50 protein-coding genes and 7 pseudogenes (2 of these 57 only partly in view) are annotated in these 57671 nt (G+C 67.9%); 32 read left to right on the top strand and 25 right to left on the bottom strand.

Translation table 11 applies throughout. The features are described 5' to 3' along the window. The 5 genes from AC068Z_RS39845 to AC068Z_RS39825 form a co-directional block, all read left to right on the top strand. Positions 1-512, top strand: the 3' portion of a protein-coding gene (locus tag AC068Z_RS39845; RefSeq protein ID WP_478567789.1) for a hypothetical protein. 64 nt of this gene lie to the left of the window's left edge; only the last 512 of its 576 coding nucleotides appear in the window; the start codon falls outside the window, past its left edge; its stop codon occupies positions 510-512. A gap of 50 nt (positions 513-562) precedes the next feature. Next, positions 563-1945 carry a ThiF family adenylyltransferase gene (locus AC068Z_RS39840; protein WP_478567786.1) on the top strand — a complete coding sequence of 461 codons (1383 nt, stop codon included), beginning with the start codon at positions 563-565 and terminating at the stop codon, positions 1943-1945. A 236-nt stretch (positions 1946-2181) separates the two neighbouring features. Further along, on the top strand, positions 2182-3378 hold the full coding sequence (locus AC068Z_RS39835) for a hypothetical protein (RefSeq protein WP_478567783.1): 1197 nt from the start codon (positions 2182-2184) through the stop codon (positions 3376-3378). 387 nt (positions 3379-3765) lie between these two features. Then, positions 3766-4149, top strand: a complete 384-nt coding sequence (locus AC068Z_RS39830) for a hypothetical protein (RefSeq protein ID WP_478567780.1) — start codon at positions 3766-3768, stop codon at positions 4147-4149. Positions 4150-4388: 239 nt separating this feature from the next. Further along, a complete protein-coding gene (locus AC068Z_RS39825) occupies positions 4389-6563 on the top strand; it encodes a tetratricopeptide repeat protein (RefSeq protein ID WP_478567777.1) in 2175 nt (724 codons plus the stop codon). 1783 nt (positions 6564-8346) lie between these two features. On the opposite strand, the gene AC068Z_RS39820 is transcribed toward AC068Z_RS39825, so the two are convergent. Continuing rightward, positions 8347-8832, bottom strand: a complete 486-nt coding sequence (locus tag AC068Z_RS39820; protein WP_478567774.1) for a TrmO family methyltransferase domain-containing protein — start codon at positions 8830-8832, stop codon at positions 8347-8349. A 75-nt stretch (positions 8833-8907) separates the two neighbouring features. After that, positions 8908-9963 carry a Tat pathway signal protein gene (locus AC068Z_RS39815; RefSeq protein WP_478567771.1) on the bottom strand — a complete coding sequence of 352 codons (1056 nt, stop codon included), beginning with the start codon at positions 9961-9963 and terminating at the stop codon, positions 8908-8910. A gap of 193 nt (positions 9964-10156) precedes the next feature. Here AC068Z_RS39815 and AC068Z_RS39810 point away from each other — a divergent pair, with 193 nt between their 5' ends. Further along, on the top strand, positions 10157-10438 hold the full coding sequence (locus AC068Z_RS39810) for a hypothetical protein (RefSeq protein WP_478567769.1): 282 nt from the start codon (positions 10157-10159) through the stop codon (positions 10436-10438). A 38-nt stretch (positions 10439-10476) separates the two neighbouring features. On the opposite strand, the gene AC068Z_RS39805 is transcribed toward AC068Z_RS39810, so the two are convergent. Then, positions 10477-10641, bottom strand: a complete 165-nt coding sequence (locus AC068Z_RS39805; RefSeq protein WP_478567766.1) for a hypothetical protein — start codon at positions 10639-10641, stop codon at positions 10477-10479. Between AC068Z_RS39805 and AC068Z_RS39800 the strand changes: the two genes are divergently transcribed. The 15 genes from AC068Z_RS39800 (at position 10640) to AC068Z_RS39730 (ending at position 24709) form a co-directional block, all read left to right on the top strand. After that, complete coding sequence (locus AC068Z_RS39800) at positions 10640-11125, top strand: ATP-binding protein (RefSeq protein WP_478567764.1); 486 nt, start codon at positions 10640-10642, stop codon at positions 11123-11125. The two genes, AC068Z_RS39805 and AC068Z_RS39800, sit on opposite strands and share 2 nt — an antisense overlap. A 24-nt stretch (positions 11126-11149) precedes the next feature. Then, the gene (locus AC068Z_RS39795) at positions 11150-11857 is read left to right on the top strand and encodes an HAD family hydrolase (RefSeq protein WP_478567761.1); all 708 of its coding nucleotides are present in this window, start codon (positions 11150-11152) and stop codon (positions 11855-11857) included. Next, positions 11854-13707 carry a hypothetical protein gene (locus tag AC068Z_RS39790; RefSeq protein ID WP_478567758.1) on the top strand — a complete coding sequence of 618 codons (1854 nt, stop codon included), beginning with the start codon at positions 11854-11856 and terminating at the stop codon, positions 13705-13707. The genes AC068Z_RS39795 and AC068Z_RS39790 overlap by 4 nt, the downstream gene beginning before the upstream one ends. Beyond that, positions 13704-14660 carry a thymidylate synthase gene (locus tag AC068Z_RS39785; RefSeq protein WP_478567755.1) on the top strand — a complete coding sequence of 319 codons (957 nt, stop codon included), beginning with the start codon at positions 13704-13706 and terminating at the stop codon, positions 14658-14660. The genes AC068Z_RS39790 and AC068Z_RS39785 overlap by 4 nt, the downstream gene beginning before the upstream one ends. An 8-nt stretch (positions 14661-14668) precedes the next feature. Beyond that, the gene (locus AC068Z_RS39780; RefSeq protein ID WP_478567831.1) at positions 14669-16387 is read left to right on the top strand and encodes a carbamoyltransferase family protein; all 1719 of its coding nucleotides are present in this window, start codon (positions 14669-14671) and stop codon (positions 16385-16387) included. Beyond that, positions 16384-17436, top strand: coding sequence for a glycosyltransferase family protein (locus AC068Z_RS39775; protein ID WP_478567752.1), 1053 nt, complete (start codon positions 16384-16386; stop codon positions 17434-17436). The genes AC068Z_RS39780 and AC068Z_RS39775 overlap by 4 nt, the downstream gene beginning before the upstream one ends. A gap of 96 nt (positions 17437-17532) precedes the next feature. Further along, a complete protein-coding gene (locus tag AC068Z_RS39770) occupies positions 17533-18045 on the top strand; it encodes a P-loop NTPase family protein (RefSeq protein ID WP_478567749.1) in 513 nt (170 codons plus the stop codon). Between the two features lie 31 nt (positions 18046-18076). Continuing rightward, complete coding sequence (locus tag AC068Z_RS39765; RefSeq protein WP_478567746.1) at positions 18077-18922, top strand: class I SAM-dependent methyltransferase; 846 nt, start codon at positions 18077-18079, stop codon at positions 18920-18922. Then, the gene (locus tag AC068Z_RS39760) at positions 18919-19680 is read left to right on the top strand and encodes a phosphotransferase (RefSeq protein WP_478567743.1); all 762 of its coding nucleotides are present in this window, start codon (positions 18919-18921) and stop codon (positions 19678-19680) included. Before AC068Z_RS39765 ends, AC068Z_RS39760 begins: the two co-directional genes overlap by 4 nt. Then, on the top strand, positions 19677-20333 hold the full coding sequence (locus AC068Z_RS39755) for a histidine phosphatase family protein (RefSeq protein WP_478567740.1): 657 nt from the start codon (positions 19677-19679) through the stop codon (positions 20331-20333). The genes AC068Z_RS39760 and AC068Z_RS39755 overlap by 4 nt, the downstream gene beginning before the upstream one ends. Beyond that, complete coding sequence (locus tag AC068Z_RS39750; RefSeq protein ID WP_478567737.1) at positions 20330-21166, top strand: phosphotransferase; 837 nt, start codon at positions 20330-20332, stop codon at positions 21164-21166. Before AC068Z_RS39755 ends, AC068Z_RS39750 begins: the two co-directional genes overlap by 4 nt. A gap of 30 nt (positions 21167-21196) precedes the next feature. Beyond that, positions 21197-22198: an NAD-dependent epimerase/dehydratase family protein gene (locus AC068Z_RS39745; RefSeq protein ID WP_478567734.1), complete on the top strand. Its 1002-nt coding sequence runs from the start codon at positions 21197-21199 to the stop codon at positions 22196-22198. Positions 22199-22223: 25 nt separating this feature from the next. Next, positions 22224-23345, top strand: a complete 1122-nt coding sequence (locus tag AC068Z_RS39740; protein WP_478567731.1) for an adenosylhomocysteinase — start codon at positions 22224-22226, stop codon at positions 23343-23345. 4 nt (positions 23346-23349) lie between these two features. Beyond that, the gene (locus tag AC068Z_RS39735) at positions 23350-23916 is read left to right on the top strand and encodes an NUDIX hydrolase (protein WP_478567728.1); all 567 of its coding nucleotides are present in this window, start codon (positions 23350-23352) and stop codon (positions 23914-23916) included. A 22-nt stretch (positions 23917-23938) separates the two neighbouring features. After that, positions 23939-24709 carry a 3-deoxy-manno-octulosonate cytidylyltransferase gene (locus AC068Z_RS39730; protein WP_478567725.1) on the top strand — a complete coding sequence of 257 codons (771 nt, stop codon included), beginning with the start codon at positions 23939-23941 and terminating at the stop codon, positions 24707-24709. A gap of 649 nt (positions 24710-25358) precedes the next feature. Here AC068Z_RS39730 and AC068Z_RS39725 read toward each other — a convergent pair. The 5 genes and pseudogenes from AC068Z_RS39725 to AC068Z_RS39705 all read right to left on the bottom strand — a co-directional run bounded on the left by AC068Z_RS39725 (position 25359) and on the right by AC068Z_RS39705 (position 28472). Beyond that, positions 25359-26651, bottom strand: a complete 1293-nt coding sequence (locus AC068Z_RS39725) for an IS256 family transposase (protein WP_478567828.1) — start codon at positions 26649-26651, stop codon at positions 25359-25361. 38 nt (positions 26652-26689) lie between these two features. Beyond that, positions 26690-27118, bottom strand: coding sequence for an RHS repeat-associated core domain-containing protein (locus AC068Z_RS39720; protein WP_478567722.1), 429 nt, complete (start codon positions 27116-27118; stop codon positions 26690-26692). A 157-nt stretch (positions 27119-27275) separates the two neighbouring features. Continuing rightward, the gene (locus AC068Z_RS39715) at positions 27276-27827 is read right to left on the bottom strand and encodes an IS3 family transposase (protein WP_478567719.1); all 552 of its coding nucleotides are present in this window, start codon (positions 27825-27827) and stop codon (positions 27276-27278) included. Between the two features lie 43 nt (positions 27828-27870). Beyond that, a pseudogene (locus AC068Z_RS39710) lies at positions 27871-28068 on the bottom strand (IS3 family transposase); the annotation flags it as partial. Between the two features lie 98 nt (positions 28069-28166). Then, on the bottom strand, positions 28167-28472 hold the full coding sequence (locus AC068Z_RS39705; protein WP_478567716.1) for a transposase: 306 nt from the start codon (positions 28470-28472) through the stop codon (positions 28167-28169). An 81-nt stretch (positions 28473-28553) separates the two neighbouring features. Here AC068Z_RS39705 and AC068Z_RS39700 point away from each other — a divergent pair, with 81 nt between their 5' ends. Then, positions 28554-28799: a DUF6207 family protein gene (locus AC068Z_RS39700; RefSeq protein ID WP_478567714.1), complete on the top strand. Its 246-nt coding sequence runs from the start codon at positions 28554-28556 to the stop codon at positions 28797-28799. Between the two features lie 768 nt (positions 28800-29567). Then, positions 29568-30758 (top strand): IS110 family RNA-guided transposase, encoded by a 1191-nt coding sequence (locus tag AC068Z_RS39695; protein WP_478567825.1) that lies wholly within the window; start codon positions 29568-29570, stop codon positions 30756-30758. 80 nt (positions 30759-30838) lie between these two features. On the opposite strand, the gene AC068Z_RS39690 is transcribed toward AC068Z_RS39695, so the two are convergent. The 3 genes from AC068Z_RS39690 to AC068Z_RS39680 form a co-directional block, all read right to left on the bottom strand. Continuing rightward, entirely contained in the window at positions 30839-34042 is a 3204-nt protein-coding gene (locus tag AC068Z_RS39690; RefSeq protein WP_478567711.1) for an RHS repeat-associated core domain-containing protein, read from the bottom strand. 596 nt (positions 34043-34638) lie between these two features. Next, the gene (locus AC068Z_RS39685; RefSeq protein WP_478567708.1) at positions 34639-34812 is read right to left on the bottom strand and encodes a hypothetical protein; all 174 of its coding nucleotides are present in this window, start codon (positions 34810-34812) and stop codon (positions 34639-34641) included. A gap of 283 nt (positions 34813-35095) precedes the next feature. Continuing rightward, positions 35096-35419, bottom strand: coding sequence for a hypothetical protein (locus AC068Z_RS39680; protein WP_478567705.1), 324 nt, complete (start codon positions 35417-35419; stop codon positions 35096-35098). A gap of 230 nt (positions 35420-35649) precedes the next feature. Between AC068Z_RS39680 and AC068Z_RS39675 the strand changes: the two genes are divergently transcribed. The 3 genes from AC068Z_RS39675 (at position 35650) to AC068Z_RS39665 (ending at position 38872) form a co-directional block, all read left to right on the top strand. Then, complete coding sequence (locus AC068Z_RS39675) at positions 35650-36066, top strand: hypothetical protein (protein WP_478567702.1); 417 nt, start codon at positions 35650-35652, stop codon at positions 36064-36066. A gap of 42 nt (positions 36067-36108) precedes the next feature. Further along, positions 36109-38175 carry a HEAT repeat domain-containing protein gene (locus AC068Z_RS39670; protein WP_478567699.1) on the top strand — a complete coding sequence of 689 codons (2067 nt, stop codon included), beginning with the start codon at positions 36109-36111 and terminating at the stop codon, positions 38173-38175. Positions 38176-38335: 160 nt separating this feature from the next. Further along, positions 38336-38872 carry a hypothetical protein gene (locus AC068Z_RS39665; RefSeq protein ID WP_478567696.1) on the top strand — a complete coding sequence of 179 codons (537 nt, stop codon included), beginning with the start codon at positions 38336-38338 and terminating at the stop codon, positions 38870-38872. On the opposite strand, the gene AC068Z_RS39660 is transcribed toward AC068Z_RS39665, so the two are convergent. Next, positions 38829-39746: an IS5 family transposase gene (locus tag AC068Z_RS39660; protein ID WP_478567693.1), complete on the bottom strand. Its 918-nt coding sequence runs from the start codon at positions 39744-39746 to the stop codon at positions 38829-38831. The two genes, AC068Z_RS39665 and AC068Z_RS39660, sit on opposite strands and share 44 nt — an antisense overlap. A gap of 377 nt (positions 39747-40123) precedes the next feature. Here AC068Z_RS39660 and AC068Z_RS39655 point away from each other — a divergent pair. Further along, positions 40124-40561, top strand: a pseudogene (locus tag AC068Z_RS39655) (ISAzo13 family transposase); the annotation flags it as partial. Between the two features lie 6 nt (positions 40562-40567). Here the strand turns inward: AC068Z_RS39655 and AC068Z_RS39650 are convergent. The 7 genes and pseudogenes from AC068Z_RS39650 to AC068Z_RS39620 all read right to left on the bottom strand — a co-directional run. Further along, positions 40568-41410 (bottom strand): annotated as a pseudogene (locus AC068Z_RS39650) (IS256 family transposase); the annotation flags it as partial. Between the two features lie 221 nt (positions 41411-41631). Beyond that, positions 41632-45639: a tetratricopeptide repeat protein gene (locus AC068Z_RS39645; RefSeq protein ID WP_478567690.1), complete on the bottom strand. Its 4008-nt coding sequence runs from the start codon at positions 45637-45639 to the stop codon at positions 41632-41634. Positions 45640-45663: 24 nt separating this feature from the next. Then, complete coding sequence (locus tag AC068Z_RS39640; RefSeq protein WP_478567687.1) at positions 45664-45975, bottom strand: trypco2 family protein; 312 nt, start codon at positions 45973-45975, stop codon at positions 45664-45666. Between the two features lie 468 nt (positions 45976-46443). Next, positions 46444-46704, bottom strand: a pseudogene (locus AC068Z_RS39635) (integrase core domain-containing protein); the annotation flags it as partial. A gap of 23 nt (positions 46705-46727) precedes the next feature. Beyond that, positions 46728-47783: an IS630 family transposase gene (locus tag AC068Z_RS39630; RefSeq protein ID WP_478567822.1), complete on the bottom strand. Its 1056-nt coding sequence runs from the start codon at positions 47781-47783 to the stop codon at positions 46728-46730. A gap of 94 nt (positions 47784-47877) precedes the next feature. Beyond that, positions 47878-48288, bottom strand: coding sequence for a DUF6236 family protein (locus AC068Z_RS39625; protein WP_478567684.1), 411 nt, complete (start codon positions 48286-48288; stop codon positions 47878-47880). Between the two features lie 66 nt (positions 48289-48354). Next, positions 48355-48945, bottom strand: coding sequence for a hypothetical protein (locus tag AC068Z_RS39620; RefSeq protein WP_478567681.1), 591 nt, complete (start codon positions 48943-48945; stop codon positions 48355-48357). Between the two features lie 597 nt (positions 48946-49542). Between AC068Z_RS39620 and AC068Z_RS39615 the strand changes: the two are divergent. After that, positions 49543-49716 (top strand): annotated as a pseudogene (locus AC068Z_RS39615) (transposase family protein); the annotation flags it as partial. Between the two features lie 871 nt (positions 49717-50587). On the opposite strand, the gene AC068Z_RS39610 reads toward AC068Z_RS39615, so the two are convergent. After that, positions 50588-51166 carry a lactococcin 972 family bacteriocin gene (locus tag AC068Z_RS39610; RefSeq protein WP_478567678.1) on the bottom strand — a complete coding sequence of 193 codons (579 nt, stop codon included), beginning with the start codon at positions 51164-51166 and terminating at the stop codon, positions 50588-50590. A gap of 169 nt (positions 51167-51335) precedes the next feature. Further along, positions 51336-51539: a hypothetical protein gene (locus AC068Z_RS39605; RefSeq protein ID WP_478567837.1), complete on the bottom strand. Its 204-nt coding sequence runs from the start codon at positions 51537-51539 to the stop codon at positions 51336-51338. 192 nt (positions 51540-51731) lie between these two features. Here AC068Z_RS39605 and AC068Z_RS39600 point away from each other — a divergent pair. Next, positions 51732-51845 (top strand): annotated as a pseudogene (locus tag AC068Z_RS39600) (IS5/IS1182 family transposase); the annotation flags it as partial. A gap of 21 nt (positions 51846-51866) precedes the next feature. Here AC068Z_RS39600 and AC068Z_RS39595 read toward each other — a convergent pair. Together AC068Z_RS39595 and AC068Z_RS39590 are read right to left on the bottom strand one after the other, a co-directional pair. Beyond that, the gene (locus AC068Z_RS39595) at positions 51867-52154 is read right to left on the bottom strand and encodes a hypothetical protein (RefSeq protein WP_478567675.1); all 288 of its coding nucleotides are present in this window, start codon (positions 52152-52154) and stop codon (positions 51867-51869) included. A 443-nt stretch (positions 52155-52597) separates the two neighbouring features. Then, a complete protein-coding gene (locus AC068Z_RS39590; RefSeq protein WP_478567672.1) occupies positions 52598-54823 on the bottom strand; it encodes a PQQ-dependent sugar dehydrogenase in 2226 nt (741 codons plus the stop codon). Between the two features lie 245 nt (positions 54824-55068). Between AC068Z_RS39590 and AC068Z_RS39585 the strand changes: the two are divergent. Together AC068Z_RS39585 and AC068Z_RS39580 are read left to right on the top strand one after the other, a co-directional pair. After that, positions 55069-55245 (top strand): annotated as a pseudogene (locus tag AC068Z_RS39585) (transposase); the annotation flags it as partial. Between the two features lie 19 nt (positions 55246-55264). Beyond that, positions 55265-55537 (top strand): hypothetical protein, encoded by a 273-nt coding sequence (locus AC068Z_RS39580; protein WP_478567669.1) that lies wholly within the window; start codon positions 55265-55267, stop codon positions 55535-55537. Between the two features lie 432 nt (positions 55538-55969). On the opposite strand, the gene AC068Z_RS39575 is transcribed toward AC068Z_RS39580, so the two are convergent. Further along, positions 55970-57004: a DUF6745 domain-containing protein gene (locus tag AC068Z_RS39575; RefSeq protein WP_478567666.1), complete on the bottom strand. Its 1035-nt coding sequence runs from the start codon at positions 57002-57004 to the stop codon at positions 55970-55972. Between the two features lie 31 nt (positions 57005-57035). Next, positions 57036-57362, bottom strand: a complete 327-nt coding sequence (locus AC068Z_RS39570; protein ID WP_478567663.1) for a hypothetical protein — start codon at positions 57360-57362, stop codon at positions 57036-57038. A 183-nt stretch (positions 57363-57545) separates the two neighbouring features. Here AC068Z_RS39570 and AC068Z_RS39565 point away from each other — a divergent pair, with 183 nt between their 5' ends. Beyond that, positions 57546-57671: the beginning of an STM4015 family protein gene (locus AC068Z_RS39565; protein WP_478567660.1), read on the top strand. The gene runs 834 nt beyond the window's last position; 126 of the gene's 960 nt are visible here — the first part of the coding sequence; the start codon lies at positions 57546-57548; the stop codon falls past the right edge of the window.

The raw sequence follows: 57671 nt of genomic DNA, 5'->3' as shown, positions 1-57671 counted from the left end.
GCCACGAACGCATCGCCTACCTCGACGGCCTGCGCTTCACCGGTCCCGACGCAGACCTGCACGGAGTGGTGACCACGGTCACCCTTCCCGACGCGACAACCAGCGCAGGCCGGTACGAGGTGAGCGCCGCGGCCATGGACCGGGCCGGCGCGCACTTTGAGCGCTACGGCCTGGTGCGGCTGGCTCAGGTGCATACCCACGGCAACCACCACGTCCGGCACTCCCGGACAGACGACCAGCAGGCCTACAGCCAGCGGGATGGAGCGCTGTCGCTCGTACTGCCGCACCACGCGGCCGGGCGCCCCACTCCCCTGCACGCCGGCGTCCATCTGCGCGGCCCCGACGGCTGGGTCCGCGTGCACGGCGACGACATCCACCAGGTCCTTCGCCTGATACCCAGCCTCATCGACCACAGGAGCCCGCCGTGGAAAGCCTCTCCGACCGGCACGAAGGCGATCTTCAAGGCCGCCTCACTGCGTTCACGGCTCTTCAGCCGGCGGCTGTGGCGGTAGTCCTCGACCCGCGCACGGCCCATCTGGCCGGCCCGCAACATACCGCCTGGATGCTGATCAACCTCTTGGCCCGCGCAGCCGGTGTGATCCGGTCCGTCCACCTGGTATGCCCGCCCGAGGTTCCCCTGGCCGCCCGCATCGTCCCCCTGGCGCCCCGGGAGGCGACCCTGGAGCAGGCCCTGCTCCAGGGGGCAGACGCGATCGGCGCCGTCAGCGTGTCACCGGCTTCCGCCCTGGCACCAGGGCAGACCGTCCTGGTCATCGGATCCGCCCACGACAGCGACAACGGCGGGACGCGGTTCGTCACCGGGTACGGATGGTGGGGAGGCATCAGCAGTCATCCCCTCCCCGTCCCCGAGGAATACCGGGAAAGTGCGCTGCCCTTCGGGCCATACCTCGCAGCCGCACTGGCCGCAGCCGAGGTCTTCCTGAGCGTCCGCCTCCCCCAGCACTCCGTGCCAGCCGAAGCGTACGGCTGGGACTGCTGGAACCAGACCTTGACCTGCACTCCCCTACCGGGAGCCCCCGCCGGCCTGACAAAGGTGGACCTGACGGGCACGGCACTCGCTGGCGTGGGCGCCGTCGGCAGCGCCTGGGTCCACGCCCTGTGGGCGGCACCCGGCCTCACCGGGACGGTCATCCTTGCCGACGCCGACAGCAAAGGCGTCACGCTCACCAACCTGAACCGGTGCACGCCCTTCGGCCGGCACCATCTCAACCTGCCCAAGGCAGACTGCGCCGCCGACGTCTGCGCGGACGCCGAGATCGTCTGGCGCCCGCATCACGCCCGCTTCGAGGAACTCGGCATCACCCCCGACCTGCTGATCTCCGCCGTCGACACCAACCGGGCCCGGGCACAACTCCAAAACCGTTACGCACCCCGGATGCTGTCGGCCAGCACCTTGGACCTGCGAGCCGAAGCCCTGCGCGTCGGACCGCCCGGCATCGGCGCCTGCCTGCGCTGCTACAACCCGCCCGAGACCATCACCGGCGACGACGAACTGCGCGCCCGCACCCGGGCCGGCGGCGCCCCGGCCGTACAGGCCCTGGCAGCCGAGGCGGGCGTCTCGGAGGCCGAGGTCCGGCGCTGGCTGGAGCGAGGCGAGTGCGGCGAAGTAGGAACACGGCTTCTGCAGTCCCTGCGCCGCCAGGCCGAGCCCGCGCAGGCCCGCTTCGCGGTGGGATTCACCTCCGCGGCAGCAGGTGCCCTTCTCGCAGCCGAAACCATCAAGACACTGATGGGCCAGCCCATGCGGGAAGCAGCCCCCCAGCACAACAATGTCACCTTCCAGTTCCTCAGGCCCACCACCGACGTCAACGCCACCGGCCCCCTCGCCCGCGATCCACAATGCCCCGCATGCTCACCCACACATGCGGCCATCGGTACCTGGCGGCAGCGCGCCGCTGACGCGGTGATGCAAGTACGCCGATAAGGGCAACTCGCTTCGGCGCGGTCCCCCCGTCTCCGCACCACCCACGAACAGGGCTACCACCGACGCGGCAGTCCGGCATCTCGGCGAGGGCGTAAGCGTGGGCTAGCAGCCAGGCGGCCACATCGGGTTGTCACCGCTTGGGCTCAGCAGTCAAGGGTGCAAGTTGGCCGGGTGTATATGCGCGTAGAAAGTAGCGGGAGGGCTTGAACGGTAACGGACTCATGCACCATGAGCGAATGGAAAGGGCAGACGATCTCACCATCATGATGGTTACCGTCGAGCGGGGTTCCGATGCCGTAGTGCTCTTGCGGTCCGACGGCAAGGAGGCCCATATGCCGTTGGTCACCCCCATGTTCGAGTCCACGAGTCTGCTCTCCCGCGTCTCCTACCCGCCGACGTTCGAAGGCATGGTTGCGGAGACGCTGAAGGGCGACAGCATCGTCTTCGAACTTCCCCGGTTCGACGGTGCCGACCAGCGGACGGGCCGGCCCGTGGTCTATCTGGATCAGAACAAGTGGCGGCTGATAAGTGATGTGCTACGGGGGCGGCCAGGTGTGCCTGCGCTCGAGCGGACCGCCGCTCTTCGCCTGGCGAGCTGGTCAGCAGAGCGAAAGGTCATCCTTCCGGCTTCGTCGGGCCACTTCTACGAAACGACGAAGTGGTCTAACGTCGAGGGCCGTTACGAACTGGGCCTGACGATTCTTCAGCTCAGCAGAGGGTGGCAGTTGACCGACCCGCTAAAGGTGTGGGAGGACGAATTGCGCGTGATGCTCGGTGACGGGCCCGAGCGGAGTGAAGAGTCCGTCCAGGTCGTAACGCTGGCCCCGAACTCCCTCCACTCTCCTGCCCGAGGGTTCGCACCAGCGCCGCCTCCAACGGATTTTCCGGCCGAATTGGCGTTCCAGCACAAGTCGCTGGTCTCGGCACTGGCCCAGATAGACACGATGCTGGACTCAGAAGGCGGGCAGCGCGGGCCTGACACCGGCTGGGAAGCGGCGAACCAGCGCTTCAGCGACCAGTTGGACGCTGACGGCGGAGATGCACAGCAAAAACGCAAGAAGATCGATGCGCGGCTCGTCGAGGAACTGCGTGGCATGGTGAGCACAGCATCAGCTTCCGCCGGGTTGACAGAGGCGCAGCAGCAGACGTGGAGCGCAGACTCGCAGTCGGCCCGGAAGCTAGTTCCACTGCCTGCCCTGGGGCTCTTGCGGGAGATGTTCCACGAACGTCATCTCAACCACGGGACCAGGTGGGAAGCCAATGACGTGATCGACATGACCTATCTCTCGTGTGCGGCTGGGTATGCAGATTTTGTTGTCTGCGAACGGCACATGCGTGAGTCGCTGGCGCGTGGGATTCGCCGGCTGGGGCGTCGCACGCAGGCCTGTCGAAGTCTGGCGGAGGCAGTGACCACTATCGAGGCGGCGATGTGAACCGGTAGGAGATCCTGCGCATGTGCGCATGACGCTGTTGCCGCAGCGAGGCGACCGCCCAGATCAACGCCACCGGCCCTCTCGCCCCGCCCCCACAGGCCCCCGCGTGCGCACCTAAGCATCCGGCACTCAATACCTGGCAGCGACTCACCGCCAGCGCATCCGCGCGGAACCACCTGTGAAGACAACGCACTGCACCACGCCCGAACGCCCAGCGTCGAGAGCGGCAACAACGCCGTCAGACAAGCCAGTCAGCGACCCGGCCGCGCTCTGCACCTCCCGTCCGGAAATGGCAGCCGACCTGTGCGTGGCTGGCATGGGCGCAAAATCTGGGTTGTCGGCGCATCCTGCGATACTTCTGCCATGACAGGTTGGGGGAGGATGGCGGTGCGACTGCTGGTCGTGCTGTTCGCTCTGGCAGCGGTGGGGTTGGGTGTGATGGCGGCGGTGCTCGATCTCGACACCTCCGCCCAGCTGGCGACTGTGGCTTCAGCAGTGGGCAGTCTTGGCCTGGCAGCGTTGAGCAGCTACGTGCTCCTACGCCCTGCGACGAGCAGTTCCGCGCAGGCTGCGACTGCTGCCGGCGTGCGCTCTGTTGCGGCCGGTGGCAGCATCGGGCGCGCGGTAACGGGTGACTGCGCCCGCCTGTCCGCTCCTCCTGTGGTGCCCGCGGCGGGAACGTCGGGTCCGTCGCATGCCGACGGTGAGCGGAGTGTTGCCGCCGGGGGCGAGGTCGGCGAAGCAATCACGGGAGACGACGCACACGCATGAAAGGGCGGAAGCGACCCGAAGCAGCCTCCGGTACACGCGATATCTCCTCTGACCGCACTCCCCTGCCGCCTGTCTCCAGCGCAGTGGCATCGGGCGACCGATCCATTGCGGCCGCGGGGATTGAGGCTGCCACCTCAGGCGACTACAGCCCTATTTCCGTCACGGTGTTCCCGCCCGCTCCGCTGCCCACTGCGTTGCAGTCCCTCCCCGCTGGCCCCGCGATGCTCCGCGGCAGGGAAGTGGAGACCGGCAAGGTCATGGCGGCCTTGCGGCCCCATACCCCAACGCAGCAGAACCCGGAGCTATCACAGGACAGGCCCACCACTTCAGCGTCGTTGATTGTCCGCCGGCCGGTGTTGGTGGCGTCAATCGCAGGACTCGCCGGAGTCGGCAAGACCGCACTCGCCCTGGCGGCCGGACACGCAGCCTTGAAAGCCGGTTGGTTCACCGGCAGTCTCTTCATCGATCTGCACGGATATGACGAGAGTCCTGTTCAGCCCGGACAGGCCCTGGAAGCATTTCTGAGAGCTCTCGGTAAAGGGCCTGACACCATTCCTGTGGAAACGGGGCAGCGAGCGGCGTTGTACCGGTCCGAACTTGCTGCCTTGGCCGGGCAGGGACATCGCCTGCTGATCGTGGCTGACAATGCCTCCAGCGCCGACCAGGTCCGTCCTCTTCTCCCTGGCTGTGACGAACACCGGGTCCTTGTCACCTCCCGGCACACCCTGCCAACGCTCAACGCCCGCCTCATCGACCTGGGCGTACTCGCCCCGTCAGCGTCAGCAGCACTTGTACGTCACATCCTACAGACGGCCGACCCCGCCGACCCGCGCCTCACCGAGACCGGCGCAGGCATCGACGCCCTGACCGGCCTGTGCGGCCACCTGCCGCTGGCCCTGCATATCAGCGCCGCCCTGTTGATCCTGGAGCCCCACCAGACAATCGCGGAACTGACAGCGGAACTGGCCGCCGCACAGTCACGGCTGAGCCTTCTCGAGGCCGACGACTGCGCAGTACGCGCCTCCTTCGGCCTCTCTTACCGCCGGCTGTCCCCCGAGCACGCCAGTCTCTTCTCGCTCATGGCGCTCAACCCCGGGCCCGACATGAGGATCGGTGCGGTAGCAGCACTTGCCGACCGTCCGGAGGACGCGGTGCGAACCATGCTCCGCAGTCTGGTCCAGGCACACCTGCTCGACTGCACCAACCGGCGCTGGTCGATGCACGACCTCGTGCGCGAATACGCTGCCGAACAGGCCGCCAGCACGCTTAACCGGGCAGTCGACGGCGCCCAGGGCCCCAGCCGGGAAGCAGCAACGGAGTACACCCACCGGCTCCGACGACTGTTGGAGTACTACCTCACGACCACCAGCGCGGCCAGCGCCCACCTCACAGAACAGCCCGCCCCTTCCGCGACAGGGCTCTTCACTCATCAGGACAGCGCGCTTGCCTGGCTCGACGAAGAGCGAGCCAACCTGACGGCTTCCGTGGCCGCAGCAGCAGCCTCCCAAAACCATGAGATCGCCATCCGTCTTGCACGCGCCCTGCACGACTATCTGATCTGGCGTGGCCTCTTCGACGACCTGATCGCCCTCACGACAATCGCGGCCGACGCGGCCCGTCAGATTGGGAACGTGAACGCCGAAGCAGCGTCGTGGAACAACCTCGGCATTGGCCTGTGCGAAGCCTCTCGCTATGACGAGGCTGTCCGCGCCCACGACCGGTCTATCGGCCTCTTCGCCACGCTGGGCAACCACAACGAGCGAGGCAAAGCGCTCAACGGAAAGGGATCCGCCCTTCGGGATGCCGGGAAAGCCGTCGAAGCACTGCCGGTCCATCAGGAGGCCTTGGCCCTCCAGCGAGCTGAAGGCGACCTCCGTGAACAGGGCGCCATCTTGAACAACCTCGCCCTGGACCACCAGGAGCTGGGCAACCACGCTCAGGCCTACGCGGCAGCCGAAGAAGCCATCGCCCTCTTCCAACAGCTCGGCAATACCCAAGAGGAGGCCAACGCCCTGTGCACGATGGCTTTTTCACTTCACGCACTAGGACGGCGTCAAGACGTACAAGCAGTCTGCCAACAGGCCGTCGAGGCAAGCCGGGTCATGGGAAACCCGCTCATCGAAGCAGCACCTCTGCTGACCTGTACCCAGCTGGACGATCTCCCGCGCCAACAACGGATCGCCTACTTGCAGCAGGCGGCAGCGGCCTGCGAGCGAGCCAACGCCCACGAACTGCACGCACACGCACTCTCCGTGATGGGGGCGCTGCTCGCCCCGGATGACCCAGCCGAAGCGGTCGCACACCTTCTGCGGGCGGAGATCATGTACGAAGCTCTCGGGCTCACTGAAGAAGCAGCTGAAGCCCGCGGCCTGCGCACAGCCACCCAACCTGCGCTCACCCCACCGCCTTCCTGATCCCGGCAGACCTGCCCACCGTGAGAGAAGGCTGTCAATTATGCACGGCCACACGCGCCGGACGCACCGCCCACGCACGGGCGTAGCTGCAGCCGCACACCAAATCTGCCCGCGCCACCCTTGCCCGCCGGCGCAGTCATCTCATCGAAGAGAACGAGCGGGTCAGAGAACTTCCCCTATGGTCCTTTCATTTTGGTGCGCTGGGGAATCTCATCTCATGTCACCAAGCCTTCGCACTAGATGTCCACGAATCGTTGCCCTGAACAGCCAACGCCACAGACATCAAGACGAGAAATACGGATGACATCGGACTGAGAAGTCGCACAGGCCGAGCCGAGCTCGGCGCAGTGGGCCCACTGGCTCCACGACACCCACGGCATCTCGACGGGAACCGGTGACCCGGACTTCGAGGGACAGGCGCAGCCGCTGCTCCACGCCCCCCAGGCGCGCCACGGGCCTGATCCACAGGAGTCCGCCATCAGCGAAGAATCCGAGCCGGCCGGGCGGTGGTACGACTACAGCCACCGTGCCCGGCGTACACATCAACAGCCGCACGGCACGTACCCGGATCCAGCCGCCCCGGCCGAGCACACCAACCAACGAGATTCCGTCACCGCAGCCGGCAACCGTCACCCCACCAGCAACGATCTGGCAGCATTCGTCGCGAGCTTCCAGGAGCACGAACGCGGCAGCCACCAGCCGGTCCCCGGCGAGACTGCCGCCGCTCTCAGTGAGGGTGCCGCTGCAGAACCCCTACCGGAAGGCAAGCGCGAGGCAGCACCCACCGGCGCCGGCACACAGGCCGCCGACAAGCAACAGCACACCCCGCAAGGGAAAGCCGCCATCGACGGCGTATCACCGGACGAGCCCGCCGGCCTCACTACCGTCGACCGCTACTACCTGGCGTGGAAGGAGTACCAGACACACAACGAAGGCGGCCCGCAATCCTCGACGCGGGAAGCCAAGGAGCTCTCCACCCATCTCGCCAGCAAGGGACTATGCGGCCGCGGTAACAGACCGGTCCGCCCAGCCACCCTGCGCCGCTACCTCCTGCCCTTCCGCGTCTACAACATCTGGGCCGAACAACGAGCGCGCAACGATGCACCCTCGCTCGAGGCCGTTGCCCAGGAATGCGCAGCCCAGGGAATCACCGCGCAATACAACAAACCCCTCACCACCAACTACCTCGCCGACCAAGCCGCCGACTTCGAACGGCGCTGGCAAACCCTCCACCATCACCACGCCAGCAGACGGCGGTAACCGGCCCTACTGACATTGGCACCATGATGCCGTCCGGAAGGTTCTCAAATCACGTGCCCGAGAGCCACCCGAAAGTCCGGACGGCTCCTCCATGGGGTGTGTCGCGCGCTCGCCAGCTGGCCTTGACGAGCGCGATCACCGAGTACTGTCGTGGTCACGAGCTGACGCTGGCCGGCGTCTACATGGAGCATTGTTCTTCCACGCCGTCCGCGTTCACGGGCATGCTCGATGCCCTCACGACCACTCGGCCCTATGGGGTAGTACTTCCCACCTCATCCCACCTCGGGCCCAAGGCCATAGCGGCTGAACGGCGCAGTCAGCTGACCGAGGCCGGCGCCCATCTGCTGCTGATCCGCGGTGAGCAAGCAGCTCCACCAGGTGGAGCCTCGCCGACCCTCGCCGCCGGAGGCGCCGAGTGATGAGTGCCTGCCGGTATGGCCCCGCGCGACAGCTGTCGTTGGCATCCGCACGGGCGGCTACGTCTCGTCGGGCCGCCAGTCACGGTTCCGAAGGTTGCCCCGAGTCAGCGTTCGGCGGCGTCCCTCCAGTAGTCCTCCAGCATCTCGCTGGGCCACGCGGGCTGGGTGACGGTGCCGCGCGGCATGAACTCCTTGAAGACCGGCACCAGGTCCACCACCAGGGTGCCGTCGTCGGCGTCAAGGTCGGTGACGTGCAGGTCCCGACCGTCAACGCGGAGCAGCCGTGGGAACGAGGTCGCGAGACGGGCAGGGCGCCGGTGGTTGTGGTGCACGAAGGTGCCCGTAGCCGGCCATGCCGGGTTGTTTCGCGGGCTGCGGGCGTGGAGGGCGACGTCTTCGGGAGAGCCGAAGTTGAAGAACCAGATGACCTGGAGGTGGGAGAACTCTTCGATCCCCTGCAGGGTCTCCTCTGGGTACTCCGGGCGAAGTCGAATGATCGACTCCACACCGCCCTTGAAGTCATCGAGCCGACCCTTGTGGCCTCCGACCACGTCGGCGATCACCGGCACCTCGATGGAATGTGTGGACACGGGATCCCCCTTCTCCGCTCGCGGTACGGCGAGGCGGTCGACCACAGCACGTCCGCCTCCACCGCCATGGCGCCGTCAGGCTACTCGTTCGAGTACGGCCTTGGCGCGCTCGTCGATCTCCCCCGCCACGCTGATTCCCCGGTGGCGGAAGGGGGACAGCACCCGGCGCATGTTCACGGCTGCCTCGCGTGCTCTGCCCGACTGGACGCCTTCCATCGCGTCCAGCGCCTGCGCCCACGTGTGGCACGCGGCCTCCACGTTCCCCTTGCGTGCCTGCACGGCGCCCATGTAGCCCAAGGTCACCGCGTGGGTCCGGCTGAAGGTGTCGGCCTTCCTGGTCAGCACGCTGTTGTTGAATTCCCGGAGGGCTCCGTCGAGATCGCCGAGTGTCCACAGGGTGCGGGCGGTCTCGTGAGCCAGGGAGGCTCGCTGGAAGAACCACACCCGGCTCGGGTCCTCGTCACCGACATCCGCCGCAGCAAGGTCATCCTCGGCCCGGAGAAGCGCTGCGATCGCGGCGCGCTTCTGCCCGTCGGCGGCGAGGCTGCGTGCCTGCACCACTCCGAGCAGTGCCCGCTCGCGGGGGGTCGCCAGCGTGTACCGCTTGCGCTCCACGGAGGCCGTGGCGAGTTCGACGGCAACCCGTGGGTGGCCGAGGTCCGTTGCCTGGTGAGCCATCGCCCGCAGGATATGGCCGGCGAGCGGAGTGTCGTCCGCTTCCGCTGCGAGCTTCAGGGCGAGTGTGAAGTAGCGCCGCGCGGCCTCGTGGTGGGAGGCGTCGAAGCTCATCCAGCCAGCGACGTACACCGCCTCAGCGGCAGCGGAGAGGAGGGCACTACGGGTGTCGTCACTGGTGAACACCCCGCCGATGTACCTGGCGACGTCGTCGACGAGGTACTGGTAGAGGGCCGTGCGGCCATCCATGCCGCCGTGGCGCTGGTCTCTGTGAGAGAAGAACTCCGTCATCTCACGGACAGCGCTGACTTCCGCGGCCCCGACCCTGCGGCTCGTCGCGGCGGGGCGGGACTTCGCCCGCTGGGGAGCCTCGTCCCACCACTGCTGTCCGGGCAGGACCAGGCCGCCCACCGAGTAGGCGGCGCCGGCCAGCAGTCGGCGGCGTTCGAGGTCCACGTCGCTTCTCCCAAGGTCTACCAGCGCAGCCAGCGTATCGACGTTCCACTCCGATGCCGTGACTGCACCCCCCTCCGGCACAGAGAGCCCGATCTCAGCTGGAGTGATGGGGCGTTGGAGCCGTCGCGACAACGTCTCGCACAAGATAAGGGGCGCTCTGCCCGAGGGCTGTGTTCCCGCCACCCACATGGCGATGTGCGAGCGGCTGATGCCCAGCATTTCCCTCGCTTCTACCTCGGCCGCGACCCTCACGAAGGCAGCCGCCACCTTCGTCTGCGACCAGCCTGTTTCCGCGATCGCGTCGGCCAGCTTCACGTTCCGCTCGCGCGCCATCGTCTACCTCGGTTCACCAAAACGATCTTTGACGGGTTTGACGGCCCCGGCAGCCGCCGGGAGATACCGCCGCGATGTGATCCACGGTTCGCTCGTGGTCAACGAAACCACCAACTGCCTTTGTCCGGGAGGAAACCGGTGAAGACCAGCCACACGACTGGCGCCGATGCCCGGACTGCTTCAGGCGACGGGCGCGCCCCCGCCCCGACGTCCGACGGACGGCACCTCGACCACCCCCCGCCGGTGGCCGTGCTCGTGCAGAACCTCCGCCGCTTCGACCGCTCCGACAAAACCGCCGATCGAGTCCTCCGCGGGCTCAAGCATCAGTTGTGAGAAGGCGAGCATGGACCGAATCGAAAGCCTGGGCAGCGTCATCAGCGTCCCTGAGCACCAGAAGAGCCTGACGCTCGCCGCCGACGACAGGGCTCCGGGCAAGGCCCGGTCCTTCACCCGTGAGGCACTTACGACGTGGGGAGCGGACGATCTCCTTGACCAGGCAGTGCTGATCGTCAGCGAGCTCACCACCAACGCCGAGCAGCATGGCCGAATGCCTGACGCCGGCCACGGCCTTCCATCCAGCGACGGCAAGCCCGTCGATGAGATCACGCTGACGCTCGCCTTGCAGGCCGGTGTCGTGGGGATCGAGGTCGAAGACAACTCCCCGGAGCCCCCAGTGCCTCAGATCCCCTCGCTCTACGCCACCGGCGGACGCGGGCTGCGCCTGGTATCGGCCACGGCTGACGCCTGGGCCGCCTGCCCCAAGGAAGACGGACGTGGGAAGCGGGTGATCGCCTTCGTGAAGCGCCCCGCGTCGCCCATCACCTACTGACCAACCCCCCTTGGAGTCCCGCTGATGCGATCCCGGATGATGCCCTTACCTGCGCCGTCCTCCGGCGGCACGAGGCTGGACCGCGACGCCGAAGCCGTACGTGTGCTGCTGCTCGACCTGGACGGCGTGCTCGTCGACACCCGCCCGGTCATGGAGAGCGCGTGGCACCGGGTCCGCGAAGACCACGGCCTCGACGTGCCGTTCCAGGAGTACGAGCGCCACCTGGGCCGGCCTTTCGCCGACATCATGGAGCAGCTCGGGCTCGCGGACGTCGAGCCGATCCACCAGACCTACTCGAAGGCGTCGACTGCCGCCTCTCATCTCGCCCGACAGTTCGATGGCGTCACTGAGGTCCTGCACGCCTTCGCCGTTGCCGACTGGCGGCTGGGGATCGTGACGTCCAAGCCGTTGGACCGAGCTACTCCTCTCCTGGCCCAGCTCGGCGTCCCATTGGCCACTGTGCGCACCCCTAACGGGGTGGGGCGGGGCAAACCCGCACCGGACCCGATCCTGCTCGCCCTGATCGATCTCGGCGCCGACCCGGCTGATGCGCTGTACGTCGGGGACATGGCGGTCGACCAGGAGGCGGCCCGCCGTGCCGGAGTCTCCTACGTGCACGCGGGCTGGGGGTACGGCACTCCGAGCGCCCCGGCCCCCGTCGTTGCCGAATCGCCGAAGGACCTGCTGCGGCTTCTGGACACCGGGCCGCTCCTCGAAGGGAGCCTGGTATGACGCCGCCCAAGGGCAACGCCCTCGGCTTCACCCGGGCTGAATCCGACGGCCAGCCCCTGTGGGCGCTGGTCGGCGAGGGCGCACTCACCACCATGAAATCCGACCGGATCACCGTGTCCGAACTGGAGGCCCTGCCGTTCGACACCGGCCAAGCGGAAGCGCGGATCGACCAGGTGATGGAGGCCCTCGAAGCGTACGGCGCTGACCTCGCGAGGACGCCAGGTGGCGCAGGATGGTTGTACGTCCAGCACGTGCCGACGCGGCGCCTGGTGGCACAGGTTGTACGCAAGCTGGCGGCGCTCAGCGCCTGGGAGCCGTTCGTCAAGGCCCCAGCTCCGCTGAGGCTCGCGCCGCACGAAGGACTCGTCGGGCTGCGGTCGAGCAGCTCGCGCGAGTACCGCTCGTACACCGTCACCTGGTCGGGCATCGCATACCTGCTCGGTGCCGCAGCCCCCCACAACCCGCTCCGTTCCGCGCAGTTACGCAACCTCTCTCCTCTGCCAATGGCCGCAGCAGTGCCGAGCCCGGCTCCCTCGGAGCTTCAAGCGAGCGAGGTGGTTGCGCTGTCGTGGTCGTCCCGTCACGCGGCCACTCTGCTGCCGGTGCTGGAGGAGCTGGCCAGGAACGGACGCCCGAGCCTCATGGTGGACCTGGCAACCGACCCAGCGGAGAGCTGCCCGGCTTCGGGCGTCGCGGGGGTGAACCTGTGCTCGCCGCCGACCGGTCTCTTCGAACTCTCCGGCGCCGTGGATGGTCTGAGGCTGCAGGACGACGGCTGCGTCGTTCGGGTCGACGAGCACGACGTTCGACTGGCTCGGCTGGTCCGGCTCGTGTCCGTGCTGCTGGAGACGAGCGGCGGGTGCACCCAGCCCTCGTGGCGATCCGTTGTCCGGGCGGAGACGTGGCTGGACGGCGTCCTCGACGCAACCCAACCGCACACCGTTCTGGTCAGCAACGACACCAGTCCGCTGGGCGTGCTCGGTGTGCATGTGGCAGAGCGCCATGGTGCGAACACGGTGCACGTCCAGCACGGGGCCTGGACGGCGGAGTCGGTCGCATGGCCCGCGTTGCACAGTCGCGACATCGTCGTCACGGGTGAACGGGATCTTCCTCTCGCGAAGGCGTGGGTGCGCCACGCTGACGCCGAAGTCCACGTCTTGGGCCAGCCCCGCTTCGACGCGCTCGCCGGTTTCGGCCGTGAAGCCCAGCGGCGCTATCTGGAGAATCTGCTGGCGGCCCGCCCACTGCGAGGCCCTGCCCATGTCGCCGTGTGGGCCTGCCAGCCCTTCGGCCCTGACCGGCTCAAAGCCCAGGCCGACCTTCTCCTGGACGGTCTGTGGAAGGCCGGCGGCGACTGGGGCCTCGTCATCGCGCCGCATCCGGCACAGAGCGTCGAAGTCTTCGCCCCCCTGCTCGAACGGGATGGCCGGCCGCTCGTGGCCGTGGCCGATCCCCGGGTCGGCGCTCGCGGCTGCCTCGCCGGTGCCGACGCTCTGGCGAGCGCCTATTCGACGTGCGGCATCGAAGCCGCGCTGGTGGGCGTTCCGGTGCTCGAACTCGGTTCGCCCGGCGAGCGCACGCTCGGGCTGTCCGACCACGGCCTCGCGCGGCGGTGCAGCACCGCCGATGACGTCGCCACCGCACTCGTCGCGCTGCGCGGTCCGCGCCGTCCAGTCGACCGGGCGGCGGCGGACGCGGTGTGCCGGTGGCGCGGCGACAGCGCCGCCCAGGTCGCACGCCTCATCATCCGCCGGGCCGACGGCCATGACACGCACTTCCACGACAACCACCGCGATGCCCACGGCACCGATTCCGGACTGCCGCAAGGCGAAGGAGTACCTGCCCGATGACACACCTGACCGCCGACAGCGTCGCCGAACTCTTCGTCGGCGCCGTCGCCCTGGCGAAGAGCGGCGAGAGGGTCAGCCCTCGCGGGATGGCAACCCGTGAGGTCCTCGACGTCCACATGCGGCTGACCCAGCCGCGGGCCCGCCTGCTGTACGCGCCGCCGGCACGCGTCATCAACCCCGCGTTCGCCGTGGCCGAGACCGTGTGGCACCTCTCCGGCTCGGACGAGTCGTGGATCTTCGACTACAACGCGCGCCTGCGCCAGTACGCCGACGACGGTGTTCTACGGGGCGCGTACGGCCCGCGGATGCGGAAGTGGGCCGGGAACGTGGATCAGTTGAGCCGCGTCGTCGAGATCCTCAAGGAGGATCCCGACTCTCGCAGGGCTCTGATCCAGCTCTACGATCCGGCCCAGGACGCCGTCGGGCACAAGGACGTGCCCTGCACGCTCGGCTTCGGCTTCCATCTGCGCGCCGGCCGCCTGCACATGTCGACCACGATGCGTGGTCAGGACGTCTGGATCGGTATGCCGTACGACCTGTTCTTCTACACCGTGCTGCATGAGTTGGTCGCGGGCTGGCTCGGTGCCGAGCTGGGCGAGTTCCACCACCACGTGGGATCGCTGCACGTCTACGAGAAACACCTCGACCAGGCCGAAGAGCTGACCTCGGTGACCGCGAGCGCGGTCATGCCGGACCTGACCACACCGTGGCGGAGCTTCGACGGCCTCCTCGACCAGGTCGAGGCCCAGGACGTCACCGGCCACCCGGGCTGGGACATGATGGCTGAGACGCTGCGCAGCTACCGCCTGTGGAAGGACGGCCTACGTGAACAGGCGTGGCGGGTGGCTGACAAGATCGACGGGCCGCTGGGGCAGGCGCTGACTGCCTGGTACGGCGAGCTGAACCGCCGTGTCCGTACCTCGGCCGCGCGCGAGACGGCGGGGACCCAGTGATGGCCGCCATGGACCGTGCGCCCTCGGTGATCCTCGGCCTGTGCTCGTACACGCACGACTCTTCCGCCGCTCTCATGGTGGACGGGGAGCTGATCGGCTTCGTCGAGGAGGAGCGGCTCTCCCAGCAGAAGCACACCAAGGACTACCCCCGCCACGCCATCGACTGGCTTCTGGGAGAGGCCGGGCTCACCGACGCCGCGGTCGACGCCGTCGCCTACAACTTCCAGCCCGCCCGCTACCTGGCCGAGTCTCCGGCCGCCCTGCGCCTGGCACTCTCGGCGACGACGCGCCAGCGGGCTCTGCCAAGGGCGAGGGGATTCGCCAAGGTGGCGCTACGTACCCAGCTCCGCACCCGCACCCTCGGTCGGCAATTCCCCGCCGCCCGCGTCTGCCCCGTCCTGCACCACCGCGCCCACCAGCTGGCGGCCTTCGCCACCTCCGGCTGGAACAAGTCCGCCGTTCTCGTCGTCGACAGCCTCGGCGAGCGACAGACCACGACCATCGCCCACGGACACGACGCGCTGCACCCCTCCACCCGCACCCTGGAGGCAATCAACGACCCTGCCTCTCTGGGCTACGTGTACGGAGCGGTCACCGAGCACCTCGGCTGGCGGCGCGGTGACGAGGAAGGCACCGTGATGGCACTCGCTGCCCTCGGCGACCCGGAGCGATTCCGGCACCTCTTCGCCCGTGCCGTGCGCACCACACCCACGGGCTTCGTGGTGGACCCCGCCTACTTCCCGCCGCGCGTGTTGATCTCGGGCTACCCGCGGATCTCCCGCCGCTTCATCGCCGAGACGTGCCGCGAGCGCCATCCGAGCGAGCCGCTCCAAGACGTCCACCGGGATCTGGCGGCCGCGCTCCAGGAGCGCACCGAGCAGGTGATGCTGCACCTGGCCCGCCGGGCCCGGATGATCACCGGGTCGCGCCGTCTGTGCGTCGGCGGCGAAGTCGCCACGAACTGCGTGAGCATCGGCCGGATCATCGACGACGGCATCTTCGACGAGGTCTTCGTCCCACCCGCCCCCGGCGACGCCGGCACCGCGATCGGGGCCGCCATCGCCGTGCACACCGCCAGCCGCAGCCGGCGACCAGTGTCCGGCGTCGCGCGGGCCTGCTACCTCGGCCCGTCGTACCAGGACCAGGCCCTCGACCTCACGCCGTGGCCCAGGCTCCAACAGAAGACGCTGGGCATCGAGACCGCCGAGTTCCTCGCCGACCAGCTCGCCCACGGCATGATCGTCGGCCTCTTCCAAAACCGGGTCGAGGCCGGTCCACGCGCCCTGGGGAACCGCTCGATCCTCGCCTCCCCGCTGGAGCCCGGCATCATCGAACAGCTGAACGCCACCGTGAAGTTCCGGGAGCCGTTCCGTCCCTTCGCCCCCATGGTCCTGGCCGAACGCGCCGAGGAGTTCTTCACCCTCGGCCAGGAGGCGCCGTACATGTCGATGGCGTCCGGCGTGACCGACAAGGCGCGCGAGCGCCTGCCGGCCATCGTGCACGCCAACGGTACCTCTCGTCTTCAGACCGTCACCCGGTCACAGAACCCGTTCATGCACGACGTGCTCAGCGCCTTCGCCCGCCGCACCGGGGTGCCGGTCCTGATCAACACCTCGCTCAACGTCAAGGGCAAGCCGATCTGCGGGACACCGGAGATGGCCCTTGACTGCCTGGTCGAGTCCGGACTGGACGCCCTACTGCTGGAAGGCCGGTGGATCACCAAGTGAAGATCGGATACAGCTTCTGGGGATTCCTCGGCAATGGGATCACCGACACCCCGGACGGGGGCCGCAGCCACCGCCGCCCGCTGGTCGACGCCCTCCTCGGTCGCGGCCACGAGATCGTCTTCTTGCAGGCCAACCGCGACCTGATCGAGGCCGACGACGACCTGAGCAACGCCTACACCTTCCACAGCGGCAACCCGGACATCGACGTGCTCTTCCTGGAGTGGCGCTGGGCGATCGACGGGCGCAACACCACTCCGTGCGGCGTCGAGGGTCACACCTGCGACCTGCACCGCCAGGCCGAGCTGGTCACCTGGTACACCGTGCGGCGGGAGACGCCGACCGTGATCTGGGACAAGGACCGCCAACTCCGGCCCGACAGCATGTGGCGGCGTGTCCAGCGGACCGCTGTGTGCGAAGCCGCCCTCGAACCGACGCCCGGCGCCCACCGGCTGCTCTTCCCCGTCGACGACCGTCTGCTCGCCAAGGCGGACCCGCTCGCGCTCTCCAAGAAGCCCCGAGACCTCATCCTCGGCTACGTCGGCAACCAATACGACCGCGACGAACACTTCGACCGCTTCTTCGCGCCGGCCGCCGCCCTCTTCGATCACCTGGTCGGGGGCAAGTGGACCAAGACCAGCCGCTGGCCGCACGTCCGGTTCCTCGGCAGGCTCCCCTTCGAGGCGGTGCACGCCGTCTACGGCAGGTCGCTGGCGACCATCCTCATGCTCCCCGAGAGGTATGCCGCCGTCGGACAGATGACGCAGCGGATCTTCGAGGCAGTGCTCGCCGGCTGCCTGCCGCTCGCCCCGGCGGACATCCGCCACGTCGACCAGTTCATGCCCGCGGAGCTGATCGTGCGCTCAGGCCAGGAGGCCGTCGAGCGGCTCTCGTATCTCCGGCAGATCGTCGGCACCCAGCAGCACGCGGAGCTGATCGGGGCCTGCCTGGACCGCCTGGACCTGTTCCGACTGAGCAGGCAGGTCGCTGCTCTGGAGGCCGTCCTCGACGCCGCCGTCAATCCCGTCGCGGCAGAGCGGGGGGCAGCGTAATGCAGCTGACCATCCAGGCCATGGGGTCTGGATCATCCGAACGTGTCGGGACGGCCGGTCTGACCGGGCGGCCGAGCGCCTCTAGGCTGGAGCATCATGAAGAAGGTCGCCATCGTCGGCTGCGGAGGCAGCGGAAAGTCGTACGTGGCTCGCGAGCTGGGCAGGATTCTCGCCGCCCCGGTGACGCACCTGGACGCCGCGTTCTACGACGACGAGTGGAACGAGCTGCCCAGGGAGAAGTTCGCCGCGCTGCAGCGGGAGCTGGTCGCGCGGCCGGCGTGGGTGATCGACGGGAACTACAACTCGACGTTGCAGATTCGGCTCGAAGCCTGCGACACGGTGGTCCTGATGGACGTCTCGACAGTGTCGGCGCTGTACGGGATCTTCTCCCGGCAGATCCGGCACGGAGCCGGGCACAAGGGCAACGGGGTGCACAACCGCATCCACTGGGGCGTGATCAAGTACGTGGCGACGTACCGCCGCAAAATGCGCCCGCGCGTGATGTCCAAGATCGAGGAGTTCGCTTCGGGTCGTGCCGACGTGGTGCTGCTGTCAAACCGGCGGCAGACGCGCCGCTGGTTGCGGAAGGTCGCCGCCGAGCACAGCTGAGCGCTCCGCGCCCCCGAGGGGAGGGTGCTGCATGAGCGGCACCAACCCCTTCCTGGACCCCGCGCGCCAGGCGGAGCTGTACGGCCACGCCTCTCGGCTCGCTGGCAGGTCCAACGCCTTGATGCGGGCGAAGACCACCGGGTCCCCCGTACCGGACAGGATCGTCGGGCTGGTGCGCGCCCACCACGAGCGGCCGGACTGTCTCGGCCTGGTCTTGGACCTTGGCTGCGGGCGCGGCACGAGCAGCCTGACCTTCGCCCAGGAGCTACGGCCCCGGCGCGTCGTGGGCCTAGACGCCGCGTCGGCCTTGATCCAGCAGGCGCTCCACAGGGTCCGGCGGATGCCCGGCCTCCCGGTGAGCTTCCTTCATGACGACTTTCACTGTCTCCCGGTGGCCGCCGGCTCGTGCGACGTCGTCGTCGCCGCGTTCTGCTTGTACCACTCACCGCGCCCGCAGACCGTGGTCGCGGAAATCGACCGGGCGCTGGCGCCGGGAGGGCTGTCCGTGCTCGTCACGAAAGGGCTCGACAGCTACCGAGAGATGGACCAGCTGGTCGCTGCCGCCGGCCTCGATCCTCGAGCCGAGGAGCACGAGAGCCTGTACGTCTCGGCGCACAGCGGGAACCTCGCCGCGCTGGCCGCCATGTCGCTCGACGTACTCGCCGTGGAGGACGAAGAGCACACCTTCACCTTCGACGGCCACGACCATGTGGCCGAGTACCTTGCCACCAACCCCAAGTACGACCTCGCGCCCGGCCTGTACGGGAATCCGGGCGCGCTCGCGGCCTCTCTGCACGAGTTCGTGCCGGACCTGCCCCTCACAACCAAGTCTCTAGTCACCTTCGTCGTGGCCCGGTCGCGGGGAGGCAGGCCGTGACCGTCCGCCGCTTCACCAAGCACTACGCGACCCCCGGCAAGGTGGCGTCGGCCGCCCGTCACCACGCCTGGCTCGCCGAGCACGCACGGCCTCTGCGTCTGCCGGTGCTGACGGTAGCCGGGCCGACCAGCCTCACGTACGAGTGGATCGACGGCCGCTCGGCCCGGCCCGAGGACCTTCTGACCCTGGCCGGGCTGCTGGGCGACGCCCACGGGGCCGCCTGGACCAGCGATCTCCGGCCGACCTCGCTGAACACGCCGCACTGCTTCCAGGACGGCACCGTGTTCGGCGACTACGTCGCTCCCCGGCAGGCCGCCTTGCGGAGGAGGCTGGACCAGGGCTACCTGCCGGACCGGGTTGCTCTCCACACGATGCTGACGCTGCTGGAGAAGACCGCCGAGGGGCCAACTGCGTTCTACAAGGACAGCAACCCCCGGAACTTCATCATCACCGAGGCCGGTGACATCTACACCGTCGACACCGACGACCTCACTCTCGCCCCGATGGCGTACGACCTGGCGAAACTGATCGCGACGCTGATCCTGACGTACGGGCCTCTGCCGACCGACTCGGTCAACGCGAGCCTGCACGCGTACAACGAGGCCGCCGAACGGCACGACGCCCGGCTCGGCGCCACGGATCGCGAGCGGCTCGACGACTTCCTCGCCCTGCACGCCGTCCTGACCGCCCCGTACATCGGCCACAACGGCTACCACCACAGCGGGGCACCCCACCCCTGCCCCGGAGGTTCCGCATGATCACCACCGAGCTCGTCTTCGTCCGCCACGGCGAGGCTCAGTGCAACGTCGATGGCCTGGTCGGAGGCCCGCGAACCTGCAGCGGGCTGACCAACCGCGGATATGCGCAGGTCAAACGGGGGGCACTCCGACTCGCCGCAGAGCACCGCGACAAGCCGTTCGACGTGCTGTACGCCGGCCCGCGCATCCGCCTGCGTCAGACAGGCGAGATCATCAGCCAGGCCCTCAGGATCCCCCTGTCCGTGGACGACCGCCTCGACGGTCCCGACCACGGCGCCGCCGACGGGCAGCCCTGGACCGAGGTGAAGACCGCCGCCGATGGCGGGCCGCACGCCCACCCCGACAGGCCCTGGGCGGCCGGATCCGACACCTGGAACGGCTACCTGGAGCGGGCTGGTCGCTTCCTGCGGGAACTCATCGACCAACATGAGGGCGAACGCGTCCTGTTCGCCGTGCACGGCGAGACCGTGATCGTGGCCCACACCCTGCTCCTGGGGATCCCGCTCGGTGCCCCTGCCGGATTCACGATCTCCCACGGCTCCATCACCCGCTGGCAGCACCACCTCAACCGCCTTGGACAGAGACGGTGGATGCTCGACCGCCACAACGACACCGAGCACCTGGCCGCCTTAGCACGGGAGGCCGCTTCGTGATCGCGCTGTCCGACGACCCGCGCCTGAGCCTGGCCCGAGGCGCGCTGGGAGCGGTCCGGATCGTGCACGATCCGATGCTCCCACCGCGCGTCCTGCGCCTGGTCAGCCGCCACGGCGAAGAGTTCTTCGCCAAGCAGCACAGCGAACGCGGCCGGTACCTCCGGGAGCTCCACGCCTATCTCGCCTGGGCATCCCACCTGATCGGCCACGTCCCCCGCGTGGTGGGCCGACAGGACAGGACGTGCACCCTGCTGCTCACCGCCGTTCCCGGCGTACGGGCGGACACGGTCGCACCAGGGTCGCCCGAGGAGGAAGAGGCCCACTACGAGGCCGGACACGTGCTGGGCAAGCTGCACCACGCCACCTCGGTACCGCGTACCGGTGCCGTCGGCACGGAACTCGCCCAGCGGCTGCGCGACTGGACCGCCCGCGCCGACCGGGCCGACCTCGTCTCCACAGTCGAACGCGACCGCCTGAGCCACCACGCGGGCGTCCTGGCGAACACGCTCATGGACAGCGCCGTGTGCCACCTCGACTACCAGCCGCGAAACTGGATCCTCGGCGACGCGCTCGGGCTGTGCGACTTCGAGCACATGCGCCGCGACGCCCGCATCCGTGACTTCGCCCGGCTCGAATTCCGCCGCTGGCAGGCCGCCCCCAACCTCCGCACGGCCTTCTTCGCCGGATACGGAAAGCCACTGAACGACACCGAACAGCGGCTGCTGGACTCCTTCGGAGCCATCGAGGCCGTCACCGCCCTCGTCCGCGGGCACGAGCAGGACGACCTCGCCCTGAGTACCCACGGCCGCACCGTTCTCGCCCGGCTCCCCTGAACGACCTCTCCCCGGATTCTGGAGACCTCCGTGTCACAGCTCTTGTCCCACCTGACCACCGCCGTACCCCGTCGAGCAGTGGTGACCGGTGCCGCCGGCTTCATCGGCTCCCACCTCGCGCACGCCCTTGTCCAGGCCGGCGCCGTCGTCATCGGTGTCGACCGGCGCGATCCGGCCACCGATGCCACGGCCGCGGCCAACCTCGCCGTCCTGCAGGGCCTCCCCGGCTACATGCATGTCACTGGGGACCTCCTGAACTGCGCGATCGAGCCGGTGCTCGTCGACGCGAACACCGTCTTCCACTTGTCGGGCATCCCCGGAGTACGCCCCTCCTGGGGACCGAAGTTCAGCGAGTACGTCGCCTCCAACGTCCTCGCCACCCACCGCGTCATGGAAGCCGCCGCCCGGATGGGCGTCCCCCGGCTCGTGGTGGCCTCCTCCTCCAGCGTCTACGGCCCCACCGACGGCGGTCCGAGCGTCGAGACCGACCGGCCCCAGCCGGCCTCCCCGTACGCGGTCACGAAACTCGCCGAGGAGCAGCTCTGCCTCGCGCACGCCGCCCAGGCCCACTGCCCCACCAGCGTCGTGGCCCTGCGGTACTTCACGGTCTACGGCCCCCGGCAGCGCCCCGACATGTTCACGCACCGCGCCCTCAAGGCCGCCCTCACCGGCCAACCGCTGCGCCTGTACGGGGACGGCCACCAGCGTCGGGACTTCACGTACATCGACGACGTGGTCGCCGCGACCATCGCCGCGGCCACCACCCCAACGGCCAACGGCGTCGTCAACGTGGGAGGCGGTTCGAGCGCCTCCCTGCTCGAAGTGATCAACATCGCGAACAGCCTCACGGGGCGCGAGATCCAGGTTCACCAGGAGAACCCGCGCAGCGGCGACGTCCTCACGACCCGCGCCAACCCCGGCCGAGCCCACGAGGTCCTGGGCTGGCAGCCCCAGATCGACCTCCCCAACGGCATGCGAGCCCAGATGCAGGCACTGGCCGCCGAGCCCGCCGCGTACGGCCACGCGGCATAACTAGCGGGCACGATGAGGAGTTGCAGTGGAGAGTCCTGAGAAGGCGCGGCTGGATGCCTTCTTCCAGCAGATCACGACACAATTCGCCGCCGGCGACCCCGTTACCACACTGGTCATCACGCACCTGCTGCCCGAGCGGCCGGCGTTCCTCCGCGCGATGGCCGCAACGTCCACGGTCGCCGCCGTCCTGCCCAAGCCCAGGTCCGTCGACCAGCCGACGCTAGAGCAGGTCCGACGCTCCTTCACCGTCCATGACCTCAGCCGAGGGTTGTTCGCCGACTCGACCAGGGCTTTGGAGTTCCTGGAGGACACGGCCGGCGGCCGGAACGTCGTCATGGTGGACATCGGCGGCTACTTCGCTCCGTGTCTCGACACCCTGGTAGAGAAGTTCTCCGGCCGCGTCCTCGGCGTCGTCGAGGACACCGAGAACGGACACCAGAGGTACGCGGCACTCGACCACCTGCCCTGTCCCGTCGTCTCGGTGGCCCGCTCCCCGCTGAAGGACTGCGAGGACCATCTCGTGGGCCGGTCCATCGTCTTCTCGACCGACGCCCTCGTACGCGCCCGCGGCGACATCCTGACCAGCCGAAACGCCTGCGTCATCGGGTTCGGTAAGGTCGGCCGGGCCATCGCGCAGACCCTCCGCGCCCAGGACCTGCGCGTCACCGTGCACGACACCGATCCGGTCAAGAGGGTGCAGGCACACTCCCAAGGCTTCCGTACGAGCACATCGACGGTCGAGGCGCTCAGAGACGCGGAACTCGTCCTGTGCGCCACCGGCAACCTCGCCCTACGCCAAGGCGACTTCTCCGCCCTGCGCAACGGGGCGTACGTCGCCTCGGTGACGTCTTCGGAGGACGAACTCGAACTGGGCAGCCTCCACGGCCTCTACCAGCGAACCCCGGTCGGCGAGCATCTGACGCGTTACGAGATCACCGGCCACTACTTCTACGTCCTCGCGGACGGCGGTGCCGTCAACTTCGTGCACGGCGCCGCCGTCGGCGCATACATCCATCTCGTCCAGGCCGAGATACTCGCCGCCGCGGCGGCCCTCAGCCAAGGCCGCTTCCAGCCCGGCCTCCACGACATGCCCGCGACTGATCGCCAGGCCATCGCCAGGGTCTGGTTCGACTACTTCAACAGGTGATCCCATGGCACCGTCCCCCGACCACATCCGCTCCACCGTCGAGGCATACCTCACCCGCTACCCGTCCGAACGCGATGCCCTGGCTGCGCTCTTCGACGCTCTCGCCGGCCTGAACGATCCGACCAGCCGCAAGACCTTCCCCACGCACGTGACCTGCAGCGCCATCGTCATCGACAGCAGCAGCCGGGTACTGCACATCCAGCACAACGCAACGGGCAAGGCCCTCGCGCCCGGCGGCCACAATGAACCGGGCGACCAGAGCCTTCCCCGCGCCGCCCTACGCGAGCTGTCCGAGGAAACCGGCATCCCTCACGACGCCGTCGTCCCCCTCCCGGGCTTCGAGACCGTGCCCCTGGACATCGACGTACACGGCATCGCCGCCAACCCCGCGAAGGGCGAGCCGGAGCACCAGCATGTGGACTTCCGCTGGGCCTTCCTCCTCCGGGCGCAACACGCGGTGACGCTCCAGACCGAAGAAGTCAGCGGCTTCGAGTGGCGGTCCTTCGAGGACACCGCCTCTCCCACCGTCCGCGCCAAGCTGGCCCTTCTCCCCCGCCCCATTCCTTCCTGACACCCAGCGACGGGAGTCCGCCGTGGCCGCCACCACAGCCGCACCGCCGAGCACATCGCCCCGCCACCACATTGCCGTCATCCCCTGCCGCTGGGGAGCCTCCCGGTTTCCGGGAAAGCCCCTGGCGCAGTTGGGGGGCAAGCCGCTGCTGTGGCACGTCCATCAGCGCTGCCTGGAGGCGAAGCGCCTCGATGGCGTGGTCGTCGCCACCGATGACGAGCGCATCGAGGAGGCGTGCCACGCACTGGGCATCGAGTGCGTGCGCACCGGCGAACACCGCACCGGCACCGACCGGGTCGCGGAGTGTGCGGAGCACCTGCCCGCCGACGCGTACATCAACGTCCAGGGCGACGAGCCGTTCATCTCGCCCGCCGCGATCGACACCGTCTCCGAAGCTCTGGAGCACCTGGCACCCGGGACGCTCGCGGTGAACGCGTACACGGGGCTGGAAGACGTGGGTGCCGTCCTGGACCACAACGTCGTCAAGGTCGTCGTCGGTGCACAGCACGACGCCCTGATGTTCTCCCGGCAGCCCATCCCCTATCCGCGAGGAGACAGGCCGAGCTATCTGCGGCAGCTCGGGCTCTACGGCTTCACAGGAACGGCCCTCAGCCTCTTCCGGCAGCTGCCCCAAGGGCCGCTCGAGCGAGCCGAAGGCGTGGAGATGCTGCGCTTCGTCGAACACGGCCACGGAATTCGGATGCTCGCCGTCGAGGACGAGGGCATGGCGATCGACACGCCTGAAGACCTCGCGAGGGCCACCTTGCTTCTTGCTTCTCAATCGGTCCGGTGAGCGGTGCAGTTGCCGTGCCGAGAGTCGCCGCGCCAAGGTCCTGCCGGCCCGGTGCTCCCGGCTAGCCGGTGAACGAAGCCACCACCGTCACGCATCGAAAGGCCATACGCCGGAGCAGCGGCAACCTCGGCGTTTTGGCCACCACGGTTCAGAGCGTGCCTCTTTGTGCCGCACGGGTCGGTGCATCGCACACGCTCCGCCGCGCGCTCTGTCGCACGGTTCGAAGCCCGTCCGAAACACAGGTGTTCGAAATTCCGGCGCAGTCGTTGAGCCCCATGTCCCAGCCGCGACGAAGGGGGAGCCACGTTGACCACGTCCGATACTCACGAGCAGCAGGACACCGCGCCGCCGTTTCCACCACCGGCGGAGATCACCTACAGCGGGCCAGGTGATCACTGGAGTCTCGGCCGCCGCTCTGCTGACCGCGACCGCCGAGGCCATGCAACCGATCCTCTCCGACGGCGCCGTCGCCGACCGGCTGCACAGTGCCCTGCCCTCCCTGCTGGCGGTAGCGACGGCCGCCGCACTCGGCCGTGTCGCGGGCTCGGTGGCCACGTATGCCGAACGGCGGATCACTGGGTCTGTCAAACGAGCGGCCCTGTCTCAACATTCGGGTCTGTCAAACGAGCGGTGTAACCAGGGTTGACGGTTACTGACGGGCTGAGGAGAGGCGGCCGTCGAAGGTGATGTCGAAGGCATTCAGCGCGGTCTTCCAGCGCATGGTCCAGCGGGCCTGGCCCTTGCCCGTGGGGTCCAGCGACATGATCGCCATGTAGACGCACTTCAACGCGGCCTGCTCGTTCGGGAAGTGCCCGCGGGCCTTGACCGCCCGACGGATACGGGCGTTGACCGACTCGATCGCGTTCGTCGTGCAGACGATGCGACGGATCTCGGTGTCGAACCGCAGGAATGGAGTGAACTCCTCCCAGGCGTTCTCCCACAGCTTCACGATCGCCGAGTATTTCCGGCCCCAGGCGTCGGCGAACTCGGCGAACCTGTCCAGGGCGGCCTCCTCAGTGGGCGCCGTATAGACGGGCTTCAGAAGCTTGGCGATCTTGTCCCAGTCCTGGCGGGCGGCATAGCGGAAAGAGTTCCGCAGCAGGTGCACCACGCAGGTCTGCACGATCGTCCGCGGCCAAACCGTCTCCACCGCCTCGGGCAGGCCCTTGAGTCCGTCACAGACCAGCATCAGCACATCGCTCACGCCGCGGTTCTTGATCTCGGTGAGGATATGCAGCCAGTGTTTGGCGCCCTCGCCGCCGTCACCGGCCCACAGCCCCAAGATCTCCCGCCGGCCGTCGGTGGTCACGGCCAAAGCCACGTAGATGGGCCGGTTGGCCACCGCACCGTCGCGGATCTTCACGTGGATGGCATCGACGAAGACCACCGGATAGACAGCGTCGAGGGGACGGCTCTGCCATTCGGCCATGCCCTCCAACACCTTGTCGGTGATGGTGGAGATGGTCTGCCGGGAGACCTCGGCGCCATAGACCTCGGCCAGGTGCGCCTGCACCTCGCCGGTGGTCAGGCCCTTCGCGGCCAGCGAGATGACCATCTCGTCGACGCCGGTCAGGCGCTTCTGCCGCTTCTTGACGATCTGTGGTTCGAAGGAGCCGTCGCGATCGCGGGGCACGGTTATCTCCACCGGTCCGACATCGGTCAGGACGGTCTTGGAGCGTTTGCCGTTGCGGGAGTTGCCACCGTTCTTGCCGGCCGGGTCGTGCTTGTCATAGCCGAGGTGGTCGGTGATCTCGCCCTCCAGGGCGGACTCCAGCAGCCGCTTGGTCAGCTGCTGCAGCAGCCCGCCCTCGCCGGTCAGCTGCAGACCCTCGGCCTGGGCCCGGCCCACCAGCTCGTCGATCAACTGGTCGTCCACAGCCTTTGCCCGCACAGCATCCACGGGCTCGACAGCCTCGGATCCGGACACGTTCTCACTGGTCATCGATGCATCTTCCATGATCGGGAGTTACACCGAACGTCTTACAGTCCCACTCCTGTCGCTCCCTTGTTGATCTTCTTCTTCACGTCCTTCGGTGCGCACACCACGCCGCCGACTGCCTTCCCAAGGGTGTTGTCGCAGAAGCCCAGTCCAGAGGGATCAACGCTGTTGACCGGGTCCCCGCCCGCGTAGAGGTAGGGGTTGGTTTCCTGGCCGCTGGGGTCGGATTGGGTGAAGCGGCCGAGTTGGGGGTCGTAGTAGCGGTGGCCCATCTTGTACAGGCCGGTCGGGTCGGCGTAGGTGCCGCTGTAGCGGTAAGGCTGGGAGACCGCTTCGGTGGTAGTGCCGCGGGGCAGGCCGGTGGGGCCGTAGGCATAGGTGTGGGTGCGCTTGCCCGCATCGTCGACCAGGCCGAGGACGTTGCCGGTGGCGTCGGTGAGGTAGTAGTAGGACTTGCCCCCAGTCGTCATGGAGTTCAAGGTGCCCGCAGGTTCGCGGATGAATCCGGTGTCCACGCCGCTGGTCGTCGTGGACGCGAGCCCGAGGGCGGTGTGGTGGAACCACGTCGAACCCAGCTTCGTGCGCTCGGCGTTGTGAAGTTTCCCCGTGATGCTGGACACTCGATGCTTACGCTGCGAGGGCGTGTACTTGTTCGTGTCGCTGCCGGGTCTCCAGCGGTGTGAGGTGGCCCCAGACTGATTGCCTTCGCAGCCGCTTGCGGTTGTAGAAGATCTCGATGAAGGTGAAGATCTCAGCGCGGGCAGTGGTCCGGTCGGGCCAGCGGCGGGTGCCGATCTCCGCTTTCAGCAGCGCGAAGAAGCTCTCGGCGGCGGCATTTTCGTAGCACGAGCCGGTTCGTCCCATGCTCTGCTGCAGTCCCAACCGGCCTATCTCCCGATGGAGTTCGTCAGCGGTGTACTCCGCTCCGCGGTCCGAGTGCAAGATGCAGCCGGGCTGGAGGTCGCTGCGACCGGCGGCCATCGCCAGTGCGTCGACCACCAGGGATGCGCGGTGGTGGCCGGCCATCGAGTAGCCGACAACCTCGCGGGTCGCCAGGTCCAGCCAGGTCGCCAAGTACAGCCAGCCCTCGTCGGTGGGGATGTAGGTGATGTCCCCGACCAGCTTCCGGCCCGCGGCGTCGGCTGTGAAGTCGCGGCCGATGAGGTCGTGAGCGGGCACCGCCTTCTTCGCGGGGGCGGGTCAGCGACCGGCGCTTACGCCGGGTGACCCCGGTGATGTCGCGCTCACGCATGACCCGCTCCACTCGCTTGCGATTGACCCGCCGGTCCAGCCTGCGCAGTTCGGCATGGATGCGCGGCACCCCGTAGGTGCACCGGGAGGCGATGTGCAAGACGGTGATCTCGTAGGCCAGGGCGTCGTCGGCGGCCCGGCGGGCGGCGCGGGTCTGCGCGCCGGCCATCCAGGCGTAGAAGGAGGAGCGGGACACCTTCAGCAGCCGGCACAACAGAGCGACTGGGTGGGTGGTCTTCTCCGCCTCGATGAACGCGTATACGTCGATCATCGATCGCTCTCCTTCGCGAAGAAGACCGCCGCTTTTCGCAGCACCTCGATCGTCTCGGCTTGCTCACGGTTCTGCCGCCGCAGCCGACGCAGTTCCTCCCGCTCCGCGCTCGTGAGCTCGCCAGGTGTCCCCTGCCCGCGGTCGACCGCGTCCTGCTTGACCCAGTTCCGCAGGCCCTCGGCGCTGACCCCGATCTCCCGGGCCACCTCGGTGACGGTCCTGCCGGAGGAGCGGACCAGCGCGACCGCGTCGCGCTTGAACTCCTCCGAGTACCGCCTGCTGCGGTTGCTCTTGCTTCCCACCTGGCACTACTTCCTCTGGAACCTCACGTCCCAGTCTCCAGGTGTCCAACATCAAGGGGAAGCTTCATTGCTCGTGCCGGCGTGGACCAGGTCGTAGCTCTTGCCGCCGGTGGCGATGCCGGAGAGCTGGCTGTAGTCGGTCCAGGTCTCGTTGATGCGGGCGGTGGTGGCGACGCGGCCGCCGATGACGCGACCGCCTTCGCCGTCCAGGAGTTGCTCGCCGCGCGGTGCGCCCTCGCGCCGGCGGACCGTACGACCCGGGAGCATGACGAGCCGGGCGTGCGGCTGCGGTTCTTCCTGGACCTTCACCAGGACGCCGACGCGTAGGTTCGCGGCGGGTGTCGGCCTTCTCGTGCCGCGCGACGACCGGGGAGGCAGGTCAGCGCGCTGACCTGCCATGGTCGGGTCCTGGTCGAGGTGTCCTGCACCGTGGTCGGGTCTGCAGTCCCGTATCAGTGGAGGAGCGCGCGAAGGCCGCCGGTGTCGTTGCCGTGCCGATCCATCTGATGCCCCTCGTGCCGATCGTCTTCCCGGACGTCGAGTCGGCGAGATCGCCGTCTTCCGGGACACAGCCAGTCAGCTACTCCGGAGGCCTCGGGGGCGGAGGTGGGGGAGGCGGAGGTGATGAAGGCGAAGGCGAATGTGAAGCGGCCTTCGGGTGACGAGCCAACAGCAAGGGAAACAGGAAACCCGTCACCCCTCCCGCGACTGCACCGATCGCGCCGACGATCACAAAGTCCCAGCCAAGGCCGTCGTCAAACAACTGCGGCGGTCCGGCCACGATAAACCCGAAAATGCTCGTGCCAAGTGCCCCGCGCCAACGCCGTCGTGCGCTGTAAGAGTTCCTCTTCATGAGGCATGCCCTACCTTTCAGGTGGGTTCGAAATGATCATTTGTAAGATCAGGAGGGCCCAGGGGCTCTGGGCATGGCTTATGAGGTTGAGACCGTCAGATGGCTCAAGGAGCTTGGCCACCCGGAGCCCCGCGACGACTCGACCGCCAATTGGGAGATGCGACTCGATCGCTGTGTAGGGCAACGTCGGCGAGGTCGTCTGCTGGGCTGTGAGAGCACGCGACGAGCTGGCGGAGGTGACCGTGCCCCGGATATGGGCCGGAGTGGACATCGGCAAGGAACATCACCACTGCGTGGTGATCGGCCAGGACGGCGAACGGCTGCTGTCCCGCCGGGTCCTGAATGACGAATCGGCCCTGCTGGAACTGCTTGGCGACGTCCTGTCCCTCGACACTGATGTTGTGTGGGCTGTCGACCTCAACGGCGGCGGTGCCGCCCTGCTGATCGGTCTGCTGCTGAGCCACGACCAGCCGATAGTCTACATCACCGGCCTGACCGTGCACCGCGCCTCCGCCTCCTACCGCGGCGAGGGCAAGACGGATGCCAAGGACGCCTTCATCATCGCCGACCAGGCCCGCATGCGCCGCGATCTCGGCCCGCTGCGGCCCGGCGACGAAGTCGCCGTCGACCTGCGCACTCTGACCACCCGCCGCACCGACCTCGTAGCCGACCGCACTCGCCAGATTAACCGGCTCCGCGCTCAACTGCTGGAGATCTTCCCAGCGTTGGAACGGTCGCTGGACCTGACCAACAAGGGCCCTGTCGTCCTGCTTACGGGCTACCAGACACCGGCCGCGATCCGACGCGGCGGGGCCAAGCGGATCGAGACGTGGCTGCGCAACCGCAAGGTCCGAGGTGCCGCCACGCTGGCCGGGACAGCGGTGGAGGCGGCCGAGGCCCAGCGCACGTCCCTTCCTGGAGAGATGCTGGCCGCCGCCATGGTGGTCCGCCTCGCGAAGGCGGTGATGGCCCTCGACGAGGAGATCGCCGAAGTGGATGCCCTCATCGAGGCCCGGTTTCGCGAGCATCCGCACGCCGAGGTGATCCTCAGCCTGCCCGGCATGGGCAAGACGATGGGCGCCGTGTTCATCGCGGCCACCGGCGGCGACATGGATGCTTTCGGTAGTGCCGACCGGCTTGCTGGCTTCGCCGGCCTGGCTCCTGCCCCGCGTGACTCCGGCCGCGTCAGCGGCAACCTCCGCAGACCACGCCGCTTCCACCGCGGCCTTCTCAACGCGATGTACCTCTCCGCACTTTCCAGCCTGAAGAGCTGCCCGGCCTCGAAGGCGTTCTACGCGCGCAAGCGCGCCGAAGGCAAGGGACACAAGCAGGCACTGCTGGCGCTCGCGCGCCGCCGCCTGAACGTCCTGTGGGCCATGATCCGCGACGGAGCGTGCTACCAAGCCACACCACCTGTCACGGCAGCCGCTTGACATCAGCATTGGGAAGCTCCTTTTCTGCGTGCTCAGGGGCCGTGCGGCATGCCGCACGGCCCCCAACCGCACGGGGTCCGTTATCTCAAGACACGTCCCAGCCACGGGCTTGCTGGGCTGGCGCCGAGAGCCCCCCACAAGAGGCCGTTCGTGAAAGCATCCGTCCGGTCCTCGTTGTTTCCTCCGGTGAGAGCAGATCCGATGGATGCCCCGGAGCCTGCGCCCAGACCAACAAGCGCTGCTCCAGCCACGACACATCCAATGCCTGTCGAGCAGAGCGTGGCCGTGGCTGCCACTCCGAGAGCACCCCCAACGAACCCTCCGACCCCCTCGCCAATGTCCGGTAGCCCGAACAGCCCAGACGGATCGCTGTTGTTGATGGGGTCGCCGCTGGCGTAGAGGTAGGGGTTGGTTTCCTGGCCGCTGGGGTCGGGTTGGGTGAAGCGGCCGAGTTGGGGGGCGTAGTAGCGGTGGCCCATCTTGTACAGGCCGGTCGGGTCGGCGTAGGTGCCGCTGTAGCGGTAAGGCTGGGAGACCTCTTCGGTGGTAGTGCCGCGGGGCAGGCCGGTGGGGCCGTAGGCATAGGTGTGGGTGCGCTTGCCCGCATCGTCGACCAGGCCGAGGACGTTGCCGGTGGCGTCGGTGAGGTAGTAGTAGGACTTGCCCCCAGTCGTCATGGAGTTCAAGGTGCCCGCAGGTTTGCGGATGAATCCGGTGTCGGTGCCGTTGGTCGTGGTGGAGGCGAGTCCCACGGCGGTGTGGTGGAACCAGGTCGGGCCCAGCTTGGTGCGCTCGGCGTTGCTGGTGCCGGCGTGGACGAGGTCGTAGCTTGTGCCGCCGGTGGTGACGCCGGACAGCTGGCTGTGGTCGGTCCAGGTCTCGTTGGTGCGGGCGGTGGCCGCGACGCGGCCGCCGGCGGTTTCGTTGCCGGTCTTGTCGTAGGACCAGGGGGTGGCCGAGCCGGTCTGGGAGGTGAGCTGGCTGGCGTCGTTGTAGGTGAACACCGAGCTGCCCGGGCAGGCGGCCGCCTGCCCGTCCTGGCTGGTGAGGTTGCCGGCCTTGTCGAAGCAGTACAGCCACGACGCAGTCCGCGTACCGGCGGAGTCGGTCTCCAGCGCGTAGGAGAGGCGTTCTTGGGAGTCGTAGGTGTAGGACGTCTTTCGGCCGGTGAGGTTGTCGGTGCGGGTGCGGATCTTGGTGGTGTCCTTGCCCGCGCTGGCGTAGCTGTAGGCGAGGTCGATCAGCGTCGTTGTGCCCGAAGTGGCCTTGACGGCCGAGGGGCGGCCGTTCTTGTCGATCGTGACCGACTGTGTGGTGCCGCCGGGGTAGACGGTCTTGGTGCGCTTGTCGTTGTTGTTGTAGTCGAAGTCGGTCTTCTTGCCTGCGGGGTCGGTGAGGTAGTCCAGGCGGCCGGCCTTGTCCCAGGTGTAGTCGGTGGTGCCGGTCGGGTCGGTGTAGTGGTCGACGTCGCCGCCGGGGGTGTAGGCGAGCGCGGTCTGGGCGCCGCTCTGCAGGGTGCGTACGCTCTCGCGGTTAAGCTTGTCGTAGTCCCACACGGTGGTGCCGGAAGCGTCGGTGCGGGTCTTGACGTTTCCGTCGCCGTCGTAGGTGTAGGTGACCGTGGCGTTGGTGGACGACAACTTCGTGACGCGGTCGCGGTTGTCGTGGTCGTAGACCGTCTTGATGCCGCGTCCGTCGGTGACGGTCTTAACCCGGCCCAGCGCGTCGTAGGTGTAGAGGGTCTCCCCCAGCGGCGCCGGCGGGGTGACCCTGGACAGGTTGCCGTCGCTGTCGTAGGTGAAGGAGGTGACCTTGCCCCGTCCGTCCTTGGCCGTGCAGCGCTGGCCCTCGAAACCGCCGCAGGCCGGTGTCGAGGGGTTGTAGGTGTAGGAGCGGGTGGCGCCGGCAGTGCCGGACGTCGTCACCGACAGGGTGTTGCCGTTGGTGTCGTAGGAGAAAGTGTCCTTACGGCCGTCTGCGCTGGTGAAGTCGTTTGGCAGGTCGGTGCCCGCGATGGTCTGGTACGCGGTGACCGACGCGGTCGCGCCCATCGGCAGCTTCTGCGAGACGGCGTTGTTGCGGGCGTCCCAGCCGTAGGTGGTGGTGTTGCCGCCCGTGCCGTCCGCACCTGTGCCCATCGCATCGATCGCCGTCTGCGTCAGGTGGTTGGTGTAGGTGGCGTGGCGAGAGTGACCGAGCGCGTCGGTGACCTTCGTGACCTCACCGTCCGCGTTGTGGACGTACTGGGTCGCGTCGCCGTCCGGGTCGGTGACCGTCGTGGTGCCCGCATCCGACGGCGTGGTGGCCGTGTAGTCGTAGCGCCAGGTCGGACCCGTGGACCCGGTCAGGCGCTGCATCGAGGTGACACGGTTGTGGCCGTCGTAGGTGAACAGCGTGATGGTGCCCTCGGCGGTGGTGACCTTCGTCAGGCGGCGTGAGGAGTCGTAGCCGTACGTCGTGGCCTTGCCGTTGGTGTCGGTGACCTTCGCCAGGTTGCCCGCCGCATCCAGGTCGAACACGGCCGTGCGGCCGGTGTGGTCCTTGGCCTGCCACTGGCTGGCGTTCGTCTTCAGCAAGTCGACCCAGCGGCCCGAGCGGGTCTCGGTCAGCTTGAAGCCCTTGTGCTCGGTGCCTTCGTCGTGCTGGTCGACGGTGATCGTGCCCTTGTTCCTGTCGGTGACCTTCGTCAGCGTGCCGAACTCGTTGTAGGTGTCCTTGCTGCCGCTCTTGCGGTCGGTCAGGGTGTAGGTGCCGTCCGCGTTCTTCTTCAGGTCCTTGGAGTAGCCGGCCGGCGTGGTGTAGCCGCCGGCGGACGTCTCCTTGAACCGCAGGGCCTCGCCGGTCGCGTCGTAGACGACCACCTCACCGTCGCCGGCCTGGAGGTAACGCTCATACCCTTGCCACCAGCGCTGCGACACCTTCCCCCACGGTGCTTCCAGGGAGTTGTAGGTGCGGGCCAGCTGCAGCTTCTGACCCACCCCGGCGATGTCGAAGTCAGTCGCAGCAAGCATCAGGTTGCCGTTGGAGACATTCACCCGCGCCACCAGCGCGTCGTTCAGCCGCGTGTCGATCAGGCGGTGCCAGGGCACATCGCCCTGCCCCTCCGGCACGAAGGCAGCAGCTACTTCCTGCGCGGCAGCCGTCGCCCGGGAGGAAGAGGCGGCCTCGTCCTTGCCGGTGACGCGGGCCTTCTGCGCCGCCCGCCACGCCGCCACCTCAGCCGAAACCTCGGCCTCCGCCTTCGACTCCGGCGCCTTCGTCGACCCGGCCGGCGTCGCCGGCACCTCGACCTTCGTCGGCCGCGTCCACGCACTCTCCGGCTCCGGTAACTCCGGCGTGGGCGGCGCCGCCAGGCCCGGTGCCGCCGCGAGCACCACAGCAGCGGTCGTGAGCGCGGACAGGACAGCAGCAGCTCTGTGTGTTCTTCGGGCACGCCACAGCGACGTGCTTCCCGCACGTGAATGCATCAGCTTCCCCCACGGAAGACAGACAGACAGTCAGAACCAGTGACCCATTCGGTCACCTCGGCCACACAACCTGTCACAAGAAGCACACAAAACGACGAGCCGTTCCCCGCAACTCCCGTCTCATGCGAGTCGGAATCAGCCCCACCCCTTCAACGGGACGAAGACCTGCATACCGCAGCAACTCACCGCCACAGCACGAGGAATCAACCCTTCCATTGCAATCCCGGAGGATCACACTGGCTGGAACCCTGCAACCACCGTCGACACAGCACGCGGCCAGCTCCCCGCCCCATGCGCCCGCCGCACCACGAGTCATGAACTGGGTAGCGAAGCAACCGAACCGCGTGTGCCACGGCGGCACAGACCACCGGCCCCCAGGCAGACCACCGTCGCGGACGGCTTGCCTGCCCCTGTCAGCGGCCTGCCGGCTCGGGGTAGCGCTCGCGGCGCCGGTACGGGTCGTCGACACCGGCCTCGTACCAGGACTCGCCTCGCTGGAGCCGGGACAGGGTGTTCACCCTCACCCACACCGCGACGGCGATGCCCTTCACGTCGTCGGCGAGCACCTTCAGGCGGTCGTCGAGCAAATGCTCCTCCTTGCCCCCCCCAGGACCAGGCGCGGGTGCGCTCCGGGCGCGCGCGAGAGTGCCGGGCATCGTCGGGTGCGGCGCGCCGGGGTGCGGTGGCGCACCATCGCGATGCGCGCCACGGTGGAGTCCATCGTCATCCGGCGCGCCGGAGAGAGTCCACTCAGCGAAGTCCACCGGGTGGAGCCCACTGAGTGAAGGCCAACCAATAGCGTGCATCGCCACTGGATGCTGAACGTCGTGGGCCCCACTCGGTGGACGATGCCCGGCATCGTCACCCCAGTCATGCGGTGGAGTGCCGCACCCCGGACAGGGCGCGGGCATCGCAGCGCGCGGCCGCATTGCCGATCCGGTTCTGCCGGGAGCGGGGCCGTCGCGACTGCGCGGCGGCGAGGCGGCGCTTCCCGGCTTCCTGAAGCCGCTTCCGCTGCTTGAGCAGCTCCTTCTTCTTCGGCTTCCGGGGCCGCTTCCAGATCGGCTGCCACCCCAGGGGGTCCTCGGGCTCGGGCTCCTGGTCCTCGTCGAGCGCGGCGGCCATCTGCGCGCGGGCCGCGCGGGCGTGGGCGAGGACCTTTTCGCGGCTAAGCTGTTCTTCCGGGGTGTTCACCCGACTCCTCCTTGACTCCGGCCCGGCGTGTGCTGGCCTGATCTTCGTGAACCCGCTGCTCGGCTTCGAGGGCAACGGCGACGTCCAGCACGAGGTCCTGGAGGCGCTGCGCAGAGGCGCACCGGAGGGGCGTTCCCGGAGTTGAAGGCACCGCCGGCGCCGCGGAGCGTGCAACTGGAACTCTTGGCCGACGACGAGGACGATGAAGAGGTCGACGAAGAGGGGCGGGCATGCTGATCCAGGCAAGCGCCGGTTTCGGAATGCTGTACCGGCTGGATCTCACCAAAGCCGCAATGGACCTGCTGAGTGCGCTCATCGAGCGCCAGGAGCCCGGCGGCGAAGTCAACGCCTCCCAGGCCGAGCTGGGTGCCCGGGTGGGCCTGTCGCGGAACTCCGCGAACACGGCAATGGCGCTGCTGGAAAGCCGGAACCTGGTGCTGCGGCCGGTGGACCGCAAGTACCGCACCTACTACCTCCACCCCTACCTCGCCTCCTACGCCTCACAGGAGGAACTGGAGGAAGCCATCGAAGACGCTGCCGTACGCATCGCCGAGGGCGAGCTGCCCGACATCACCGCACCGCTGTACGAGGCCGCGCCGCCCAAACGCCACCCCCAGGGCCTCAAGCCCGTCCGGGTCGCCGGATAAGCCGCCTGCAGCAATTGAGGGTGCTTCCGGCAGGAGGTTGAGGTGGCGGGGCAGGCGATTCGCCGGATCGCGTCGCTAGGCGTGGTATTGGCCGGGGTGATCGGCGGGGTGGCGACCAATCGAGTCGAAGGGCCGTGGTGGGTGCAGGCCCTCTGGTTCGGTGGCGCAGTTGTGGCGGGCGTGGCAGGCCTGTGGCTTTACTCTCGCGCCAACCCACCTGAGACCTCCGCTTCCCCGGCCAACCTCTCTGAGCCGGAGCCCGACGCGGAGGAGTATCCGCTACTTATCCGCGTCTACCACTTCAGCAACTACCACGAATCGTCTGCCCTAGGAGGGCCTGACGGCACGCTGTTCTCGTCGAGAGGACACCTGGGCGAACGGGTTGCCGGGCTGCTGCTGAACGAGTTGTTGCGACGCGACATCGCCGCGGAGCGCAGCGATGGCGACAACCCGGTCCGCGTGTGGCAGATGAGGGTTCCTCCAGACGGAGCCCTGGAAGAGCTTCGCCGTCACGCACCGTTCGTAGCGGTGTCCGGTTACATAGCGCCGTCCGATGAGCCGGGCCGGTACACGGCGACGGTCCGGGCCTCGCTGATCCGCAAGGATGGCGGCCCCCGCCCCCTGCTTGTCGAGGAGGTGGAATTCGAGGACACACGTAGCAGCATGACGCAGGCCGTGGTCGGTCTGGCCGAACGGATCTGGCAACAGGCCCGAGTTCTGGGCCTCCAAGCAGATCGGCTCATCACACAACTGCTTGGCACGGATGCTGCCGCTGCTTGCCACGCTCATGACGCGTTGGTCGCGATGCCCCCCATGGATAGGCTCATCTCGGAACTGGAGAACCGCACCGCACCAGAGGAGCTGGACGCCCTGGTCGCGGTCTTGGCCGCCGTCAACGACTACCCGACGCGGGACCGGGTGAGTACGCGGCTGCGCGCATTACTGAGCGAGCCGCAGGTGCAGGCGCCAGTGGCCCGGTTGCTCGGGTTCTGGGGTGATGCCAGCGCCCTGCCAGTCCTGCTTGCCCTGCTCGAAGACCCCGAAACTCCCGAACTCGGCAAAACGATCAGTATCGTCGCGCAATTTAACCGCCCCGCTACTGCCTCTGTGATCGCACAGCACAGCACCCACCCCGATCCGCAGGTCAGAATCGCCGTCCTGCGCGCACTGCGCCTACTGGATCAAGCTGTCGCTCGCACTGTCTTGCTGAACCGGGTCGACGACTCTGACGGCGTGATCCGGCAGTGGGTCGCCGGGGTGCTGGCTGAAATCGGAGATTCCGAGGCGATCGACGCACTGCAGCGCCTTGTCGTGGATTCAGAACAGCCCGTGCGGGAGGAGGCTGCCCTCAGCCTGGCCCGCTTGGGTGACCCGTCCGGTGTTTCTGTGCTAATCGACTACATCGTCCAACGGCCGACCACCGACGTATACGGAACCATCGCTCAGGACTACCTGGTTGGCCTCCCCCCTGCCGCTGTGCTTCCGGAAGTGCCCGCGCTGCTGCGCTCTAATGATCCGGAAGTGCGCAGACGAGGTGCGCAGATTGCTGCCTCTCTTCCCGACCCGTCCATGCTGCCGACCCTTACCTCGTTGGCCGACGATCCGGATGGCTTCGTCCGTTTCGAGGTGCTCAAGGCCCTGGGATCTATCGGCCATCCGGACACTCTGCCCGTCTTGCGCCGCGGACTCCGCGACACGTGGGTCTTGAGTCGCTCGGCGGCACTGCGCGGCTACGTCCGGGTGGGAATGTACGCTCCCGAAGACGCCCCGCTGATCAGACCCTTCCTGGAAGACGCGGAAGATGCCGGCCCCGAAGGGCCCACCTATGCCGCATGGCTGCTCGCGCAGTGGGGAGACCGTGCGGCTTTCCGCTCCCTGCTCGCGGGGCTGCGAGACGGCACACAGAGTTGGGTCCGGGACCTGTTCGACCCCAGTCCCGATGAACGGATACTCGATGCCACCGGCGTCGCCGACCTCTGCGCCCGACTCTCGCCGGATGTCACCGCCATCGGGACTGCTGACCCCCGGGCTTGGGCGCAGTCCGTGCTCAACGTGCTCCCCCATCTGACTTGGGACGCCGCCCAGCGCGTCTATGTCCTCAGTAGATGAGACCCCGTCTGGTGGAGGGCAGCAGTTGCTCCGGGCCTGACGGGCTTTAAGTAGCTGTTGTCGTACCGAACCTGAGGACGGCGTTTTCGCTGGTCAGGTATAGGTTTCGTGATTCCGTGGGAGTCGTGGCCTGTCGTTTCGTCTCCCCGGGAGGTCGCGGATGCCGTCGGTTGTCGGACTACTGGAACAGCACGAACTTGCCGCTCGCCGTCGAGTCGACGGGCTGCGTGAGGAGGCTGACCGGATCCAGGCCGAGCTGGCCGCGGCCGAGCAGGAATGGCAGGAGTGGGCGATCGCCCGCAGGCGGGTCGATACGGTGCTGGCTCCGGACGGCGGAAATACCGCCGACGCCGAGGCCGCCCAGGAGCCGCGGGATGCGGACACGCAGTCGGCGTCCCGTGATGCGGCGAAGCCGAAGTCGCAGGTGCCGATGTGGCGTCAGGGGCTGGCCTGGCCGGCGCTGTCGGCGGACTACCAGCACATCCTCAAGGCCCTCGCGGACCGGCATCGTCTCGGCCAAGGGCCGCTGACCTGCCAGGAGATGGCCGCGGGCTTCGGCATGGACGTAGTGCCGGCCAAAGTGGAGGCACTGCGGTCGAAGGCGAAACGCCTGGTCGCCCGCGGCTGGCTGGCCGAGGCGGCACCGGGCGGGTTCACCCTCGCCCGCGGCGTGACCGGGCCAGGCGGCGGGTCATGAGAAGGATCATCGACCAGTAGACCATCGCCTCGGCGCTGGTGGTGCGCCGCTCGAAGTCGCGCACCAGGCGGCGAGTGCGCATCAGGTGGGCGAAGAACCGCTCGACGATCCATCGCTTGGGCAGTACCACGAACCCCTGCTGGTCGTCACTGCGCTTGACGATCGCCAGCACCAGGGCGAGTGCGGCCAGGCAGTACTCGACGAGGCTGCCAGTGTAGCCGCCATCAGCCCAGATGAGGACCAGCAGGTGGTGCGCGTCGGCGACTTGCCGCAGCAGGACCTGTGCGACGGAGCGGTCGCCGGTGTCCGCGGCGGTGACTATCACGCCCAGCAGCAGACCGAGCGTGTCCACCACGACGTGCCGCTTACGCCCGTTGATCAGCTTGCCGCCATCGAAGCCGCGGCTGTCGGCACCAACGACCGCGTCCGCCTTGACCGACTGCGAGTCGATCACCCCCGCGCTCGGCTCCGCGTCCCGGCCCAGCTCCTCGCGGACCCGGCCGCGCAGCCGGTCGTGGAACTCCTTGACCAGGGCGTGGTCGCGCCAGCGGCGGAAGAAGGCGTACACCCGGTCCCACGGCGGGAAGTCGGCTGGCATCGCCCGCCACTTGATGCCGTTCTCGACCAGGTAGCGGATCGCATCGAGTATCGCGCGGTGGCAGTACGCCTCCGGCTGGCCTCCCCGACCGCGCAGCCATCCCGGCACCGGCAGCAGCGGCCGGACGGCCGCCCACTCCGCGTCCGTCATGTCCGTCGGGTAGCGCGGCTGCCGGGATCTGTTGTCGGCGGCGTTGCCGAACCGGTGAGCCAGGCATTCACACGCGAGGGTGACCCAGGTGGACTCCGCCTCGGCGGTGGCGTACAACTGCGACAACAGGGTCTCCTGGACAGCTCGTTGGCGTAGACACCCTCTGAGCTACCAAGAGGCCCTGTTTCCCATGCGCGGCGCCGACCGCGATCACCCGATCGAGACTCCCGTTCGACGGACACCGCTCAAGATCGGAAAGACAACAGCTGCTCAGTCGCTTGAGTCGCTGAGGTGAACCTGGGCTGTGACTGAGGACGGATGAGTCCCGAAGACTTGCGGGCACACACGGTGCCCTCCCTCGGGCCGACGGTTCAACGTGTAGAGCCGAAGTGTCATTGGGGACCCAGAGTCAGGCCTCCGAGCCACGCCACCTACTCCTCACTGTCAGACCCCACCGGTTGACTGGGGCGGATACAGCAAGGAGATGCATCATGTTCAAGCTCGTACGCACCGGGGCCCCGGTCACCGCCAGGCTCCAGCTCACACACCAACTGGCCGACCCGGCCCTGACCGGCATGGACCGCGCCGAACTCACCAGACTCATCGATCAGTTGTCGCTGCACCAGACCGCCCTGATCGAGCGGCGCCGTCACAAGCAGCGAGGCGGTCCACGTCAGCCAGGCACCCGCGGAGGCGTTTTCCGATAGAAGATCACCGATGCCGAACGCCTCCTGGCCGCCGTCCTCTACGAGCGCAAGCTCGGCACCCGGCAAGTCCTGGCAGACGCCTTCGGCGTCAGCCTCGGCACTCTGAACAACGCCCTTGCCGACGCCCAGCCCGTCCTCCTCGAAGCCGGAATCACCCTGCCTCCCGCCCTGACCCGCTTCACCACGGGCGACGAACTGCTTGCCTCGGTCAGCAGCGACACACCGACAAGTTGATTCTTTACGGCTCCGGTGAACGACACAGGTCTGGACGATCGTCGCAGGCCAGACGGTATTCACGGCGTCCGGTAGACCGGTCAGGCCGTCGCAGACCAGCATCAGGACATCGGCCGCGTCACGGTTCTTGAACTCGGTCAGGACCTGGAGCCGGTACTTCGCGCCCTCCCTGCCGTCGCCGATCCACAGGCCCAGGATGTCCCGGTGCCCCTCGGCGGTGACCGCCACCGCCATGTAGACACGCCAATTGGCGACCTGCCCGTCCCTGACCTTCACGTTCACACAGTCGATGAAGACGACCGGGTAGACGCCGTCCAGCGGGCGGTTCTGCCATTCCGTCATGCCGGCCATCACACTGTCCGTGATCGTGGAGACCGTGGACTTGGAGATCTCCGCGCCGTACACCTCGGCGAGATGCGCGGAGATCTCCTCGTGCGTCAGCCCCTTCGCCGACAGCGACAGGACCATCTCGTCCACCCCGCCCAGACGCCGCTGACGCTTCTTGACCAGCTGCGGCTCGAACGACCCGGCCCTGTCCCGCGGCACCACAATCTCAACCGGCCCCGCCTCGGTGATCACCGTCTTGGACCGGTGCCCGTTGCGGTAGTTCTCCCTGCCGCCCTCGGCCCGCTCACCGGGCTCGTGCCCCAGATGATCCGTAAGCTCGCCCTCCAGCTCGGACTCCAGCACCCGCTTCGTCAGCTGCTGCAGCAGGCTGCCCTCGCCGGTGAGCTTCACCCCACCGGCCTGAGCCCGGGCAACCAGCTCGGCGACCAGCCCGTCATCCACGGCACTCGTCACACCCACAGCGGCCTTCCCGGCCTCGGTGTCACTCGTCACGTCAGTCATCAACTGTCGCTTCCAGCTCGGGAGTTACACCGCTCACCGTACAGACCCCTCGTCCGATAGGTCGCTGGGGTACGGCTGCCTCTCCATGCCCCGCATATCAGCATGGACATGCCCAGCACGCGACCTGCGCAGCGATCAATGCCACGCTCGAGTGAATCGCGAACCGAGAAGGATCGGACTTAACGTCCACTCAGTACAGCCCAGTCACAGCGCTGCCGTTATTAAAGGGGGTCACGCTCCAGGTAGGCACCGATGAGGTTGCCTCGAACGGCCCGCGTCAGAGGAGCTTTGGCACCGTAGACCCGCTCGCACCCAGCGTAGGCCGCCTCGTACATCGAAATGGCCTGGGGGAGGTTTCCTGCAATTTGGTACGCGCCAGCGAGATTGTTGAGGGTGCTCAGGGTGTTGAGGTGGTCAGCGCCCAGCTTGTCCATCTGACCGGCTAGCGTTGCTTCGTACTGCGGGATGGCCCTCGCCGGATCCTTCGCGGCGTGGTAGGCGCAGGCGAGGCGGCTACGCGTGGTGAGCGTTTTGAGGTGGTCGACACCCAGGACCCGCTCGTGGTCAGCAAGCGTCGACTCGAAGGACCGAATCGCCCACGCAAGGTATCCCGCCGCCTGGTAGGCGCGGGCCGCGTCGCTGTGGGCGGAAAGCGTGTCGGGGTGGTCGTCCCCGAGCACCCGCTTGCGATCGGCCAGCGCCTCTTCGAACAGGGGAATCGCCCGACCGAGATCCCCCGCCGCTAAGTAGGCACTGGCCAGGCTGCTGCGACTTTTGGACGTACGAGGGTGGTCGGCCCCCAGCACTCGCTCGCGGGCGGCCAGTGTCTCCTCGAACAATGGAATCGCTCGAGTTAGGCTCCCGGCCGCCTGGTAGGCGTGAGCCAGGTTGTTGCGGGTGGACAGGGTGTTGGGGTGGTCGGCTCCCAGCACCCGCTCATGCTCGGCGCGCGCCGCTTCCAGTAGTGGAATCGCCCGTCCTAGGTCCCCCGCCGACCGATATGCCAAGGCCAGTTCCGCGCGGGTCTTGAGGGTATAGGGGTGATCGGCTCCTAACACCCGCTCGCAGTCGGCCAGCGTGGCCGCGTAGAGGGAGATCGAGCGGCCTGGATCCCCCGCAGACCCGCAGGCTCTGGCCAGGCTTGCGCGAGAAGACAGTGTGGCAGGGTGGTCGGCTCCCAGCACCCGCTCTCGATCGGCCAGGGTCGCCTGGTGCAGCGGGATAGCACGCTCCAGATCCCCCATCGAAGCGTAAGCACAGGCGAGGAGATTGCGGGAGCCCAGAGTGTGGGGGTGGTCGGCCCCCAGCACTCGCTCGCGGTCGGCCAGCGTCGTCTCAAACAAGCGAACTGCGCGGTCCAGATCGCCTAGGTCTTCGTACAGGCAGGCCAGGTTGTTGCGAGAGGACAGCGTGTCAGGGTGGTCGGCTCCCAGCACCCGCTCTCGATCAGCCAGCGTCGCCTCGTGCAGCGGGACAGCACGGCCCAGATCCCCCGCTGACCCATAGGCGTAGGCCAGGTTGTTGCGGCTGGTGAGCGTGTCGGGGTGATTGGCGCCCAACACGCGGAGGCGTACGGCAAGCAACTCCTCGTAGAGGGGGATCGCTTGGCCCAGGTCACCTGCCGACTCATACGCGCCTGCGAGACCATCCCGTGAGGCAAGAGTCTCGGGGTGGTCTGCTCCCAGCACCCGTTCGAAATCGTCCGTCAACCTCGCGTAGAGCGAGATGGCCCGGCCGAGGTCTCCGCTCAACTCGCACGCGCAAGCGAACCTACCGCGGACGCTCAAGGTTTCGGGGTGGTCGCTGCCAAGCATTTGCTCCAGGTCTGCGAGGGTGGTCTCGTACAGAGCAATCGCCTTCTCCAGATCCCCCGCGTCGCGAAGAGCGCCGGCAAGGTTGCTTCGAGCGAGCAGGATACGGCGCTGGTCGGCGCCGGGAACACGCTCCTCTTCGGCGAGAACCGCCTCAAGCAGAGCACTCGAGCGGACCAGGTCCCCTGCCCGCTGGTAGGCGACTGCAAGGTTGTTGCGCGCTGTCGCGGCATCAGGATGGTGGGGGCCTAACACCCGCTGGATGTCGGCCAGAACCGCTTCCCACAGGTCGATCGCCCGGTCCAGGTCCCCGGTGCGCTCGTACACGCTGGCCTGGAGCATGCGGGAAGCGAAAGTCTCGATCTGGTCAGCTCCACGGATGCGGGTCCCGGATTCCACCGAGCGTTCAGCGTGGATTCTCGCTGGGCCGATCAAGCCTTGGTGCAACATGAACACGGCGGATTCATAGAGCACGCCCTCTATGGCTTCGGTGTCTTGGGTGGGGTCGGTGGCGTCGGCCAGCGCCTGAACGTGCGGAAGGAGTGCACGCCAGCGCGGCCACCCGGCGACGTTGGCCTGGGGGTCTTCCGGTAGGGCGTCGAAGAGGAGGACCGCGGCCTCGCGGCGGGCAGTCTCGATGGCCTCCGGTGCGCGGTGTGGATCAGGGTCGGGGTCAGGGTGGGCAAGCAACCTGAACGCGGGATCCGGAGTGCGCGCAATAGTCTGCACCAGGCGGTGGACAGCAAGGGTGTCGGACTCGAGGGTAACCATGCTGTAGGCGCTCAGAAGACCAAGGGCCCGCGCGAGACGGGCTGGATTGCCGGCGAGTCGGTTGAGCAGATCACGGGGCACCGATGTCGGAGCAAACCATGCGACAACGCGCAGGATGCGAACTGTCAGCGGGTCCAGTTTGGTCAACGCGTCGAGCGTGACGCGCCACGTGCGGGCCACGGTTCGTTCGGGCCGGGTGTGGTCCGCAGGGATGTCGACGGTGTACGCAGTGTCCTCGTGCAGCAGGTCGCGGTACGCCCTTACCGTCTGCTTGCTCTGCCGAATGAAGGCGCCTGCTTGCTCGAGGGCCAGGGGCAGGTGGCCCGGTTCCTCAGCGAGAAGGCGGGATTGGTCCTGATTGGCCGGATCGGTCAGCCCGGTGGACTGGGTCAGAAGCTCGAGCGACGCGTCCTCGGCCAGGACAGGAAGGGCGAACGGTTCAGTGGGCCAGCCTTCCGTGTAGCGGGTGGTGATCAGGTGCCGTCCCGCGTGGCGGAGTTGTCCTGTCAGCGTGACGAGGGAGCTGGGGTGTTCAGCGTTGTCCAGGACCAGGAGCCATCCCGGGTGTGTCTGCAGCCATCCCACCGCCCAGTCGGCGGCCTGTGGTGTGGTCAGGTCGCCCGCATGGCCACCGCGCAGTCGGTCGGCCAGCGCGGCGAGGTCGGCGGTGATCAGGTCAGGGGTATCGGCGCGGATCCACCACACCAGCCGGTAGGTATCCAGATGGGTGTGGGCGTAGTGCAGGGCGAGAGTGCTCTTGCCGACACCTCCCAGTCCGTGAACGGTCTGGGTGATCGCCTGGGACTCACGGTGGAGGGCGGCGGCGAGCTCGCGCAGGGCGTCGGAACGTCCCACAAAGACTCGAGAGGGCAAGTCCGGAAGATTATGCAGCCCGGCCAGGGCTTCGACGGCGTGGGGGGATGCGGGAGCGTCACCCCCATAGGACGTGACCTCCTGAAGCGTCAGAGCACAGCCCGTGGCTTTAAGCGTCGTGGTGAAGCCCGGACGCGCGGCCAGTCCCGCAACGGGTACGGCTGTCAGCAAGGAAGCTGGGTAGTCCTGGGCCCGGTCCACGACAAGGATCCCGACCAAGGTAGTTCCGCAGAACAGAGCCGCACCCGAAGTTCCCGCCCACCGCGAGGCGGTGGAGCCGCCGTGAGGGGTGGCAACCTGGTCCACATGCGCGTGGATCAGACCGGACTTCACCCCGGTCAGGGTTTCAATGTGCCCGCGAATCTCCTTAGTGTCACGGCGCCCACCCCTGGCCTCGGCCTGTGGAAAGCCCACCGCGACACAGTCGATCCGCCCACGCCTCTCATCGGGTTGCGCCACGCGGCCCCAGGTCACTGGAGGACAGTCGGGAGGCTGCCATCTCTCATCGGTGATCAGCAACAAAGCCGCGTCGCTTCCTGGATCTGCGGTCAGGTCCGGCGGTTCGTCGGGCCACACCAGCCTGGTCACTACCCATGGCGGGTTCTCTGCCGAGCTCAGCCCCAGCCGGCGTATCTCCACCCGCCCATCCACCCCGGCACCACTGCGCGACACATTGTGATGCGCCGTCAGCACCAGATGATCTGCAACCAGGTAACCCGTGCCGACCTTCTTCGAGGTCGGGTTCCACACCTCCACCACCCGCTGCAGGTGCATGGACTCTCCAGAGGCCGGGGCCCGCTATTCCGGGCGTTCCTTGGAGTCCGCGTTGATCTTCTGGTCAGCGCCATCTGGATCGACCGGCTGCAGGGTGATCTTCAAGCGACTTGTCGTTCCGGCCACGTACCCAGCCTTCGCGTCCGCGCTCCACGGCAGGACCATCACTCTGGCGCGGGCCTCGCCGTCCTTCCTCACATCTACAGCGAACTCCATTTCCACCGGCCCGGTGCGGAAACCGATGCGATCACCCCGGCCGTCGTCCATAGCAAGGTCCAACTCCGCGCGTACCGCGCTGATCGCCTCCGCCAGTCCGGCCCACGGCTCCTGCGGCATGAGGAGTCCCCTCAACTACTCTGCAAAGACTTAGAGTTCCGACACTTCACCATATGAGAGATTCAGGCAGCACGCAGGGTGTTTGTCCATCACCAGAGCGGACGCATGCATTCACAGGACTGCCTCCGCAGTACTAACCCCCAGCGCCAGCTCCTTCCGGTTGGGCAGAGTCGCAGGTCAGAGGGGTTCGCCGCTGGCTACCTCCCCGCCCGCCCGGGGCGGGATGCGGATCACGGGAACGGGACCGCGCAAGCCGACGGACCTTCCGGACGAGTCGCCACCACAGTGCACAGGAATACAATCCGCCCGGCTCCGGACACCCCCTGGAAGCCGACCAGCAACAGCGGGGCCTGACACAGCCGACCAACCAACACGCTCCAGGCCGCATCAGCCCCGAGGAAGCCGGCGAGACGGTCTTCGGCGGTGAGCGCCGCGTGGCACTGCTGCGTGATCAGGTGACAGCGGGGTTTATGGAGCCAGGGCTGTGGGTGGGGTCATGATGGTCTCGTACTCGAGGGGGGTCAATCGGGCCAGGCGTCTTTGGTGTCGACGGCGGTGGTAGGTGCGTTCGATCCAGGTCACGATCGCGATCCGCAACTCGCTCCGGGTGGACCAGACTTGGCGGTCCAGGACGTTCTTCTGCAGCAGCGCGAAGAAGCTCTCCATCGCCGCGTTGTCGCCGGCCGCCCCGACCTTTCCCATCGAGCCGGCCATGCCGTGGCGTGTGAGTGGACGTTACTGACTTCGGCTCTTCAAGGTGACGTGGGCTTGTCGAGGGTCAGGCCGGTGCCGGCTATGAAGCCGTCGAGGGTGTCTGGCCGGTACTGAAGGCAGTTGAGCCTGTTGCGTACGAGGGCTTCGAGCCGGTCGAGGGCGACGACGGTGAGGTTGGCCAGGCTGCGTTTGACGTGTGCCCACAACCACTCCACGGGGTTGAGATCGGGCGAGTAGGCAGGCAGGAGGAACACCGTCAGCAACTCGCGTTCGGCGATCAGTTCGCGCATGGCGTGGGAGACGTGAGTGTTCAGACGGTCCCAGACCAGCACGACCGGTGCCTTGCCGAGTTGGTGGACGCCGTCCACGAGTGCGATGAAGTCCCGCTCGCCCATGCTGCGGCGTGCGCCTTTGCCCGCTTGGTGGGTGCGCAGACGGTGGCACAGCCGGGTTCGTGAGCCCGGCCGTATCGCGATCAGCCCGGCCACCGACAGGCGCCCCGAGCGGCGTCCGCTGACGGTCACGACCGGGGTGCGCCCTCGTCGGCCCCAGGTCCGTCCCCGGGGCGGCTTCCGGGTGAATCCTGCTTCGTCCTCGAAGCAGATGTAGCCCCCGCAGGCCGCCCGGGCTCTTTTCACCTCAGCCCGGGTCGCCTCCTTCCACGCGGTCACGGCCTGCTCGTCGCGCTCGGCGACCCTGCGTGCGGGGACCTGCGGGCTGAAGCCGAGCCGGTGCATCAGCCGCGTGGCGCCGGAGACGCTGTAGGAGACGTGGAACTTCCTGCCGATCAGCGTGGCCACCCTCGCCGCGGTCCACACCTGGTCCTCCACCCAGCCGTGGGCGGCCGGGCCCTCATCAAGGTACGCGGCCAGTTTCTCCAGACAGCGCGGGGAGAGCCGGCAACGGGATCCGCTCGGGCCGCGGGAAGCCAGAGCCTCTCGACCGCCGTCTCGCCACAACTGGTGCCAGTGGTAGGCCGACTTCACGCTCACCCGTAACCGCCGTGCAACCTCTGACGGCTTGATCTCCTGCTGGTACAACTCGGCCGCCTGCATCCGTACCGACTCCCGGCGCCGACGTCCCGCAGGGGTCAGCCCGCCCCCATCCGCCTATCTCACACCACACGGATACAGCCGCCCACCCACACCCATCAGGGGCTTCGCAAAGATTCACCCCAACGAGCTGGAGTCAGTAACGGCGGCTGACTGTCAGAACGTAGGTGTAAGAAGTGACGGGCTGGGCTGGCCGACTGACGGCGGCGGCTGCAGATGCGCCGACTAACAGGGCGCCGACCAGGTCTCCTTGGGTGCCAGTCCATGCCGCGGCGGCGACGCCCAGCGCTGCGGCGACTCCCATCCGTCCGAAGGCATTGCGCGTGCTGGACCTCAGAGCGGCAGCTTCCTCCAGGAGGCGCTCTCGCTGGGCCCTCATTTCGCTCTGGTACTGCTGGCGGCTCAGATCGGTGGTGATCTCCAGCATCGTCCGTACGCCTGCCGTGTATGCGCGCAGTTCTTCTCGGTGCTCGGTTCGGAAAGCGAGAATGTCCTCGAGGGGAACGGCGGACACGTCAACGCCCAGGGTGTGCAGGTCAGATGTCATGATCTCGGCTGCTGCGAAGCCTGCGCCGGGTGTCAGGGTGCCGGCAGCCTGCCTGAGGTCGTTCAGTTAGTGCCACCACTCATAGCGAATGTCCCCGACGGACTCGGCCACCGGCATCAGCGAGATGTCCGACTGCTGTGCCAGGTCGTCACGCAGAGCCTGACAGTAGGAGTTGAGGATCAACAGCCGAGCGGCAGGATTCACCAGGAGTAATCGCTCCTCGTTGTCGAAATCTGAGGGGTCACGCTCGGCGATTCCCCTGGCCAGCATGAGTTGGGAGAGGCTGTTCGCTTGCAGCTGGGCACGGACGCCGCCCCAGTGAAAGTTGCCGATCGTAAGTCGCCGCGATTCAGCCGTGGGCAACGCGAAGTCGAAGCGGTCCAGAACCTCGTAAAGATCGGTGGCCAGCCGGGCCGCGGTGTCCGGCTGCAGGCTCCGGTCGGGCTCCAGGTTCACCAGCAGCCCTCGCTCGGCCAGAGGCTGGGCAAGCTCTGGGCTGCCCTCGATCAGGCGATCGGCAGGATGCTGAGGCAGCGAGAGAGCCAGGCCGTCGAAGAACAGCAGCGTGCTCTTCATCAACGCGGCCCGCGAGCGCGGCCAGATCCAGTCGTCGGCGTAGTACGCGAAATCACGTGTCCCGTCACGGTGCAGCCCCATGCCCGCCATCGTGAAGCAGCAGGCACGGCTGGGGGGCCTGTGTCGCTGAACCTTGTGCCTCGTGCACGGCATTCGGAGGGTGACAGGGGACGTGATCGGGCGTACATCGGCCTGCTGCGCCTGCTCGGCGAGGACCGACAGCGTGCCCGGCCGGTTTACGCGGTGTATGCCCCATGACGCACAAGCGTCTTCGTGGCCTGGTACTTACCGAAGGAGACCTGGCAGGTGTCGCTGCCCCACGCTGTCAGCGGCAGCCCAGACTGGACCGTGCGCCTCTGGGGCCTGACAGACAACTTCCGCCCCGCGCAGCTCCGAATTTCGGTCGCCCTTCCCGCCACGAATACGAGCCCGGCCGCGACGCCACCGGGGTCATCTGTACCGACCTCGCCGCAGATCCGCACGCGGTCCTCCCCTGGGGCGGTAGCCACAGTGCCGTCCACATCACTGGCACGCGCTGGATCCCCAGCCGGACTGCAAGCACGCAATGCGACAACCTCCCACCTCACTCGAAACCGAACACACACCCGAGTTGCTGGGTGTTCGAGTGGCACTGATCGAGATGGGCGGATGAGGCACGCCGGCCTTGCAGCCGGGGGCGAACTCACCCCGACCCAGCAGACGATCAACCGGGCCTTGTCCGCCGCCCGGGTACCCGTCGAACGAGCAATCGCCCGCCTGAAATCCTGGCGAATCCTCCGCCGAGCACGATGCAGCCCGAACCGCATGACGTCAATCACCAAGGCCGTCCTCACCCTGGAGCGCTACCGCTGAAAACCCTCAGTAACAAAAAACTCAGACATCTGCTTGGAGTCGCAAACCCCTGTGGGTATTCACGGTCTGCACCGCCGCGCTAATACTCGCGATTCGCTGGTGAGCCGACCGCATCGAGACCTTCGGGGAGTACGCGGCGAGCCCGCCACCAACTCCACACTGTGTGTGCCACGAGAGCCACGGCGACAACGCTCGCTACCACTCGAACGGCGTTCCAAGTAATCTCGACAACGAGGCCCTGCATGTCGCCCTCCGTTGCCAGCCGCTGAGAAGTTTCAAAAAATGCGATCAGTGGGACAAGCAGACGGAACCCCAGGCCGCCGATGCCAGGTGTTTGCGCCAGGTTCCCCAAGAGCCCCATAGGTGCACCGAAGACGAAAGCCGCTATCCCCCACACCAGGATTCTAGAAGTGAGGTCCCCTTCCGGTCCGCCAGAGATAACCCGTCCGATTGGCGCGTCGGGACTCAGATACTTCAAGAGGTAGTACGCGATAACGCCGATGGCCAGCGCCGACGAAGCCAGCAGCGCTGACTCAATTTTAGTCCGGCGCGAGTATCCCACCAGAAACGCAAAGCACGCCCACGACCACCCTCCGGAAAAAATAAGACCGACGGCATGGAAAATGGGATTGTCAAACTTATTCGCAAGTGGGCCAATTATGCCAAGCGTGGCTCCCGCTCCAAGGGCTACCGCTACAGGCATGATGCGGGCGCGCGGAAAGTGTACGATTTCTCTAGCCCTGTTCTGTGATCGGTTTTTCGCAAAAACGATGCTTTTGGGGGTTCAGTGCTTGCTCCACAGAACCCCCAAAGGGGGCAAAATTCCTCCCTTTGCCCCCCGATGCCGTCTAGAGCTCCATTAGGTGAAGATCTAGTACTTAGAGTAGTAGGTGTAACACGTGTAGGCCATGCCCCTCGTGAGGTTGGCTTCAGAGTACTTGCCAGCCGCAGCAGTGTCCTTGAGCGAGTCGTTGGCGATTTTCACAGTCGAGCCGTGATTCACGGAGCCGTGATAGTAGTTCGAGTAGCAGTACTTACCGCCGGTGGTGGCGTACCAGCCGTAACTCCACGTTCCGCCCCCGACCTCGACGATGGTCATCGGTGAGACGCTTCCCGCCGAGCCGGACATAGTGAGCTTCACCACGCCCCACTCCTTGGGGTTGCCGAGATGAGCAGGCGGCCGGGTTCCGTCCCCGCGGGTGTGGACAGTTACGGTACTGACGGTGGTGACCGAAGATGCGTCGGCGGTGGCCGGCGCTGCGAGCACGCCCGAAGCAAGGGCCGCACTCGCTATGACGAGAGCCGCAGATCTACCAAAGACCTTCACAAGGATCCCCTCCCCTGATTTCCCCGCATGGGGCTGCGAAGAGATCTTGTCCCCGTCGATCCTTCTCCGTAAATAGAGCCTTGAGTGGTCGTCCGAAATGCACGTCTGCCTGACTGGATTCACACATCCCCGACGACTCGTGCGACATCTCCGGCCATTTTTCGTGCCTGATATCTACTACCGCTTGGCACGAGCCTTGCGGTAGGCGCAGTGCTCGGCCCCATCCGGCCGCGCACAGTGTGGTGCAGCAGTTCGGGCCGCGTCCGGGGCCAGCCGAATGGACTCCGTGAGGTTAGTGAGCTTGTTCCGCTTCGATCGTCGCGAGCGCCGGATTCTCCGCCGCCCCGGCCGTCTTGACCACGAGTACCGAGGTGTACCCGGAGCTCATCGCCGTCAGTTTCAGATCTACGCCCGGGAGGACTTGGGCGTAAGTGGCGGTGTTGCCGTCGAAGCGGGGCTTCCGCATCACCGAACCCATCCTGCTGGGCTTGGCCATCCTCGCCATCCGCAACCGCGTCAAACGCTGACGGCCCGACCGAACCGTTCACGTGCCCCACTTGCCCGCACCCAGTGTTCCTCGTTCCAGCACGCCTCGGCCCGCAGGGCAGCGCACCAGCGCGGCCGTTGGACTGCGGCCCCTGGACGCGCGGGACGAGTTGGCGGTATACCTCGCGGGCTACGAACCGGCTTCGCCCGCATGAAGACCTGGAAGATCCTTCGGCACTGCCGACTCAAAGGCAACGGCGGCCACCACGCCATGCTCGGCGTCGCCCGTCTACACAACCTCGCCCTGACCGGGTGATCAAAGCAGAGACAGACCAGGTCAGGCCGGATCAGGGACAGTCCGCCGCAGAGGCCGCTGATGTCCGCAATCCAGCCGGGCTCCGTCGGCATCAACGACTACGTAGTCCAGAACGACCTTGGTGGGGTCACCGTCCTCGTAGAGCCACACGGTGATGCAGTCCGTCGAGACGTAGGTGTCGAACCAGACGTCGATCCCTTCGGCCTCCGGCCCGACAGTAAAAGCCTCTCCAGGCTCCAGCCAGTAATCCTCGCCGTACGGCTCGATGAAGAGACACAGTTCGCTGGCGCCCAAGTTCTTCACAGGCATCCTGCTGCGTCCCACCGGGCCCCCAAAGATCGCCATTCGCACGAAGGTCTACAGAGTAGCCGCGAGGTCCTGCACCACCCCTGGGGCAGACGTCGAAAGGCCTCGCGGAACTTGCGGGACAAGCCTGCCGCTGTCGCAGCGAGACTGACGGAGCGTCGTGGTTTGTCGGTCTGAGCCTGTCCAAGGCGTCCGGGGTGGGTTTGCCCACCGGGCCCGGCTTGCGAGTACTGGGGGTGTCCGGTGTGGGGGCTGCTGGCCTTCGGTTCCCCGCTGGGGGCAACCGTCCAGCCCAGCGTTCGGCCGCCTTTCGGTGCAACCCCCTCCACGGCAAGCGCGGCGGGGCTGGTCGTCAGACTGCGGGCAAGGCCTCCTTCCTCTTTCACACCTGCCCCTGGCGAAGGGTGCGGTCCCCAGCTCGAAGGCCGGGGACCGCGCCCTTCGCGTCAGCCCGTGCCCGCGCGCGGCCTCAGCAGGGTGATCCGGGAGGCGCCGAGCTCGGTCACGTACAGGTTGCCGGTGGCGGTGTCCTCGGTGACGTCCAGCGGCTGCTGGAAGCCGGTGAACCCGGTGATGCCCCGCGTCGGCGCGGAGAGCCTGCCCTGCGCGTCGGCGCCGAAGACCTCGATGTCCTGGCCGCTGCTGTAGCGGACCACGAGGAGACTGCCGCGCAGCGCACCCCCGAAGGCGCCGCCCCGGTACTCGACGACGCCGTTCGCGGAGGCGTGCAGGCCCGCGTCGTACATGCCCGCGAGGTCGAGGTTGCGGTCGGGGAGGGTGCCCACCGGGTAGTCGACGGTCTCGAACGGGTCGGTGCCGGACGTCGGGTTGCCGCCCGCCAGCACCCATTCGCAGCGGGCCGGATTCGGATGGCCGTAGTAGCGGCCCCGCTTGACGTCGAAGACGTAGTCCGTCTCGGCTGCGCGGTTCGAGGTGATCGCCGGGACGGGCGGTCCGGTGTACGGGCCGTGCGCGGTCGCGTCGATCCGGCGCGTGCAGGAGCCGGGCAGCGGCGACGGCGTGGCGGGGGTGTTGCCCCCGGCGGCCGAGCCGTTGGTCGGGGTGTACAGGTGCCCGTTGCTGTGCCACACGAGGTCGAAGGCGTTGCGCACGCCGGTGGCGTACAGCGTCAGCGGGGCGCCGGGGGCGTAGGGGTTGTAGGTGCCGGGGCTCTCGGTCCGCACGTCGAGCGGCAGCGCGGCGGGGAGCTTCGCCGGGTCGAGGCGCAGGATGGCGGCGCTGAGCAGGCGTTCGGGCCGGTTGGCCCAGACCGCGTCGGGGGCGCCCATGGCGTTGTTGGCTCCCTGGCTCACGTAGAGGGCGCCGTCCGGGCCGAACGCGAGGGAGTTGGTCTCGTGGTCCTTCACCGACCGCGGCAGGCGGCTGACGACCTCGGTGTACACGGACAGGTCGGGGCCGCTGAGGCGGCCGATGGCGCTGGACCAGTCCGGCTCGGCGGGGGTGCCGCCCGGATACATGGTGTTGGAGGAGATCCACAGCACCGGGGCGCTCGCCGAAGAGGCCGGGTCGAAGGCCATGCCGATGACGGTGCGGGCCGGCGCGCCCGGCAGGCCGCGCGCGGCGGCGTCGTCCCGGACGGTGGTGATGGCCCGGCTGTCGGTGAGGGTGCCGTCGGCGGCGATGGCGTACCGCATGATGTAGCCGTCGAGGGTGGCCGCGTACAGCCTGCCGTCCGGCCCCTTCACCACGGAGGTGAAGCTCCGGCCGGAGGCCACGCCGGTGACTTTGTCGAACGCGACGGTGCCGCCGCCCGTTTCCGCTCCGGTGGTGAACACCGACTGCCAGGGGAGGAAGCTTCGACCGTCCAGGTCCTTGACGCCGGCGGTGACGGCGAACCGGTAGCGGGTGTGCGGCTTCAGCCCGGCGGTGGGTGACAGGTTGATGACGTCACCGCCGCCGCTGGTGACGACGTGGGCGGCGACGGGGGTGCCGGTCGCGGCCTCGGTGAGCGTGACAGTGGAGGCGGTGAGCGTGGCGGCGTCGACGCCGCCGCCGACGAGGCGGAGGTCCGCGACGACACTGCCGGTGGGCGGGGCGCCCGTCGCGGTGTTGGCGGGGGTCACGGCGCGCACGGCGGGACGGGTGGCGGCATCGGCGACCGGCACGATCGCCAGGTGCGTGATCTTGGTGTTGGTGCCGGTCATGGGGCTGACGGTGAGCCGTCCGTCGGTCACGGTGGGCGTGACGGTGCGGGTCGCGTACCGGGTGGCGGTGGTCGGGACAAACCCGTCGACCGCGTTCTGGTCCTCGACCTGGAGGGCGTGGACGCTGTTGGTGTGGGCGGCGTCCCCGACCGTGACGGTGACGGAGTACGTGCCGTCCGGGACCGCGATCTCCCAACGGCCGGGCGTGGTCACCCCGGGGGATCCGGCGGGCAGTTGCATGTGCATGAGGGTGGCCCGCAGCCGGTCGGGCTCGGCTGATCCCCGGTCACGGCCGTTGCCGGTGAGGTCGAGCGGTGTGGCGGCGTCGGTCCGCGTCCAGCCGTAGGTCAGGCCGGTGCCCTGGTGCGGGCCGGTGCGGGCGCCGTACGCCTGCCCGTAGTCGAGCAGGTGGCCGGTGACCGGCACGGTTGCCGCCGTACCGAAGTCGACACTCGCGGTGAACGCGGTGTCGGCACGCGCCGGTCCGGGCGCTGCCCCCAGCGCCACGGTGAGACTCGCAAGGACCGCCGAGAGCGCCGCGAGGCGCGTTCGGTGACCGGTCGAGGACCGTAAGCCTCTTCGGGCCCGTATCGTGGTCATGATCTCCCCCTCCGTCTTGCCAAGGACTGACAAGTCTTGCCGAGGACATGGCAAGGCATCCTGCCCGCCGACGCGGACGCCCAAGCGGCGCCGCCGTCCCGTGCCGCTCCTGAGGGGGTGTGGGCTGCGTCCGGTGTGGATGATCACGGTGCATGGGGCGGGGAGATCTCACCGACGAGCAACGGGCGATGCTGGAACCGCTGCTGCCGAAGGGCACAAAAACGGGACGGCCGCCGGTCTGGACTCGGCGACGGCTGATGGACGGCATACGGTTCCGGGTCCGGACCGGTATTGCGTGGCGGGACATCCCTGTCGAGTACGGGCCCTGGCATCCGGGACGCGGACGCCATGCGCCCCAGGATCGGGCAACTGCGTGACATCGTGCGGGAGACCGAGCAGCTGAGCGAGGAGGGCGAGACGGCGGCGCCCGATCGGCTGGTGGCGGCCCAGGACGAACTCACCGCGCGTGAGGACGAGTTGAGTCGGCTGATCGAAGAATCGGACAACGAACCTGCCGAACGGCCCGCGGACTCCGACGAAGTCGACGTACCCTTTCGAACGGCCTGTGGACGACGACGAGGCCGCCGACACGGAACCCGTGCCGTCGCCACCGGCCGCTAAGCCGAGGAAACGGCTACCCGCTCGACGGGCTCGGGCCACCCGCGCAGGTCCTCCTCGGCACGGGCGTCCTGACAACCGTCGCCCACATGGTGTGCGCGGTCGTGGCTCATCTCCCCCTGTCCCTGACCTACATGTCGGGGGACGAGCCGAAGGAGGTCATCGAATGCGCGTCGTCCGGCGGGGAAGCCGTCTGCGAGACCACGGAACTCCAATGGCGCGTGCCCGCGGACGAGAAGGTGCGGACCGTGTTCGGTCCCGCGGCCGGGACATACACATGGGAGCTGCGCGGTCTGCCGGTCCATCGCCGTCGACGGGCGACCCGTGATGGAGGGGACGCCCTCCGAAACCTCACGCCTCACGGTGACGGCCGAGCGTACGGACACGGCGTCCCGCACGGCCGACCTCGGCCGGCGCGGCTTCTGAGGGCCGACCTCAGGTCTCCCTCAGCGGCGCGTACGCCTCCGCCCCGATCCCGAAGGTCCAGGCGACACCCTCCTTCGCGGTCCGGGTCGACGGAGGCACCCTGAGCCAGTAGGTGCGCCGGGTCCCGTCGGGCTCCGGTGTCGAGTTGAGGACCTCGACCATGACGACCGGCTCGTCCGCGGGCAGGTCGATCCGCCACAGGGTGCCCGTCTCGTCCCGGTGGAGGTGACGGGCGCCGGAGTCGGTGAGGTAGCGGTCGTAGCCGTAGTACTCCAGCATCACGCGCCGCAGTTCGGCGTTCTCCTCCTCGCGGATACGGCTCGGGGTCAGCGAGCGCAGTTCGGCGAGGAAGTCGGCCGGCACCGGCATGCCGCGCCAGGCGTGCAGGGCGAAGCCGTCGGGGTAGGCGAGGGCGGGGCCGTCTCCGTTGTCGAGCCGGCCGGCCTCGTCGCGGTGGACTTCCACGGGGCGTTCCGACACCACGGCGAGACGGGCGAACGGCCACCACCAGCCCGCGCTGGCGCACACCTCGGTCAGTGCGCCGAGCGGACCGTCGTCGGCGGGGAACGCGGCGAGCCAGGGCGCGTCGTGCTGGCCGAGCACCGCGTCCAGGAGCAGCACCCGCACCTCGGCGGCCTCCTTGCCGGTGTCCCGTCCGGCCAGGTCCTGGAGCACTCCGGCTCTGATCCGGTCCACCAGGGCCTGGGTGGACTCCCACAGCCGTCCGCCGGTCGCGGCCCAGTGCGCGGACCAGCCCTCGGCTCCCAACTCGTCGTGCAGACGGCGGCGTTCCCGTGCCCAGGGGGCGCTGCGGACCTCCTCGCGGACGCTGGGGCCGCGGTCGGTGAGCTGCCGGATCAGGGTGACGGCCGCGCGCGGGGAGTCCGCCCACAGCACGGTCTGCGGTTCGGCCAGTCCGGCCTGCCGGTAGGCGCGCCGTACGGCTTGCTCGGCGCGGGCCCGGTCGGCGGGCACGGTGGCCGTGGCGCGGGCGCGCCAGGCGCCCAGCCCGTCGACGCCGCCGTCGGTCTCGATGGTCGTCATCTGCCCCTCCACAAGGGTGCGCTGTTCCAGGTCAGTCGGCGACGATGCGGACCGAGCCCGGCACGTACTCCCGCTGTCTGATCACCCGGTACCAGCCGACGGGCAACGCGATCGCCGCGTGCTCCTCGTGCACCACCCGGCCGCCCTGCGGCAGGTGCAGCAGCAGCGGACCGAACGGTCCGGGCTCGCGCACCAACTCACCCGGTCCCACGACCGCGTGGGCGTGCCCGGTCACCTCGCCGAGCGCCAGCACCAGCCGGCCGCGTGCGTCGCGCCGCTCCCTGGGCGCGTGCGCCACATGGTCCGGTACCGCGCTCTCCTCCACGGGCACGATCAGCACGTCTCCCTGCCGGTACATGGCTGTCCCCTCACCGCCGGGTGCACCGCGCACCGGCCTCATGACCCAGACCGTAGAGGCCACCACTGACAACGCCCCCGCCGCCGGCCCTCCCAGCGGCCCCTCCGTGCGGCGCTGTCAGTGGCGGTTGGTAGAACTGCGGCATCACGGACCGCACGCCCCTTTCGCCTCAGGAGCAGCCGCATGACCATCGGTGACCACCTGCAAGAGCTGTACCGGCTGCCCGCGTACGCCTTCCCCGGCCCGGACGCACCGACGGACAAGCTGCCCGAGCCGGAGTCCGTCGCCTGGCGGATCGCCGCCGACGTG

Source organism: Streptomyces sp. NPDC043726 (assembly GCF_056436565.1).
This window is presented reverse-complemented; position numbering and strand designations above follow the sequence as displayed.

Excerpts from the sequence above, each read along its gene's own strand:
- AC068Z_RS39640 (WP_478567687.1), bottom strand. The coding sequence starts at position 45,975 with ATGCCGCAGGAGCCGTGGGCCGGACTGGCGGAGGCGATCAGCGCGGTA.
- AC068Z_RS39755 (WP_478567740.1), top strand. The coding sequence starts at position 19,677 with ATGATCACCACCGAGCTCGTCTTCGTCCGCCACGGCGAGGCTCAGTGC.
- AC068Z_RS39720 (WP_478567722.1), bottom strand. The coding sequence starts at position 27,118 with ATGACGACTGGGGGCAAGTCCTACTACTACCTCACCGACGCCACCGGC.
- AC068Z_RS39805 (WP_478567766.1), bottom strand. The coding sequence starts at position 10,641 with ATGCTCGCCTTCTCACAACTGATGCTTGAGCCCGCGGAGGACTCGATC.
- AC068Z_RS39780 (WP_478567831.1), top strand. The coding sequence starts at position 14,669 with ATGGACCGTGCGCCCTCGGTGATCCTCGGCCTGTGCTCGTACACGCAC.
- AC068Z_RS39790 (WP_478567758.1), top strand. The coding sequence starts at position 11,854 with ATGACGCCGCCCAAGGGCAACGCCCTCGGCTTCACCCGGGCTGAATCC.
- AC068Z_RS39735 (WP_478567728.1), top strand. The coding sequence starts at position 23,350 with ATGGCACCGTCCCCCGACCACATCCGCTCCACCGTCGAGGCATACCTC.
- AC068Z_RS39675 (WP_478567702.1), top strand. The coding sequence starts at position 35,650 with ATGCTGATCCAGGCAAGCGCCGGTTTCGGAATGCTGTACCGGCTGGAT.
- AC068Z_RS39595 (WP_478567675.1), bottom strand. The coding sequence starts at position 52,154 with ATGCCTGTGAAGAACTTGGGCGCCAGCGAACTGTGTCTCTTCATCGAG.
- AC068Z_RS39800 (WP_478567764.1), top strand. The coding sequence starts at position 10,640 with ATGGACCGAATCGAAAGCCTGGGCAGCGTCATCAGCGTCCCTGAGCAC.
- AC068Z_RS39620 (WP_478567681.1), bottom strand. The coding sequence starts at position 48,945 with ATGGGGCTGCACCGTGACGGGACACGTGATTTCGCGTACTACGCCGAC.
- AC068Z_RS39725 (WP_478567828.1), bottom strand. The coding sequence starts at position 26,651 with ATGACCAGTGAGAACGTGTCCGGATCCGAGGCTGTCGAGCCCGTGGAT.
- AC068Z_RS39580 (WP_478567669.1), top strand. The coding sequence starts at position 55,265 with ATGCGCCCCAGGATCGGGCAACTGCGTGACATCGTGCGGGAGACCGAG.
- AC068Z_RS39665 (WP_478567696.1), top strand. The coding sequence starts at position 38,336 with ATGCCGTCGGTTGTCGGACTACTGGAACAGCACGAACTTGCCGCTCGC.
- AC068Z_RS39785 (WP_478567755.1), top strand. The coding sequence starts at position 13,704 with ATGACACACCTGACCGCCGACAGCGTCGCCGAACTCTTCGTCGGCGCC.
- AC068Z_RS39810 (WP_478567769.1), top strand. The coding sequence starts at position 10,157 with ATGTGCGAGCGGCTGATGCCCAGCATTTCCCTCGCTTCTACCTCGGCC.
- AC068Z_RS39840 (WP_478567786.1), top strand. The coding sequence starts at position 563 with ATGCTGATCAACCTCTTGGCCCGCGCAGCCGGTGTGATCCGGTCCGTC.
- AC068Z_RS39575 (WP_478567666.1), bottom strand. The coding sequence starts at position 57,004 with ATGACGACCATCGAGACCGACGGCGGCGTCGACGGGCTGGGCGCCTGG.
- AC068Z_RS39770 (WP_478567749.1), top strand. The coding sequence starts at position 17,533 with ATGAAGAAGGTCGCCATCGTCGGCTGCGGAGGCAGCGGAAAGTCGTAC.
- AC068Z_RS39835 (WP_478567783.1), top strand. The coding sequence starts at position 2,182 with ATGGAAAGGGCAGACGATCTCACCATCATGATGGTTACCGTCGAGCGG.
- AC068Z_RS39625 (WP_478567684.1), bottom strand. The coding sequence starts at position 48,288 with ATGACATCTGACCTGCACACCCTGGGCGTTGACGTGTCCGCCGTTCCC.
- AC068Z_RS39765 (WP_478567746.1), top strand. The coding sequence starts at position 18,077 with ATGAGCGGCACCAACCCCTTCCTGGACCCCGCGCGCCAGGCGGAGCTG.
- AC068Z_RS39795 (WP_478567761.1), top strand. The coding sequence starts at position 11,150 with ATGCGATCCCGGATGATGCCCTTACCTGCGCCGTCCTCCGGCGGCACG.
- AC068Z_RS39645 (WP_478567690.1), bottom strand. The coding sequence starts at position 45,639 with ATGCACCTGCAGCGGGTGGTGGAGGTGTGGAACCCGACCTCGAAGAAG.
- AC068Z_RS39605 (WP_478567837.1), bottom strand. The coding sequence starts at position 51,539 with ATGGCCAAGCCCAGCAGGATGGGTTCGGTGATGCGGAAGCCCCGCTTC.
- AC068Z_RS39570 (WP_478567663.1), bottom strand. The coding sequence starts at position 57,362 with ATGTACCGGCAGGGAGACGTGCTGATCGTGCCCGTGGAGGAGAGCGCG.